48 protein-coding genes (2 of these 48 cut by a window edge) are annotated in these 57,671 nt (G+C 50.7%); 38 read left to right on the top strand and 10 right to left on the bottom strand.

What is annotated here, in order from left to right:
• The 11 genes from MKY82_RS06610 to MKY82_RS06660 form a co-directional block, all read left to right on the top strand.
• Window positions 1–1,437, top strand: the 3' end of a protein-coding gene (locus tag MKY82_RS06610) for an extracellular solute-binding protein (RefSeq protein ID WP_339295778.1). Its footprint begins 1,521 nt before the window's first position; the window shows 1,437 of its 2,958 coding nt (coding positions 1,522–2,958); the start codon falls outside the window, past its left edge; its stop codon occupies window positions 1,435–1,437.
• A gap of 12 nt (window positions 1,438–1,449) precedes the next feature.
• Entirely contained in the window at window positions 1,450–2,418 is a 969-nt protein-coding gene (locus tag MKY82_RS06615; protein WP_216533217.1) for a sugar ABC transporter permease, read from the top strand.
• 4 nt (window positions 2,419–2,422) lie between these two features.
• Window positions 2,423–3,334 (top strand): carbohydrate ABC transporter permease, encoded by a 912-nt coding sequence (locus MKY82_RS06620; RefSeq protein WP_071221217.1) that lies wholly within the window; start codon window positions 2,423–2,425, stop codon window positions 3,332–3,334.
• A gap of 10 nt (window positions 3,335–3,344) precedes the next feature.
• Window positions 3,345–4,808, top strand: a complete 1,464-nt coding sequence (locus tag MKY82_RS06625; protein WP_339295779.1) for a gluconolactonase — start codon at window positions 3,345–3,347, stop codon at window positions 4,806–4,808.
• A complete protein-coding gene (locus MKY82_RS06630; protein ID WP_194541273.1) occupies window positions 4,789–5,409 on the top strand; it encodes a Yip1 family protein in 621 nt (206 codons plus the stop codon). Before MKY82_RS06625 ends, MKY82_RS06630 begins: the two co-directional genes overlap by 20 nt.
• Window positions 5,410–5,424: 15 nt before the next feature.
• Window positions 5,425–8,001 (top strand): DUF5696 domain-containing protein, encoded by a 2,577-nt coding sequence (locus MKY82_RS06635; RefSeq protein ID WP_339295780.1) that lies wholly within the window; start codon window positions 5,425–5,427, stop codon window positions 7,999–8,001.
• Window positions 7,998–8,897: a sugar ABC transporter permease gene (locus tag MKY82_RS06640; RefSeq protein WP_119849684.1), complete on the top strand. Its 900-nt coding sequence runs from the start codon at window positions 7,998–8,000 to the stop codon at window positions 8,895–8,897. The genes MKY82_RS06635 and MKY82_RS06640 overlap by 4 nt, the downstream gene beginning before the upstream one ends.
• A 44-nt stretch (window positions 8,898–8,941) precedes the next feature.
• Window positions 8,942–9,937 carry a carbohydrate ABC transporter permease gene (locus tag MKY82_RS06645; RefSeq protein ID WP_220686308.1) on the top strand — a complete coding sequence of 332 codons (996 nt, stop codon included), beginning with the start codon at window positions 8,942–8,944 and terminating at the stop codon, window positions 9,935–9,937.
• Window positions 9,938–10,171: 234 nt separating this feature from the next.
• Entirely contained in the window at window positions 10,172–11,188 is a 1,017-nt protein-coding gene (locus tag MKY82_RS06650; protein WP_220686307.1) for a glycosyl hydrolase, read from the top strand.
• Between the two features lie 154 nt (window positions 11,189–11,342).
• Window positions 11,343–13,901 carry a glycoside hydrolase family 2 protein gene (locus tag MKY82_RS06655; RefSeq protein ID WP_339295781.1) on the top strand — a complete coding sequence of 853 codons (2,559 nt, stop codon included), beginning with the start codon at window positions 11,343–11,345 and terminating at the stop codon, window positions 13,899–13,901.
• 324 nt (window positions 13,902–14,225) lie between these two features.
• On the top strand, window positions 14,226–14,771 hold the full coding sequence (locus MKY82_RS06660; protein WP_339295782.1) for an alpha/beta hydrolase: 546 nt from the start codon (window positions 14,226–14,228) through the stop codon (window positions 14,769–14,771).
• A gap of 415 nt (window positions 14,772–15,186) precedes the next feature.
• On the opposite strand, the gene MKY82_RS06665 is transcribed toward MKY82_RS06660, so the two are convergent.
• From MKY82_RS06665 to MKY82_RS06675, 3 genes are all read right to left on the bottom strand, one after another.
• Window positions 15,187–17,007: an ABC transporter substrate-binding protein gene (locus MKY82_RS06665; protein WP_194541280.1), complete on the bottom strand. Its 1,821-nt coding sequence runs from the start codon at window positions 17,005–17,007 to the stop codon at window positions 15,187–15,189.
• Window positions 17,008–17,086: 79 nt separating this feature from the next.
• Complete coding sequence (locus tag MKY82_RS06670) at window positions 17,087–18,595, bottom strand: ABC transporter permease (protein WP_194541281.1); 1,509 nt, start codon at window positions 18,593–18,595, stop codon at window positions 17,087–17,089.
• A 13-nt stretch (window positions 18,596–18,608) separates the two neighbouring features.
• On the bottom strand, window positions 18,609–20,051 hold the full coding sequence (locus MKY82_RS06675) for an ABC transporter permease (protein WP_220686304.1): 1,443 nt from the start codon (window positions 20,049–20,051) through the stop codon (window positions 18,609–18,611).
• 147 nt (window positions 20,052–20,198) lie between these two features.
• Between MKY82_RS06675 and MKY82_RS06680 the strand changes: the two genes are divergently transcribed.
• From MKY82_RS06680 to MKY82_RS06735, 12 genes are all read left to right on the top strand, one after another.
• Window positions 20,199–21,941 carry an ABC transporter ATP-binding protein gene (locus MKY82_RS06680; protein ID WP_220686303.1) on the top strand — a complete coding sequence of 581 codons (1,743 nt, stop codon included), beginning with the start codon at window positions 20,199–20,201 and terminating at the stop codon, window positions 21,939–21,941.
• A gap of 334 nt (window positions 21,942–22,275) precedes the next feature.
• Window positions 22,276–22,911 carry an SGNH/GDSL hydrolase family protein gene (locus MKY82_RS06685; protein WP_194541284.1) on the top strand — a complete coding sequence of 212 codons (636 nt, stop codon included), beginning with the start codon at window positions 22,276–22,278 and terminating at the stop codon, window positions 22,909–22,911.
• 367 nt (window positions 22,912–23,278) lie between these two features.
• Window positions 23,279–24,400, top strand: a complete 1,122-nt coding sequence (locus tag MKY82_RS06690; RefSeq protein ID WP_071221205.1) for a sugar ABC transporter substrate-binding protein — start codon at window positions 23,279–23,281, stop codon at window positions 24,398–24,400.
• 144 nt (window positions 24,401–24,544) lie between these two features.
• A complete protein-coding gene (locus MKY82_RS06695; RefSeq protein ID WP_339296644.1) occupies window positions 24,545–26,035 on the top strand; it encodes a sugar ABC transporter ATP-binding protein in 1,491 nt (496 codons plus the stop codon).
• Window positions 26,032–27,027, top strand: a complete 996-nt coding sequence (locus tag MKY82_RS06700) for an ABC transporter permease (RefSeq protein WP_071221204.1) — start codon at window positions 26,032–26,034, stop codon at window positions 27,025–27,027. The genes MKY82_RS06695 and MKY82_RS06700 overlap by 4 nt, the downstream gene beginning before the upstream one ends.
• A gap of 232 nt (window positions 27,028–27,259) precedes the next feature.
• On the top strand, window positions 27,260–27,715 hold the full coding sequence (locus MKY82_RS06705; protein WP_194541285.1) for a thioesterase family protein: 456 nt from the start codon (window positions 27,260–27,262) through the stop codon (window positions 27,713–27,715).
• A 50-nt stretch (window positions 27,716–27,765) separates the two neighbouring features.
• Window positions 27,766–28,764: a Gfo/Idh/MocA family oxidoreductase gene (locus tag MKY82_RS06710; protein ID WP_194541286.1), complete on the top strand. Its 999-nt coding sequence runs from the start codon at window positions 27,766–27,768 to the stop codon at window positions 28,762–28,764.
• Between the two features lie 126 nt (window positions 28,765–28,890).
• Window positions 28,891–29,967, top strand: a complete 1,077-nt coding sequence (locus tag MKY82_RS06715; RefSeq protein ID WP_220686299.1) for a fatty acid desaturase — start codon at window positions 28,891–28,893, stop codon at window positions 29,965–29,967.
• A gap of 99 nt (window positions 29,968–30,066) precedes the next feature.
• A complete protein-coding gene (locus tag MKY82_RS06720; protein WP_194541288.1) occupies window positions 30,067–31,200 on the top strand; it encodes a sensor histidine kinase in 1,134 nt (377 codons plus the stop codon).
• Window positions 31,197–31,799: a response regulator transcription factor gene (locus tag MKY82_RS06725; RefSeq protein ID WP_071221199.1), complete on the top strand. Its 603-nt coding sequence runs from the start codon at window positions 31,197–31,199 to the stop codon at window positions 31,797–31,799. The genes MKY82_RS06720 and MKY82_RS06725 overlap by 4 nt, the downstream gene beginning before the upstream one ends.
• A 367-nt stretch (window positions 31,800–32,166) precedes the next feature.
• On the top strand, window positions 32,167–33,387 hold the full coding sequence (locus tag MKY82_RS06730) for a cation:proton antiporter (protein WP_194541289.1): 1,221 nt from the start codon (window positions 32,167–32,169) through the stop codon (window positions 33,385–33,387).
• Window positions 33,388–33,468: 81 nt separating this feature from the next.
• The gene (locus tag MKY82_RS06735) at window positions 33,469–33,957 is read left to right on the top strand and encodes a cation:proton antiporter regulatory subunit (protein WP_194541290.1); all 489 of its coding nucleotides are present in this window, start codon (window positions 33,469–33,471) and stop codon (window positions 33,955–33,957) included.
• A gap of 214 nt (window positions 33,958–34,171) precedes the next feature.
• On the opposite strand, the gene MKY82_RS06740 is transcribed toward MKY82_RS06735, so the two are convergent.
• Window positions 34,172–34,918, bottom strand: a complete 747-nt coding sequence (locus MKY82_RS06740; RefSeq protein ID WP_194541291.1) for a class I SAM-dependent methyltransferase — start codon at window positions 34,916–34,918, stop codon at window positions 34,172–34,174.
• Between the two features lie 473 nt (window positions 34,919–35,391).
• On the opposite strand from MKY82_RS06740, the gene MKY82_RS06745 reads away from it, so the two are divergent.
• The 3 genes from MKY82_RS06745 (at window position 35,392) to MKY82_RS06755 (ending at window position 38,660) form a co-directional block, all read left to right on the top strand.
• Window positions 35,392–36,576, top strand: coding sequence for an acyltransferase (locus tag MKY82_RS06745; RefSeq protein WP_339295783.1), 1,185 nt, complete (start codon window positions 35,392–35,394; stop codon window positions 36,574–36,576).
• Window positions 36,577–36,728: 152 nt separating this feature from the next.
• Window positions 36,729–37,421, top strand: a complete 693-nt coding sequence (locus MKY82_RS06750; protein ID WP_339295784.1) for a response regulator transcription factor — start codon at window positions 36,729–36,731, stop codon at window positions 37,419–37,421.
• Window positions 37,422–37,442: 21 nt separating this feature from the next.
• On the top strand, window positions 37,443–38,660 hold the full coding sequence (locus MKY82_RS06755; RefSeq protein ID WP_339222256.1) for an ATP-binding protein: 1,218 nt from the start codon (window positions 37,443–37,445) through the stop codon (window positions 38,658–38,660).
• 248 nt (window positions 38,661–38,908) lie between these two features.
• On the opposite strand, the gene MKY82_RS06760 is transcribed toward MKY82_RS06755, so the two are convergent.
• The 3 genes from MKY82_RS06760 to MKY82_RS06770 form a co-directional block, all read right to left on the bottom strand.
• Window positions 38,909–39,142 carry a hypothetical protein gene (locus MKY82_RS06760; RefSeq protein WP_253300846.1) on the bottom strand — a complete coding sequence of 78 codons (234 nt, stop codon included), beginning with the start codon at window positions 39,140–39,142 and terminating at the stop codon, window positions 38,909–38,911.
• Window positions 39,094–39,435 (bottom strand): sigma-70 family RNA polymerase sigma factor, encoded by a 342-nt coding sequence (locus MKY82_RS06765; RefSeq protein ID WP_194541295.1) that lies wholly within the window; start codon window positions 39,433–39,435, stop codon window positions 39,094–39,096. Before MKY82_RS06765 ends, MKY82_RS06760 begins: the two co-directional genes overlap by 49 nt.
• A gap of 245 nt (window positions 39,436–39,680) precedes the next feature.
• Window positions 39,681–41,393 carry a DUF4127 family protein gene (locus MKY82_RS06770; RefSeq protein ID WP_194541296.1) on the bottom strand — a complete coding sequence of 571 codons (1,713 nt, stop codon included), beginning with the start codon at window positions 41,391–41,393 and terminating at the stop codon, window positions 39,681–39,683.
• Window positions 41,394–41,664: 271 nt separating this feature from the next.
• Between MKY82_RS06770 and MKY82_RS06775 the strand changes: the two genes are divergently transcribed.
• From MKY82_RS06775 to MKY82_RS06825, 11 genes are all read left to right on the top strand, one after another.
• Window positions 41,665–41,988 (top strand): hypothetical protein, encoded by a 324-nt coding sequence (locus MKY82_RS06775; RefSeq protein ID WP_339295785.1) that lies wholly within the window; start codon window positions 41,665–41,667, stop codon window positions 41,986–41,988.
• Window positions 41,989–42,172: 184 nt separating this feature from the next.
• Window positions 42,173–44,440 (top strand): PQQ-binding-like beta-propeller repeat protein, encoded by a 2,268-nt coding sequence (locus MKY82_RS06780; protein ID WP_339295786.1) that lies wholly within the window; start codon window positions 42,173–42,175, stop codon window positions 44,438–44,440.
• Window positions 44,441–44,496: 56 nt separating this feature from the next.
• Complete coding sequence (locus MKY82_RS06785) at window positions 44,497–44,838, top strand: hypothetical protein (protein ID WP_220686289.1); 342 nt, start codon at window positions 44,497–44,499, stop codon at window positions 44,836–44,838.
• Between the two features lie 189 nt (window positions 44,839–45,027).
• Window positions 45,028–45,579, top strand: a complete 552-nt coding sequence (locus MKY82_RS06790) for a PadR family transcriptional regulator (RefSeq protein WP_220686288.1) — start codon at window positions 45,028–45,030, stop codon at window positions 45,577–45,579.
• Window positions 45,560–46,321, top strand: a complete 762-nt coding sequence (locus MKY82_RS06795; RefSeq protein WP_339222262.1) for a type II CAAX endopeptidase family protein — start codon at window positions 45,560–45,562, stop codon at window positions 46,319–46,321. The genes MKY82_RS06790 and MKY82_RS06795 overlap by 20 nt, the downstream gene beginning before the upstream one ends.
• Before the next feature lie 242 nt (window positions 46,322–46,563).
• The gene (locus MKY82_RS06800; RefSeq protein ID WP_339222264.1) at window positions 46,564–48,879 is read left to right on the top strand and encodes a helix-turn-helix domain-containing protein; all 2,316 of its coding nucleotides are present in this window, start codon (window positions 46,564–46,566) and stop codon (window positions 48,877–48,879) included.
• Between the two features lie 191 nt (window positions 48,880–49,070).
• A complete protein-coding gene (locus MKY82_RS06805; protein WP_339222266.1) occupies window positions 49,071–49,991 on the top strand; it encodes an ABC transporter permease subunit in 921 nt (306 codons plus the stop codon).
• A 12-nt stretch (window positions 49,992–50,003) separates the two neighbouring features.
• The gene (locus tag MKY82_RS06810) at window positions 50,004–50,864 is read left to right on the top strand and encodes a carbohydrate ABC transporter permease (RefSeq protein ID WP_339222268.1); all 861 of its coding nucleotides are present in this window, start codon (window positions 50,004–50,006) and stop codon (window positions 50,862–50,864) included.
• Window positions 50,865–50,924: 60 nt separating this feature from the next.
• Window positions 50,925–52,475 (top strand): extracellular solute-binding protein, encoded by a 1,551-nt coding sequence (locus tag MKY82_RS06815; protein WP_220686285.1) that lies wholly within the window; start codon window positions 50,925–50,927, stop codon window positions 52,473–52,475.
• Window positions 52,476–52,503: 28 nt separating this feature from the next.
• On the top strand, window positions 52,504–53,559 hold the full coding sequence (locus MKY82_RS06820; RefSeq protein ID WP_220686284.1) for an amidohydrolase family protein: 1,056 nt from the start codon (window positions 52,504–52,506) through the stop codon (window positions 53,557–53,559).
• Window positions 53,560–54,225: 666 nt separating this feature from the next.
• The gene (locus MKY82_RS06825) at window positions 54,226–54,597 is read left to right on the top strand and encodes a Rieske (2Fe-2S) protein (RefSeq protein WP_220687502.1); all 372 of its coding nucleotides are present in this window, start codon (window positions 54,226–54,228) and stop codon (window positions 54,595–54,597) included.
• 611 nt (window positions 54,598–55,208) lie between these two features.
• Here MKY82_RS06825 and MKY82_RS06830 read toward each other — a convergent pair.
• The 3 genes from MKY82_RS06830 to MKY82_RS06840 are packed head-to-tail and all read right to left on the bottom strand — an operon-like array spanning window position 55,209 to window position 56,856.
• Window positions 55,209–55,751: a chromate transporter gene (locus MKY82_RS06830; RefSeq protein ID WP_339295787.1), complete on the bottom strand. Its 543-nt coding sequence runs from the start codon at window positions 55,749–55,751 to the stop codon at window positions 55,209–55,211.
• Window positions 55,751–56,320, bottom strand: coding sequence for a chromate transporter (locus MKY82_RS06835; protein ID WP_339296645.1), 570 nt, complete (start codon window positions 56,318–56,320; stop codon window positions 55,751–55,753). The genes MKY82_RS06830 and MKY82_RS06835 overlap by 1 nt, the downstream gene beginning before the upstream one ends.
• Before the next feature lie 53 nt (window positions 56,321–56,373).
• Window positions 56,374–56,856, bottom strand: a complete 483-nt coding sequence (locus MKY82_RS06840; protein ID WP_194541309.1) for an Lrp/AsnC family transcriptional regulator — start codon at window positions 56,854–56,856, stop codon at window positions 56,374–56,376.
• A 332-nt stretch (window positions 56,857–57,188) separates the two neighbouring features.
• Here MKY82_RS06840 and MKY82_RS06845 point away from each other — a divergent pair, with 332 nt between their 5' ends.
• Window positions 57,189–57,671, top strand: the start of a protein-coding gene (locus MKY82_RS06845) for a CapA family protein (protein WP_339295788.1). 612 nt of this gene lie beyond the right edge of the window; only the first 483 of its 1,095 coding nucleotides appear in the window; it begins with the start codon at window positions 57,189–57,191; its stop codon lies beyond the right edge, outside the window.

Consider the following 57,671-nt stretch of genomic DNA (forward strand, 5'->3'; position numbering starts at 1 on the left):
GCTTACAAGACGAATACCGGCGGACTTGGAACATGGCTGCAGCAGGCTAGGGAGCAGCCGCTCGAGATCGATGCCCTCTATGTTGCCTCGGCCGATGTCAAGCTGCCCAAGAGCGGGATGGGTGCCGGTGATAAGGTGAAGCATGAGGTGTCGACGTTCTTCAGCTCCTTCTTCATCGATTACAACAATATCGGTAATGTCGCGGATGCGAAGAATCAACGTTCGATCACGGTATGGATCGGCAGCGGTCGCGATCAGGCCAATACCATCAAGGCGATGATTGACGAGACCTTTACGCCGGAGACCGGCATTAACGTCAATCTGAAGCTGGTCAACATGGGGACGCTGCTCCCCGCAACTTTGTCGGGACAGGGACCTGAGGTCGCGATGCAGATCGGTAATGATCTGCCGGTGAACTTTGCCATGCGGAACGCGGCAGCAGACCTGACGCATTTCCATGATTTCGATTCGGTAGCGGACCGATTCAGGGACAGCGCCTTGGTGCCTTACCGATACCTGGACGGCGTGTATGCGCTGCCCGAGACGCAAACCTTCAATATGATGTTCTACCGGAAGGATGTGCTGGAGGAGCTTGGACTTGAAGTTCCGAAGACCTGGGACGATGTAGCCAGCCTGCTTGCCGTATTGAACAAAAATCATATGCAATTCGGTCTTCCCGTTGTGGCGCAGGCACCGGATCAGTGGACTACACTGCCGCCGAATTCCTTGTATGCGGCGCTCCTGATGCAATCCGGCGGGCAATTCTACCGCAACAACAATCAGGAATCGGATCTGGATTCCAAGATAGGGCTGGAAGCCTTTAAACAATGGACGGAATACTACACGGATTACAAGCTGGAGCGGGAGTATGATTTTGCGAACCGGTTCCGTACAGGACAAATGCCGATCGGCATTTCCGACTACACCACCTATAACCAGCTGTCGGTGTTCGCGCCGGAAATTCGTGGCGTATGGGGCTTTGCGCCCGTTCCGGGAACCGTTCAGGCGGACGGCACGATTGATCGCACCGTTCCAAGCGGTGGCAGTGCCGTGCTGATGCTGGATGATGCCAAGGATAAGGACGCGGCCTGGGAGTTCCTGAAATGGTGGACCAGCGATGCAACGCAGACCAACTTCGGCCGCGAGATGGAAGGCCTGATGGGCGCAGCGGCACGCTATCCGACCGCGAATATTAAGGCGCTTGACAGTCTGCCGTGGCCCGTTGCCGATTATGAGAATTTGAAATCGCAATTTGAATGGGTGCAGGGAATTCCGGAGGTGCCAGGCGGCTATTCGACGGGCAGGCATCTGTTTAATGCCTTCTACCGAGCGGTGATCAGCGGCATCGAGCCGCGGGAGGCCTTGATGGATTCCGTGCAGTATATTCACGACGAAATCCGGACCAAGCAAGAAGAATTCGGCGAGCCGCAGGGATAGGGGGAATCCAAATTGCATAATGTCAGCCTTCAGGATCCTGAGGTTACGATCTCTGCCGCTGTTCACCCGGTGAAGCCGCAATCATGGTGGAAGCGGAAGCTGGCGGAGATCAAGGCCAGCAAGCATTCCTATATATTGCTTGCGCCTTATATGATCCTGTTCACGCTGTTTACCGTTTTTCCGGTCGTTATTTCCATGATTCTCAGCTTTACGTACTTCAACATGCTGGAATTTCCGCGGTTTGTCGGTTGGGATAATTACACGCGTTTGTTCCTGGAAGACGATATCTTTCTGGTTGCGCTGAAGAATACTCTTCTCTTCGCCGCCATCACAGGACCCATCAGCTATTTGGCCTGTTTCCTGTTTGCGTGGGTCATCAATGAGCTGGGTCCGCGGCTGCGGGCGTTCATGACTCTGATCTTCTATGCGCCTTCGATCTCCGGGAACATTTACTTCATCTGGCTGATGATCTTTTCGGGCGACCGATACGGCATAGCGAACGGCATGCTGATTAAGCTAGGCATCATCCTGGAGCCAATCCAATGGCTGAAGACCGAAGCGTTGATTATGCCGATCATCATTTTGGTCCAGCTGTGGCTCAGCCTCGGAACCGGCTTCCTGGCTTTCATCGCCGGACTTCAAACCGTTGATAAAACGCTCTACGAAGCCGGTGCCGTGGACGGGGTCCGCAACCGTTGGCAGGAGCTGTGGTACATTACGCTGCCTTCGATGCGGCCGCAGCTCATGTTCGGCGCGGTCATTCAGCTTACGACATCGTTTGCCGTGGCCGACGTATCAATTGCGCTTGCCGGTTTCCCGAGTGTGAATTATGCGGCGGAAACGATCGTAACGCATCTCATCGATTTTGGCACGACTCGTTTCGAGATGGGTTTTGCTTCGGCGATTGCGACCGTGCTGTTCATTCTGATGGTGGGAACCAACCTGATCGTCCAAAAATTGCTGCGCAAGGTAGGTGAGTAGACGCATGAGGGTTACATACGAACTTCCAAAAAAACGGGGCAGCCGCCTGCTGAACGTAAGTCTTAAAGGGCGCAGCAAACGGGTAAACCGCTCCTTCATGGGCACCTTCTCCCTGTTTGCGCTGCTGGCGGTGTTCGGCGCTTTCATGGCGCTGCCCTTGGTGTATGCCATCAACAATGCCTTCAAGCCGCTGGACGAGATTTTCTTGTTCCCGCCCACGTTGTTTGTCCGCAATCCCACGTGGAATAATTTTTCCGATTTGATCAACCTGCTCGGTCAGTCCTGGGTGCCGTTCTCGCGGTATATCTTCAATACGGTATTCATTACCGGCGTTGGCATTGTCGGGCACGTAATCTTTGCCTCCGCTGCGGCATATCCGCTGGCCAAGCACAAGTTTCCGGGCAAGGTTTTTCTGTTCCAAATCGTGGTGTTGTCTCTGATGTTCACGCCGGTCGTGACGGCGACGCCGAACTATATGATCCTGTCGTGGCTGGGACTGATCGACACCTACTGGGCGGTAATTATACCGGCATTCGGTTATTCGCTCGGCCTATACCTGATGAAGCAGTTCATGGAGCAGATACCGGATGCCCTGCTTGAAGCGGCCAAGATCGACGGAGCCAGCGAATACCGGATCTTCTGGTCCATCGTGATGCCTAACGTGAAGCCGGCGTGGCTTACCTTGATTATTTTGCTGTTCCAGATCCTATGGGGGACCGATGGCAACGGCTTTATTTACAGCGAGCAGCTCAAGACCCTGCACTATGCGTCCAATCAGATCATTCTGGGCGGTATATCCCGGGCCGGCGCAGGCGCGGCCGTGGCAGTCATCCTGATGAGTGTGCCGATTGTGCTCTTTCTGTTCTCGCAGAGCCGGATTATCGAGACGATGGCCACATCCGGGATGAAGGATTAGGGGGGATCACATGTCAGCGAAAAAATGGTTGCTATCGCTCGCGGCGGCCTCCCTGCTGCTAACCGGCTTGATGCCGGGGAGTGCATCCGCCAGTGCTCCGTATGAGAGCTATATCTACAATTATTGGGAGGAAACGGTTGCCGTGCCTGCAGCCTATCTGCCGGTACGCTCCGTGACGGGGAAAGATCTGGGTATCGGGGAGTTTTTGGAGCCCAGCGATATGCATGTGTCAGAGGCGGGGAACATCTACGTGCTGGACAGCGGCAATAAACGGATTGTATGCCTCGATGAAGCGTGGAATGTCGTTCGCGTCATTGATGCCTTTATGAATGAAGGGAAAGAGGACGGCTTTGCCAATCCTTCCGGCATCTTCATTGACGGGGACGAGAACATCTATGTTGCTGATACCGACCATCAGCGGGTTGTCATATTAACGGCGGAAGGCGCGCTTGTCCGGATCATTGAGCAGCCGGAATCGGATGTGCTGCCTCAAGGCTTTCAATTCATCCCGCTGAAAGTAACGGTGGATGAAGCCAAGCGGGTATTCGTTGTCGCCCGGGGTATTTATGAAGGCATTATGCAGTTTGAGGAGAACGGTACCTTTCTCGGTTACGTCGGAACGATTAAGGTAAAACGCGATTATGGCGATTATTTCTGGCGACTGGTATCAACGAGTGCCCAAAAAGCCCAGATGAGACTGTTCATCCCGACCGAATTCTCCAATCTGGATATCGACGCCAAAGGATTCGTTTACGCCACGAATATTGATGTCGGGTCCAAGGAGCCGATTAAACGCCTTAATCCGTCAGGTGAGGATGTGCTGAAACGCTTTGGCTACTTTCCGGTTGCCGGGGATATTTATTATCGGAGAACGGTAGGTCCCTCCAAGTTCGTTGATATTAAAGTGCTTGGCGACGGGATTTACAGCGCGCTCGACTCTACTCAGGGACGCGTATTCACCTATGATGAGTCCGGAAACCTGCTGTATGTCTACGGCGGCATCGGGAATCAGCTGGGCGTGTTTAAGACGCCGGCGGCGATTGAACAGCTTGGAGACCGTCAGCTTGTGCTGGACCGGGGAAAGGCAAGCATTGTCGTGTTCGAGCCAACCGAGTTCGGGAAACAGGTTAACCTTGCCGTGCGCCACCATTATCGCGGGGAAGACGCGGAGGCGGAAAGGTACTGGGAACGCGTGCTTCAGCTCAATGCCAACTATGACATCGCTTATATCGGTATAGGGAAAGCGAAGCTCATGAAGGGGGAGAACAAGGAAGCCCTTCGATATTTTGAGTTAGGCATGGACCGCAAAAATTATTCCGTTGCTTATAAACGCTACCGCAGAGAGGTCATGAAGGAGCATTTCGGCACCATTTTATCGGTTGGGACCAGCGTTGTGCTGCTCTATGCGGTCTATAGAACGGTGAGATACCGAAAGCAGAGGAGGGAAGGGAAGCATGAAACAGGATTATCTTAAATTCCCCCTTCATTTGATTGTTCACCCCTTCGACGGATATTGGGATCTAAAGTACGAGAATAGAGGTCGTCTCGGGGTTGCTTATGTCGTATTGGTGCTTGTGGTCATGGCCATGATTTTGCAGCGGCAATATGCGGGATTTCTGGTCAATTACAATGATCCGCGGACGCTGAGCAGCATCGACGAACTGATCTTTATCGTGCTCCCGTTCTTTCTGTGGTGCGTCTCCAACTGGTCGGTCACCACGCTCATGGGCGGGGAAGGGAAGTTTAAAGAAATCGTGATGGCCAGTGCGTATGCCCTGATTCCGATGGTGCTGATTTATCCGCCCTTGACGCTGGCGAGCAGGTTTATGGTGCAGGAAGAGACCGTGTTCTACTATCTGTTTACGACGGTTGCGGCGATTTGGTTTATCGGGCTGCTCTTTGTCGGCACGATGACGGTTCATCAGTACTCGGCCGGCAAAACGGTCGTCACGATGTTTCTGACCCTGATCGTAATGGGCATCATCGTATTTCTGGGCACGCTCGTGCTGAGCATGATGCAGCAGATTTACACGTTCGTTGTCAACGTTTACCGAGAGATCCTATTCAGGCAATAGAGGAGGCCGTGGGCCGTGAAAAAAAGAAAATGGCTGTACACGGTGCTTGCATGTACCGTTATAACGTGCATGGCTGCGGGCTTTCTGATCTACGTGAATCGGGGAGCACCGGCAGTTGACGTGGCGGCTTACCGAATCGCGGCAGCCGAGTCGACGCCGGGCGGTGAGCTGACCCTTCTGAACGACTCGACAGACGGCGTAGCCGGTATGGATCTGGTAGCGGAGACGGCGGCGCTTGCTCTGTATTATCATCCGGAAACGACCGAGGTGGCGGTACGGGATAAACGGAGCGATACGATATGGTACAGCAATCCGTCAGACCGCATGGAGGATGGAATTGCCTCGCCGTTTGAGAAGGAAGTGCTGTCTTCGCAATTGACGCTGACGTTCCGGGATGCGATCGGCACGCTTGAGACCTATCCGAACTATACGTGGAGTGTGATGAACGGGAACTACACGGTGGAAAGCTTGGACAACGGAATTCGCGTCACGTATACGCTTGGTGATGTGTCGCTCGGAATCGACGCCTTGCCGAAATACATCTCACAGGACCGATTGCAGGAGAAGGTGATCAGCAAGCTGGATGAGTCGCTGGCGAGATATGTGCAGGCCCGGTATTACCCCATGAAGGATAATCCGGCGATGCTGGAGCGATTGGATGACCAGATCAAGAAAGAGCTGGTGCTGAAAAAAATGCTGGGGGCGTTCGAGCAGGCCGGCTACACCGCGGAGGATCTTGCCTTTGATAACGAAGCGGGCGGAGGAGCCGCCGCAAGTGCCTCTTCGAAACCGCAGTTCAAGATTCCGCTCGAATACCGGCTGGAGGAGGATTCGCTGGTCGTTTCAATTCCGCTTGACCAGGTAACGGAAAGCGAGAGCCACCGTCTGCGCAGCGTGGAGCTGCTTCGTTATTTCGGCGCGGCCGGCTCGCAGGAACAGGGATATATGCTGGTCCCGGACGGCAGCGGCAGTCTCATTAAGCTGAATAACGGCAAAGTGAAGGAAGAGCAGTACGTGCAGCGGATATACGGCACCGATCCGAATAATAACAGCGGCAGCCGCGGGCAGGTGGCGGAGCAGGCGCGGATGCCCGTGTTCGGTATGAAGAGCGGTGATCGCGGCTGGTTTGCCGTGATTGAAGAAGGCGACGCCATCGCGAGCGTGTCCGCTGACATCGCAGGGAAGCAGAACTCGTACAATCATGCATTCAGCAGCTTTGCCGTGCGCGGCGAGGATATGCTGGAGCTTTACACCGGCAGTACGGTGCAGGAGATTCAGCTGCTGAATGACAAGCTCTACAGCGGCAATCTGGCGGTTAGATACAGCTTCCTGTCGGGTGATGAGGCCAGCTACTCGGGCATGGCGCGCTTGTATCAGCAAACGCTCGTGGAGGATAACCAGCTGACTCCACTGGAAGAAGACGAGGGGATCCCGTTCTATCTGGATATGCTGGGCAGCGTGGATAAACGGAGATCTTTTCTGGGCGTACCTTATGATGCCGTCGTCTCGATGACCACCTTCGAGCAGGCAGGGGAGATCGCCGCTCTTCTGAATGGCGAGGGCATCGCCAATCTCCGAATGCGTTACCTCGGCTGGTTCGGCAAAGGCGTCCATCACAAAACCCCGGTGAAGGTAAAGGCCGATCGCGTGGTTGGAAGCACAGCGGAGCTGAAGGCCCTATCCCAGCAATTGAAGGATTCCGGCGGCGGACTGTATCCGGATGTTGCCTTTCAGCACGTCTACCATGACGATGGGGCGTTCACTCCGTCATCCGATGCATCCCGTTTCGTGACCAGGGAAACGGCAGCGCTGCATCCGTATGACCGGAACATGAACCGGATGGATTCTTATTACGGTACGTACAATCTCATGTCGCCGGCGAAGCTTCCCTATTACGTGGACCGATTCGCGGGGCAATATGAACGTTTTGGCATCGGGGCTGTGTCATTGCGGGACCTGGGCGATGTTCTGAGCTCGGATTACCGGGTGCAGCGGGTGGTGTTCCGTGAAACCGCGAAGCTTATCGTGACCGATCAGCTGCAGAAGCTGCATGAGGTCTATCCGGATACGATGATTTCCGGCGCTAATGCATACAGCTGGGCTTATGCCAGCCACGTGATCGATGCACCGACGTCGAGCAGCGGATTCGGGCTGACGGATGAGGAAGTCCCCTTTTATCAAATGGTCATTCACGGATACCTGGATTATGCGGGGGCAGCAGTCAATAACCTGAATGAGCAAAATTTACGCAAGCAGCTTCTGCAGTCACTGGAATTCGGATCAGCTCCGCACTTCCTGTGGTCATATGAACAAAGCTCGAAGCTGAAGTACACGCGTTTTGATGACATGTACTCCACCCATTACAAGGATTGGTTCGAAGAAGCGGTTTCCTTGTACAAGGAGCTGAATGAGGTGCTGGCGCCGCTCCGGACGCAGCGGATGGTGGAGCATAAGCGGCATGAAAGCGGCGTGGTCGAAGTGAGGTACGAGAACGGCACGTCGATTCTGATCAATTATACCGATCAAGCCGTCGATGTTAACGGGGTCCTTGTGGAGCCGCAAAATTATGCTGTAGGGGGTGGCCGGGCATGAAAATGAGATTGTCCCTGACTCAGAAAAGATCCATGCTCGGTCTCCTTTTCATCGCACCATGGCTGATCGGTTTCATCTTTTTGTTTGCCGGACCTTTGCTCCAGTCCATCCTGTTCAGCTTCAGTAAATTGAACATTTCCCCCACAGGCTATGAACTGGAGTCGGTTGGATGGAGCAATTTCAACACGGCGCTGTTCGTGGACGCGAATTTCAACCGGATCTTGACGGAATCGATACTGGGCATGGTGGTGGACGTTCCGCTGATCTTGTTCTTCAGTTTGTTCTCCGCCATTCTGCTGAATCAGAAGTTCAGGGGGAGAGCCCTAGCAAGGGCGATATTCTTCCTGCCGGTCATCCTGGCGTCAGGCGCAATTTCCGCAGCGGAAACTTCCGGTCTGATTAATCTGGTCGGAAATGCTACGGTGGCCGAGGAGCTCGGGCAAGCTTCGGGGCAATTCAATGTGCTGTCGATGGTGCGCATTTTATCCGAGGCCGGATTTCCCCTTACCGTAACCGAGTATATTATCGGGGCGGTCATGAGGATCTACGATATTATCAGCAGCTCGGGTGTTCAGATTCTGATCTTTCTTGCCGCTTTGCAGGCCGTCCCGGGTTCAATGTACGAGGTCGCGAAGATCGAAGGGGCTACCGCTTATGAATCGTTCTGGAAAATCACCTTTCCGATGGTCAGTCCGCTCATCCTGACAAACATGATTTATACCATCATCGATTCGTTCGCGGACAGCACCGTGACCCGAACGATATACGAGACGGCTTTCAAAACGCAGAATTTCGGGCTCAGTGCCGCGATGGCTTGGCTGTATACCATCGTTATCAGCTTGCTGCTGATTATTATGGGGATCATCGTTTCAAGGAAAACCTTTTATCAAAACTAATGGCTAAGAGATTCCTGACGGGTACAGGAAAAAAGGAGGTCCGTATGGCATCGATTCGGGATCGCTCGGACGAAACGGCTCAGGAACGAATGAACCGGTTCAAGAACAAGGCGCTGCCTATTCTGTGGGCGGTGTTCCGCTACCTGCTGATCATCGGCATTACATTCATCATCATCTATCCGATCATCTCCAAGTTCTCTGTGGCGTTTAAAGACAAACAGGATATTTATAATCCAACGATTTATATGATTCCGGTGCATTTCACATTGGATAACTTCAAGCTCGTGCTCGACCTGCTGGATTATTGGCCGCTGCTGCTGAACACGATGATTTACGTATTCATCACGATGCTGCTGACCACGATGTCGACCGCGCTTGCCGGATATGGCTTTGCCCGGTTCACCTTTCCAGGAAGCAACCTGCTGTTCGGCCTAGTCGTGCTGACGATCTTGATTCCGATGAGCACGCTGATGGTACCGATGTATTTGCATTTTCGCAGCTTTGATATTCTGGGGCTGGTTCATTTGTTTACCGGAAAAGAAGGTGTTAACCTGCTGAACAGCTACTGGCCCTCGATTATTACTTCGGCTACGGCCACCGGGCTTAAAGCCGGACTGTTCATTTATATCTTCCGTCAATTTTTCCGGGGGCTCCCGAAGGAGATTGAGGAAGCCGCGCTGATTGACGGTGCAGGCGGGATTAAGACGTTTTTTGCGATCATGCTTCCCAATGCGATTCCGCCGCTTATTACGGTGACCCTGTTCTCGTTCGTCTGGCAGTATAATGACACCTTCTATACTTCGCTCTTTATGAGTGAGCAGTCGCTGATGCCGCTGAAGATCGCTTCCCTGCCCGCGGACGCGAACCAGTTTCTCCCGGCGCTGATGGGACTCGGTTCATCGGCCAAAGCCGATCCGAACTACGTGGCACTCGTGGTAGATACGGGGATATTGCTGGCCATTCTACCTCTTATTGGACTGTATTTGTTCGTGCAGCGCCACTTTGTGGAGAGCGTGGAGCGTACCGGGGTTGTCGGGTAAAGGCTGCTGCAGGACAGGTGCATCGCCGAAGGATCGATATCATCTCGCAGGATAGATGCCGTATTGGAGGAAGGGTCATGTCACAGGATGAATGTCGTGTTGCGGGATAGTTGCCGTGTTTTCAGGATGGATGTCGGGTTACTGGATAGGTGCCGTGTCGAGGGATAAGTCTTGTGCTTTGTTGCGGGCGGCAACCTTCACCTAATAAGAACTTACAGGACAGGAGTGAATCGCATGACAAAAGCAAGCAGCACCCGCTTTGAGGTCCAGCCGGACCTGATCAACCCGGCCGCTTCCGATCAAGCCAAACGGCTAATGGAGTATTTGTGCAGCATCTATGGCAAACGGATGCTGACAGGGCAGCAGATTGGCGTTGTATCCACGCCGGAGTTCGACATGATCCACGAGGTCACGGGGAAATACCCTGCCGTCGGCGGATTCGATTTCATGAATTACTCGCCTTCACGGGTGGAGCGCGGAGCCGAGTGTCAGGACACGGATCTGGCGATGAAGTGGTGGAATCGCGGCGGGATCGTGACCTTCTGCTGGCACTGGAACGCCCCGAAGGATTTGGTGGATTTGCCGCCGGATCGGACCTGGGGCAGAGGCTTTTACACCAATGCGACAACCTTTGATATCGCACAGGCGATGGCGGAGCCTTCATCGGAAGAGTACGGCCTTATCATCCGGGATATCGATGCTATTGCAATCGAACTTAAGCGTCTGCAGGATGCCGGCATCCCGGTGCTGTGGAGACCACTGCACGAGGCTTCGGGAGGCTGGTTCTGGTGGGGGGCCAAAGGCCCCGAGCCTTGCATCGCGCTCTGGAAGCTGATGTACGAACGCATGACGCATCACCACGAATTGAACAACCTCATCTGGGTATGGAACGGGCAGCACAGGGATTGGTATCCGGGCGATTCCTACGTCGATATCCTCGGAGAGGACATTTACCCGCCTGCCCGGGATTACGGTTCGCAATCTGAGCGGTTCCGCACGGCTTTATCGTATACGGATACGGCAAAAATCATTGCGCTGACCGAGAACGGCGTCATTCCCGACCCCGATCTCATGCTGGAGGACGGATGCCCGTGGGCATGGAATTGCACGTGGTATGGAAACTTCGTGTTCACAGAAGAAGGAAATGAACGGAGGTATTCAGAAGAGTATACGGACGAGCAGCAGCTGATCCGAACCTATCATCATCCGTTTACGGTCACGCTGGATGAGCTTCCGGATCTGAAAGGCTGAGCGGCCTTGTATCTGACAGGGATGCAGGCATAAGACGCAAGTAACGACTGTAGAGCTAGAGTGGAGAACAAGCTGATGCGCGGAGAAGCCATATCTGTATGGAATATGACCCGATCCGCATCAAATAAATATATAGAGATGGAGAGACTACATCATGAATCATAACGTTATGACCTTAAACCAATGGAAATTCAAAGCGTGCGACGAATCCGAGTGGCTTCCGGCACAGGTGCCGGGCTGCGTACACACGGACCTGCTGAAAAATGGCAAAATCCCGGATCCCTTCTACGGAACGAATGAGCATGACCTACAGTGGATCGACAAGAAGGATTGGGAGTATGAGACGACATTTGACCTGGATCCGAAGTTGAGCGCCCAATCCCGCATTGAACTCGTATTTGACGGCCTGGATACCTACGCGGACGTATTCGTCAACGGGACGAAGGTGCTTTCCGCGGATAATATGTTCCGTTCATGGCGGATCGATGTGAAATCGCAGCTAAAGATTTCCGGCAACGTGATTAACATTCGCTTCCGTTCCCCTATCCAGGAGGATCTGCCGAAGCTTGCGAAGCTCGGATATCCGCTGCCGGCTACGAATGACCAGTCTGAGCTTGGAGGCCTGGGCGATCAGAAACTGAGCATATTTTCCCGTAAAGCGCCTTATCATTATGGCTGGGATTGGGGACCGCGGTTTGTGACCAGCGGAATCTGGCGGGAAGCCCGGATTGAGGCTTGGTCCGAGGTGCGAATCGATGACTTGTTCATCCGTCAGGATGAGGTTACGGCTGACATGGCTAGAGTTACCGCAGTAGCTGCAATCGAAGCGGGGCAACCTTGGCAAGGGGTGCTGCGCGTAACCGCAGGCAGTCAGGTATGGGAACAGCAGGTACAGCTTGAAGAAGGCCGTCACTCGGTTGAATTAAATCTTGCGATTGCGGAGCCGAAGCTGTGGTGGTGCCGCGGCCTGGGCGAGGCTCATCTGTATTCGTTCCATGCCGAGCTGGTGGAAGCGGAACGGATCGTTGCAGGGAAAGAGGTTAGAACCGGCCTGCGCACCGTCAAGCTGGTACGGGAACAGGATAGCCGCGGCACTTCTTTTTACATCGAGCTTAACGGCAAGCCTGTGTTTGCCAAGGGGGCAAACCATATCCCGAATGACAGCTTCATAACGGAAGTGACGGCAGACCGTTACCGTCATGAAATCGCGTCCGCAGCGGAGTCCAACATGAACATGCTGCGCGTATGGGGCGGCGGTATTTATGAAGAGGACGTATTCTACGATCTGTGTGATGAATATGGAATCATGGTATGGCAGGATTTCATGTTCGCTTGCAGCATGTATCCAGGCGACGAGCCGTTTCTGGAGAACGTACGGCTGGAAGCGGAGGAGAACCTGGTCCGTCTGCGGAATCATCCGAGCATCGTGCTCTGGTGCGGCAACAACGAGATTGATTCTGCATGGGCGCATTATGAAGAGAAGGGCGGCTGGGGCTGGAAGCAGGACTATACCGAGGAACTCCGCGAGAAGATCTGGAGCGACTACGAAAAGGTATTCCACGAAATTCTGCCTGAGGCAGTAACCGGTTATGCACCGGGCGCGGAGTATTGGCCTTCATCCCCGCTGGTATCGCTCAGCCATGACAAGGAGCAGCATGCCAATCCGTCCACAACGAGCGGAGATATTCATTACTGGGGCGTATGGCATAATACGGAGCCGTTTGATAACTACAATGTTTATGTCGGCCGGTTCATGAGTGAATACGGATTCCAGTCCTTCCCGGAACCGAAGACGGTCCGTACCTACGCCGAAGACGGCGATATGGAGCTGGAGTCAACGGTTATGCTGGCGCACCAGAAGAACGGTGCCGGCAATCGCTTGATCAAGACTTATATGGATCAATATTATAACGAGCCGAAGGATTTTGAAGCTTTCCTGCATATGAGCCAGATTCAGCAGGCCGAAGCAATGAAGATGGCGATTGAAGCCCATCGCCGCAACAAACCGTACTGCATGGGTACATTGTACTGGCAGATGAATGACTGCTGGCCAGTCGCTTCGTGGGCGGGCATGGATTATCTCGGCAGATGGAAGGCGCTGCAATATGTTGCCAAGCGCAGTTTCCGGGATGTGAGTCTGTCGATCGAGTCCAAGGACTCCGACATTCTGGTCCATCTTGTATCTGACATTTCAGAAGAGGTCCAAGGGACTCTTAAGGTTCAGTTATTCGATTTTAACGGCAAAGAGCTCTATGTATCGGAGCAATCGATCCGTGCGGAAGAGCAAGCGTCGCTCGTTGTGTTCCGAGCTGTGAACGAGGAACTGCTTCGTGGACATGATCCAGCCGAGGTCGTGCTGTTGGCGCAATTGCTTAAGGACGGAGACGAGGTGGACAGCAAAACATTCTATTTCGTGAATGACAAACAACTTCGTCTGCATAGCCCGACCATCCAAGTGAAAGAGGTCGAGGGAAGCAACGGCACCACGTTTGTGCTGGAGAGCAACGTGCTTGCCCGCCACGTATGGCTGTCATCGGAAGCGGAAGGCTTCTACAGCGATAACTTCTTCGACTTGATACCGGGCATTCCGATGGCGGTTTCCTTCAGCTGCCGAAATAACGGAGAGCAGGCATTCGTACCGGGCAAGCCAGGTCAGGTCGAGGTTCGGTCCATGGCTGATTGCATTGACCCGGGGATGGTGCTGGCGATATAAAAAAGAGACCATAATAGATCCGCTAAAAAGAGCCGCCCCTTCAACCGATTCTGGTGAAGGGGCGGCTTGTTTGTCTTTAGTGGACCCATGAATTTGATGCTAACCATTTCTTTGTTGGCTTAATCATAAGCGGGTGATCACGGGGGTCGACACCTCGATCTGGATACCGTTATGTGATAAAGGGTATGCCATGGGTTGTGATACAGGTCGGATGTCAGCAAACGAAAAGAAGTCCGGCACGCTGCTATCAGTTATTTTAGGTTGGAACACATCCTGTTGGACATGCTCATACCCCATAAGCAAAGATCGGGAAGGAGGCTGAACATGAAAAAACAAGTTTTGTTCATCCATAGTGCAGGCCCGCAAGGTAATCACCAAGGCAGCAGCGGCTTGATCGCCCATCTACAAGAACAGCTCGGTGAAGCTTATCATGTTATATTCCCAGGCATGCCCGAGAATCTGGATTGTGCTCTGTGGAAAGCGCAGATAGCTAGTGAAATCGAGGAACTGGATGAGGAGCTTTTCCTCATAGGCCATTCCCTAGGCGGCTCGGTGCTACTGAAATATCTCTCGGAAGAAGGCTGCAAGCGAACCATCTCTGGACTGTTCTTGGTCGCAGCCCCCTATTGGGGCAAGGACGAGAATTGGCAGCATGAAGAGTATACGTTATCCAAGTCATTTGCAGCCAAGCTACCGCACATATCAAAGTTAATTCTATACCACAGCCGTCACGATCCAGTAGTACCTTTCGCGCATGCCCAGCACTACGCGAAGCAGCTGCCCCAAGCCGTCACCCGAACATACGAGGGTGACGATCACTACTTCGGCAAGGGCTTGCCCGAGCTTGTGGACGATATCAAGCGTAGATAAAAAAGGGACGAGATTAGCTGCCGCGTGGCGAATCATTCGTCCATGGTTTATGTGAAGCGCATCGAAGCAAAGGCCTACAACGTAATGTCCTACTTAAAGGTACTGCTCCAGCGGAGAAGGCGGAATGATTCTGGAGAAGCGATAGCGGTCTCCCGAAAGCTTTCTGAAAGAAAGCTGCATCGTAAGCGTAAACCGCACCCGGATTTCTACACTGGCCCATTCATTCATGAAATCTGGGGGCAACAGAGATCGGAAGAATCATCGCATGCGGAGCGATGCAAGAAACAGCCGGAGCGATGCAAAAGAATTCCTTACTCCCATTGCGATGCTATATGGGAGCCAGAGGTTAAGTGGCGCATATAAACCTCGCATCAAAAAAGACGACATCAGCTTTTCGCTAATGTCGTCCTCTTTTTTACTTGCTCGCTTTATATGCGCTCAAGAATTCCTTCACCTTCGCCGGATCGGCCACCAGCTCGTTGCCGGTTTTTACGATTGGGCTGACGGTGGAGTAGGCTTTGATTTTGTTATTGTTGTAGTAAGTCAAAATTTCATCCTGGTTGATGGAGTAGAGCACGGCTCTTCTCAGATCATCGCTTGTTGCCACATCACGGTTCTTCGTGTTGAACAGCAAGTAGGATACGGCGTTGCTTTCGATCGTTTGCAGCTTCAGCTTGCTGTCGCCTTTAACCACATCGTATTTCGTTTCAGGCACGCCGTAGTACAAGTGAATCTCGCCGCTGCGCAGTGCGGAAAGCGTGCTGTCTGCATCCTTGATAAAGCGCACCTTCACTTGCTCGATTTTCGGTTCGTGCTCGGTGCCCTTCATGTAGCCAGGGTTTTTGAAGAAGGTCGCTTCATAGTCATTTTTGGAAGACAGAATATAAGGACCGCTGGCATACAGCGTGTTGTTATATTTGTCGCCTTCGGTTACCGTGTTTTGGTCGCCGTAAGGGATGTCTTTGTTCACATCGAATTTCTCAACGTCATACGTGTTGATGGATTCCACTTGTTTCTTCGATACGATACCGGCCGATTGGTGAGCCAGGTAGTTCAACACTTGCGGGAACGGCTCAGTGGTCGTCAATTTAATGACTTGGTATTTACCGTCTTTCGTGCTTGCTTGATTCTTGTCGTCAACGAGGGAAGTGATCTTGGTATCCAAGCCAGCTTCCAGCGCATCCTTAATGCTTTCGCTGCCACCGGATACTTTGGTGTTCTCCAGTGCGCTCAGATCGGTTACAGCTTCAACCGTGTTGATATGCTCGTGAAGCGTGTAGGTGCGGTGATCCGGTACCGAATTTTTGTCTTTGGCTCTGTTCATGGAGAAGATGACATCGTTAGCGCCTACGCGCTCGCCGGAATCTTCAGCCTTTTTGTTTGTGATTTTAGCAAAGTTAATGTCGTCTCTAAGAATGAAGTAATACTCCGAGTTGCCTTCGCCAATGGCATGGTTATAAGACAGCGAGCCTTCGGATGTGATCTTGTCATCATCGGTCAGGTTGATCAGACGTACGTTCATGTTGGTGTTGATGATGTTGATGGAACCGTCATTACCCTTGATTGGATCAAGAGAAGTCAGTTCGGAGATCGATTGGGACAGAATTAGCGGCTGCGAAGCACGCTTGGATTGGTCTTTGAAATCAACGGCTTCCCAAGGAAGGGAACGGGATTTCGAGAGACGGACGGAATTTTCGTCCAGGACGTCCTTGTTGAACGCTTGGCTCTTCAAGGAGATGTACAATGGTGCGATATAAGCTTTGTCTGTTACAAGACGTTGTTCCAGCTGTTTGTAAGTCTCAACAGCGTCTTCAGGCGTTTGCGTTGCTGCTTGGTCGATCAGCTTGTCCACTTCTTCGTCGGACAGGATGCTGTAGTCGCCGCCGGTTTTGAACAGGGAACGAACGGCATAGTCAGGGTTACCCGTGACGGTAGTCCAGCTGGACAGCGCGATGTCGTAGTTGCCGGCATCCTGCTGTGCCTTGAAGCTGCCGTAGTCCGCCTGCAGATTCAGCTTCACGTTGAAGCCGTTCTTCGTGAGCTGGTCGCGAATGATGTTGACATCGGATTCGTTCGAGCTCATGCCAAGCAGTTCAATATTAACAGCGGATGTGTCTGTAGCTGTATCCGATGGTTCTTGCTGATTTTGCTGTGCATCATCTTTGGTTGTTACGTTGCATCCGGCCAGTACAATAACTAGCGAGAGAAACAGTAACAGCAAGGAACTCTTTTTCATTGGTGATACCCTCCTGAGTTGTATATATATAAAATATTTTTTGAAACCGATAGTTAGTGTGCCGAGGGCACGAAAAGTTTTAATCCAGTTTAGGATCCAGGGCATCCCGCAGTCCGTCGCCAAGGAAGTTGAAGGACAGGACAAGCCCAATGATGGCTAGACCCGGATAAATGGCCAAGTAGGAATGCGTCTCAAGATACGTGCTTCCGATCTTCAGGATATTCCCCCATTCCGGGATGTGCGGCTCAACGCCGAGACCCAGATAACTCAAGCTGCTCGTCGAGATGACGGCTGCACCAATGGTTAGCGTAGATTTGACAATCATGGGTGCAAGCGAGTTAGGAACGATATGCTTGAATATAATCGAGAAATTGCTGGAGCCGAAAGCTCTGGCCGCATCGACATATTCAAAGGTGGAGACCAGGAGCACGTTCGCCCTCATGGTTCTCGCATAAGTCGGAATTGCGCCTACGCTGAGCGCCAGGATGAGGTTGACGGTGTTGGCTCCGAATGCAGCAATGATCGCAATGGCGAGCAGGATGCCCGGAATGGCGTACAGCACGTCCAGCAAACGCATGATGATGTTGTCGGTATGGCGGCCATAGTAGCCGGAGATGGCACCGAGAACACCGCCGATGACAACCGGGATCGCTGTAGAGGCAAATCCGACGATCAGCGAGATTCGGGCACCGAATACGATTCGGGAGAACAAATCCCGGCCGAAGTTGTCCGTACCGAATGGGTACACAAGGCTTGGCGGCTGCAGGATGGCACTGTAATTGTTATCGATCGCGATGCTGTAATCAAAGGTAAACAGACTGCTTACCGACAGACAGAATAGGAAGATCACAAAGAACAGTCCGGACATGGCCGCCTGGTTGGCAGTAAGCTTCACCCACACGTCGCCCCAGCGGGTCATCGCCGGATTGCCGTTCTTGCGTATTTTCGCAAGCAGGTTGATGCCGAGCACCAAGGCAAAAATATTACCCGTCACCGCAGTCAGAATGAGCGGAAAGGCAAGCCAGGCCATCCGGGGAGGTGCAGAATTCGTTGTAACATATCGGGCAACGAGTATGAGCGCGATCAGCTGAATGACTGCAATAATCAGAAGCAAGGCCATCGCTGGCAGGAATGTATTCGAGACGTAAGGCTTAAACAGATTCAGTGCCGAGACCGCAATGACAAACAGCTGGGTTAACAGCATGTAGACGGCAATTGTATATTCAGGAGGCTTCTGTTTTTTTATCAGATTGAAACCGAACGTGACGGTAAACAGATTTCCTGTGACAATGCTCAGCAGCTGAATGTATCCCAGGATCCTTGTCGAGCGCCGGATTTCTCCCTGGCTATGAAGATCTCTGCGGATCAACAGCGTAATGATGATCTGAATGATGGTGAACAATGCATATGCCGCAAAGGCGGCGAACACCCACGGTTTGATGGTTCCCCCAGTGAAATCAAAGCTGTTCAGAAGCAGGATCACCGTTAAGGTCAAAGAAATAACCCATGTGAAGCTGGCTTGACTGTACTCGTGTGAGGATTTCAGCTGGTGTTTGGTTTCTTGTTTAGAAAGAAGCTTCTTGATCATGAGTACACCTGCTTTAGTATTGTTTCATCTTGGACCTGATCCGTGGATCGAAGAACGCGTACAAGATATCAATGATGACGTTCACCAGCGATATGGTAATGGCGGTGTAAACGACGCCGCCCATAATGGCCGGGATGTCAGGGATGAATTGTTTATCGACGATGTAGCTGCCGATTCCGCTGATGTTGAATACCTTCTCCGTAACGGCAGAGCCGCCGAGCATTCCGCCGAACTGAAGTCCGATGACCGTAATGATCGGAATGATGGCGTTGCGGACAGCATGCTTCATCAGAATGGTGCCCTTGCTGAGCCCCTTCGCTCTGGCCGTGATCATGTAATCTTCATTTATAACCTCCAGCGTAGAGGAGCGCGTCATTCTCGCTACCGAAGCGGTAAGTCCGGTACCGAGCACGATCACCGGCATGATCATGGACAACCAGTTCTCAGGGTTAAAGGTGGCGGGGAGCCACTGCAGCTTGATCGAGAAATTCAGGATGAAGATCAGTCCCTGCCAGAAGTTTGGAATGGACAGCCCGATCAGCGCGATAAACATAAACGTATAATCAAAAAACGAATTCGGTCTCGTAGCCGAGATAATCCCGATCGGCAATGCGATCACAATCGCGATAATCAGGGAAATGACCGTAAGCGTCAGCGTAATCGGGAACTTTCTGGCGATGCTTGAAGTAATCTCTTCATTGCCCGAGAAGGATTTGCCGAGATCGAAGTAGGCGATGCCTTTAATGTTGTTCCACAGCTGGGTGAGATAGCCCTGATCCAGTCCGTGCATTTTGTTAAAAGCCGCGATCTGTTCCGGCGTTGCCGTCTCGCCCAGAATGTTGGCCGCCGGGTTGAACGGCGACAAGTGGAGAATCGTAAAGACGAGCACCGCTACCCCGAAGATAACGAAGATCGTCATCACGAGTCTCTCCAGAATATATTTCAGGTAAGGATTGCTGTACAAAAAAATAAGGATGTACATCAGCAAGCCCGGAATAAGTGATATAATGAAGAACAACGGATTCTCGATGAGAGAACCAAACGTATCGGCCATGGTCAACCGTTTCCGGTTGCTCAGTTTCAGTTCCTTGACAGTCCGTTCCTTAAGGACTTCCCGGAATCTTGCTTCTACGATTTTGTCGACTTCCTGCCGAAGCTGCCCCTCATTGACTTTTTGCTTGAAGAAGTCGTGCTTGCGCTTCTGCTGCTCCATAATCTCGGAGCGAAGGGCCTCCAGATCTCCGGCAGCCAGCATCTCGCTGCGTATGCGGTTCTCAGCCGCCGCGTAGTCGTCCTTCTTTCTCTGAACCAAATAAAATAGGAAGACCACGAGATTCACGGGCGCTCCCAATAATAATAGTAAGTATCTATAAGAAGGATTCAGAAGGATCTTACTGTATGTGCTGCTTATCGAACCTATGAGTCTGTTTGGTCTTGCTGCTTCTGTCCCCCCCATAAGCTGCCTTTCCTCCTTGTTTCAAATTGCATTATTCCGAGTGATATAGTATATTTTATTTTAGCCTATTTTAAAAGTCAATAGATTATAAGAGTTGTAGATGATATTACTTTAATGACATAAACGCATAATGGCAGGTGAGCAGAGTTGGAACCGATATTGCAGGTTAGAAATTTGAGTGTAGCCTTTCAATCCCGTGATTCAGAATTTCACGCGGTGCGTGGGGTCAGCTTTGAAGTGAAGAAAGGGGAAACGCTCGGAATCGTTGGGGAATCGGGAAGCGGCAAAAGCGTCACCGCACGCTCGATCATGCGGCTGCTGCCTTCCCCGCCTTCTTATATGAAGGATGGGGAGATTCTGTTCCTTGGCCAGAACCTGGCGGAGAAAACCGAGAAAGAGATGGAGAGCATCCGCGGTCGCGATATCGGGATGATTTTTCAGGATCCGATGACCTCGCTTAATCCGACGATCCGAATCGGGGAACAAATATCAGAGAGCCTGGTCAAACACCAGAAGCTGTCCAAGCAGGAAGCGAAGCAGCAGGCGCTTGAGATGCTGAAGCTGGTCGGCATCCCGAACAGCGAAGCGCGTTATAATCAATATCCGCACGAGTTCTCGGGCGGCATGCGGCAGCGGGTGATGATCGCCATCGCCCTGGCGTGCAGACCTGCGCTGCTGATCGCGGACGAGCCGACGACGGCGCTTGACGTAACCATTCAGGCCCAGATCCTCAATCTGATGAAAAATATGCAGGAGCGCTTCGGTTCTTCCATTATATTGATCACGCATGACCTCGGCGTTGTTGCGGGCATGTGCGACCGTGTGGCGGTAATGAAGGACGGCGTGATTGTCGAGACGGGAACGACGGAGGAAATTTTCGAGAACCCTCAGCATCCCTACACCTTGAAGTTGTTAAACGCGCTTCCGCGCCTGGACGAGAAGAAGAAAGCGAAGCCCGCGCCGATCATTGTGCCAAGCACCGATTACAAGGGACCTCTGTTAGAGGTTAAATCCTTGAAGCAGTATTTTGATATGGGCAAAGGTAATGTGCTTAAAGCGGTGAATGATATCAGCTTTCACATTCAGGCTGGGGAAACGCTCGGGGTTGTCGGGGAATCCGGCAGCGGAAAATCGACGACGGGACGAGCCATCCTTCGCCTTCACCAGCCAACAGGCGGAGAAGTGCTGTATCAAGGAATGTCCGTAAATCGACTTTCTCCTTCGGAAATGAAGGCCATGCGGCGCCATATGCAGATGATTTTCCAGGATCCGTATGCCTCGCTCAACCCGAGATTGAAGGTGGTGGACATTATCGGCGAAGCGCTGGATGTCCACAAATTGACCAGCAGTAAGCAGGAGCGGAAGAAACGGGTCGAGGAGCTGCTGGATATGGTCGGATTGGATCCGGCCTATGCCACGCGCTACCCGCATGAATTCTCCGGAGGCCAGCGCCAGCGAATCGGGATTGCCCGGGCGCTTGCGGTGGAGCCGAAATTCATCGTGTGCGATGAGCCGCTCTCCGCGCTCGACGTGTCGATCCAATCGCAGATCGTGAAGCTGCTGGAGGAACTGCAGCATCGTCTAGGCTTGACCTATCTGTTTATTGCGCACGACCTGTCGATGGTGAAGCATATCAGTGACCGCGTTGCCGTTATGTATATGGGCAAAATCGTGGAGCTGGCTGAAAGCGAAGAGCTGTACTCCAATCCGCAGCATGATTATACGAAGTCCTTGCTCGCGGCGATTCCGGTACCCGATCCGAAGATCGAATCCAAGAAGAAACGGGTACTGCTGGAAGAGCGCACCGGTGAGGACAAATATAACCTCGAGCATTCGGAGCTTGTGGAAGTATCGGAAGGCCATTGGGTGGCCATGCCAACCGGAGCTTAATCGAACTATAACAGAACCTGTCCCGATTTTGGGGCAGGTTTTTATATGAGTTAATAAGAATAAACTTCAGATGCTTATTAGCATCCTGATCTCACAAAAAAAGCTTCCGCTTAAAGCGGACTGTCTCCTGAGAAGATGCGTAGATACACGTTGTTCTCTTCCAATGAGTCATGCCAAAAAATTCGCTCATAAATCGACGATTTGCATGGTACATAAAAAGGAATTGAGCCCTGCATGGCAAATATTTAATGCTAGGAAGCGTTCTCACGAGAAATGAGCCTACGGATTTCCAATTGTACGTACATTAGCAACATACCGATGAGGAGGAAGTGGAATGAATCGTTTGCAGCAAGGGGATGTCGTATTATTTCAAGGAGACAGCATTACGGATTGCGGCCGCGACCGGAACTTTTCCGGCAGCTTGGGGAACGGATACCCGCTATTGATCGACTCGTTGTTCGGCATGAAATTTCCTGAGTTAAACGTAACCTTTTTGAATAGAGGGATCAGCGGAAACCGGGTCGTCGACTTGAATGCTAGATGGCAGGAGGATTGCCTGGACTTGAAACCGGACTGGGTATCCATCTATATCGGAATCAATGACACTTGGCGCCGGTATGATAGCGGGGACCCGACAAGCACCGAGGATTACAAAGCCGGCTACCGTAAATTGATCGAACGCACCAAAGGGGCGCTTGACGCCAAGCTGATTCTGGTTGAGCCGTTCGTGCTGCCGCATCCGGAGGATCGCAGAGTTTGGCGCGAGGATCTGGATCCGAAAATCACGGCCGTTCGCGAATTAGCAGTGGAATACGGGGCGCTGCTGGTGCCGCTGGACGGATTGTTTGCTGCGGCGTCGGCGCGCCGCGAAGCTGCCTACTGGGCGCCGGACGGCGTGCATCCGTCACCGGCCGGACACGGGCTGATCGCGAAGGCTTGGCTTGAAACGATGGGCGTTCGTTTGGATTAATTCATTTGTCAGCGAAAAGCGGAATGCAAATGCTGCAGGATCAGCTTGGGTGAGCTGATCGATTAGGATGGGTAAAGAGCTCGGGGGGTGAATCACTGCCTTCCCGAGCTCTTTTTTTCTGATAGGATTTGCACGGGATATGAAATATGAGCGAGCCGCTACCGATACATATCAAATGGGGCTGGCGTTTGGAATGAAAGCGTCCCGAAGGCAGAACGAGAGTTAGAAATAACTTTCATTTTTTTTGCCATTGTGGTGTAATGCATTAAAGCGAGAAAATAAGGGTTGACGCCTCTAATTAAATCCTATAGGATTACTTGTATTAATTAGTATAGTCCTTTTAACGGAAAACAGGGGGAGAGAGAACATGAAAGGCAGTAAACACGTAAGGAAATTAACCGCGCTGGTGCTAGCGTTTATGATTGTCTTAACCGGCTGTGCTGAATCGGGCAGCGGCGGCGGTAGTGGAGCAGGCAATCTGGCGGACAAGGTCGAGAACCTGCCGGCAGGCATTGCCGAGAAGGATCCGGTGAAATTGATGGTCGTCCGGAAAATCGGGGGCGATGATCATACGGCGCAATTTTTGGCAGGCGCGAAGCAGGAAGGCGAGGCTCTCGGGTTTAAGGTAGATACCTTCTCGGCGAACGGGGATTCTGCTAAATTCCACGATGCGATCGCCCAAGCCATTGACAGCGATTACGATGGATTTATCATTTCGCATGGAGATGATCCCGCATCCGTTCAAGACGTGAAGAAGATTACGGATAAAGGAATTCCTGTCGTTACCTTTGACTCCTTGCCGGAGATCGGCGACATTGCAGGGGTAACCCAGACGTCGCAGGATGATGAGCAGCTGGCGAAGCTGGCACTGGACAAGCTGGTCGAGGAGCAAGGGCCGGAAGCCAACATCGTCTACCTCTGGGTGGACGGATTCCCGCCGATGGTACGACGTAATGCCGTATACCAGGAAACGCTGAAGAACAATCCGGGCATCAAGGAAGTGGAGCGTTTCGGCGTTGCGAGCGACCAGACTTCGCTGGAAACGCAAAATGCGGTATCCGCCATCCTGACGAAGTATCCGAAGGGCGAAATCGATGCGATCTTCGCAACCTGGGATGCGTTCGCCATCGGCGCAGCCAGAGCGCTGGAGGAAGCGGGACGCACCGAGGTCAAGATTTACGGCATCGACGTATCCAACGCGGACCTGGAGCTGATCCAGAAGCCGGACAGCCCTTGGGTGGCCACCGCAGCCGTAGATCCGAAAACGATCGGCGCGATCAACGTCCGTTTGCTTGCTAAAAAGATTGCCGGCGAGGAAACGCCTGCCACGGTCAATCTGGAGCCTGTATTGATCGAACGCTCCAGCCTTGAGGGTGCAGCCGAAGCAGTCAACATGGTCAACCTGGCGGATATTATCCCTAGCTGGGGGACGAGCACCGAATTCGAAGAGGACTGGATGAAGGCGTTGAAAGAAGCAAGCGGCAAATAAACAGCATTATTCATACAGGCGCTCTTGTCGGTCATCGATAAGGGCGCCCTATCCTATTTGAAGGGAAGAATACACTTGCGAAGCGTTATGGAGCCAACAACTGCCACATCGACCGACGTGTCGGATGCGGCACCCTTACTTCAAATGAAGCATATCTCAATCTCTTTTCCAGGCGTTAAGGCGTTAATCGATGTTGACTTTCAGGCGGTCGCAGGAACAGCACATGCATTAATTGGCGCGAATGGAGCAGGGAAATCTACATTAATGAAGATTCTATCGGGTGCTTACAACCATTATGAGGGCGAGATCTGGATCGATGGGAGCAAGGCAGACATTCGTTCCCCGAAGGAAGCGAAGGATCTGGGCATTCAGATCGTCTATCAAGAGGTGGATACGGCGCTCATTCCGAACCTGACGGTCGGAGAGAACATTATGCTCGACCGGACGGTTCACGATATGGGCAAGCGGCACCTGATCCGCTGGAAGGAGCTCCATCAGGAAGCTGAGTCGATTCTTGCACGGATGAACATCCGGGTTCCCGGCAAGAAGCTGATCTCGGAGCTGACGCTGGCGGAGAAGCAGATGGTGCTGATCGCAAGAGCCGTCTCCAAGCAGTGCCGGATTCTGGTTCTGGACGAGCCGACCGCGCCGCTCAGCCACAGCGAGACAGATCAGCTGTTCAAGCTGGTGCGCAAGCTGAAGCAGGATGGGGTTGGCATTATTTTCATCTCGCACCGCCTGCCGGAGCTGTATGAAATCTGCGATGATATTACGATCATGCGGGATGGTCAGCTGGTGAAGAGTGACCGCATTGCGAATATCGACCAGCCCAAAGTGGTGGAGTACATGCTGGGCTCCAGGATGGAGCAGCAGTTTCCCCATAGCCAGCGAGAGATCGGCTCCGTCTGCTTCGAGGTGAAGAACATGTTCGACCCAGGCAAAATCAACAGTGTTGACCTGCACATACGCAAGGGAGAAATCGTCGGCTTGGCCGGGCTGGTCGGGGCAGGGAAAACGGAGCTGTGCCGGGCGATATTCGGAGCATCCGACACATCAACCGGCGAGATCACGCTGAACGGGAATAAGCTCCGCATCCGCTCGCCGCACGATGCCGTCTCGCATGGCATCGCGCTGGTCCCCGAGGAACGCCGACGCGAAGGCGTCTTCGTGGAAGAGCCGGTGTCCGTCAATTTAACGGCTGCGGTGCTGTCCCGTTTTTCCAGATGGGGATCCTGGCTTAGCTTCAGCAAGGAAAAGCGGGCGGCGAAGGAGATTATCGAGTCGCTCGGAATTAAGACCCCGAACGAGCGGGCCCGAGTGAGAAACCTGTCCGGGGGCAACCAGCAGAAGGTGGCAATCGGCAAATGGCTGCTGGTCGACGCCGATGTGTATATTTTTGATGAGCCGACCAAAGGGGTTGACGTTGGCGCGAAGCGGGACATTTTTCATCTGGTGGCCGAGCTGGCCAAGCGGGGGAAGTGCGTGCTGTACGCCTCCAGCGAGCTGTCCGAAATCGTTGGCATCACGGATCGGGTGTATGTGATGTATGACGGCGGCATCACGAAGGAGCTGACGACGCAGTCATCCAACGAAGAGGAACTATTGCTTTACTGCACAGGAGGCGGATTAACATGAATACAGCAAGACCAATTAAGGAGAAGCCGGCGGCTAGTTTCGCTTTTGATTTTCTATATAAATACGGTACGTTGATCACGGTATTTGCACTTATTCTCGTATTCGGGACCGTCGCCGACAACTTTTTGAATACAAGCAACATTATTAACATACTCCGTTCGATCTCGATCGTGACGATTATTGCCGTGGGACTGACCGTATCGCTGGCCGTGGGCGGCTTTGACCTGTCCGTCGGCTCAACGGCGTCACTGGCGAACGCGCTCGTTATTTCCATGTTCGTCTGGCACGGGCAAAATATCGGCATCGGCATCGGCCTCACGCTGCTGTTCTGTCTAGCCGTCGGGCTGATCAACGCGTTTCTGGTCATCAATTTCAAGATCGACGACATGCTGATGACCCTGGCGACGATGTTTATCTTCCAGGGCATTGCCTTGACATATACCCGGGGCGCTACCATTTCCCAGAATATGATCCTGCCGAGCGGAGATTTTGCCACGGGTAAAATTCCGGCGGTGTTTGAGAAGATCGGGCAGGTGCCATGGATCATTATCATCATGGTGCTCGTGGTCCTCGTGGTCCATCTGTTCCTGACCTATACCAAACACGGACGGTATATGTACATGATCGGAGGCAACCGAGAAGCGGCAGCTTTATCCGGGATTCCGGTGAGCAAATACCGTTTGATTGCATACCTGGTCTCCGCATTGTTTGCCGCCATCGGCGGGATTATCCTTGGGGCTCGCGTCATGACGGCCGAGGTGGGCTCCGGCGGACCTTATCTGATGGATGCCGTCGCTGCGACCTTCATCGGATATTCCGTATTCGGAGCCGGCAAGCCGAACGCGCTCGGGACCTTTGTCGGCGCCGTTTTGATCGGCATATTGCAAAACGGTCTGATCATGCTGTCCGTGCCGTACTATGCAATGGATATCGTGAAGGGCTCGGTGCTGGCGTTGGCGCTTGCCTTAACTTACTATAAGAAGAGACATTGATGGCTAAGCGGCACGTATTTTGACCAACTTGTTCCATTCATCCTTATCAAGACCATCCCTCCGGTTATTCGCTCTGGAGTGGGTGGTCTTTTTTCATAGCCGGCTGCATTCTGGCAGGTTATCCATGATTTGGTTAGGTAGTTGACGGACTGAACTTGTATTGACTATCCTTGTAGAAGACTGATTTAATTGTACATACATTTGTCTCTTACAGAGAGAAAGGGGACTCATCATGAAAAAAACAACCTTCATACAACCGGATCCCAAGGCTTGGCTGGACACGTTTCACTTTGAAATTCCGATAAAGATAAGGTACTGCGAAACGGATATGCTGGGTCATGTCAATAACGTCAGTTATTTCATGTATTTTGAGCAGGGACGCATTGAGTATTTCGAGAACCTGGGATTGACCGAGGATCTGTTCAGCAAACAAAAGGTGTCGGTGGTTGCGGATCTGGAATGCCAGTATCTTGCTCAATTGTATCTGAAGGACCCGCTTAAGCTTCATGTCCGGGTGGCTGAGATCGGGCGCTCCTCCATGGACGTCCAGTATGCGATCGTGGTGGACGGCACCTTAAAAGCAGCCGGTCGCGGAACCATTGTGCTCATCGACACCGCGACAGGTAAGAGTACGCCGATTCCGGATTCGGCACGCGAGCGGATTTCGACTTTTGAAGGATGGATGTAACGTAATGTGAAAGATCACTTATTATCAGATGAGAAGGGAAGGGATTAGGGATGAACATCCGTTTTGCCGTTATCGGCACAAACTGGATTACCGAGCGGTTTCTCCAAGCTGCTCTGGAGACGGAAGAATTTATACTTGCTGCCGTATACTCCCGTACGGAAGAGAAGGGCAGGGCTTTCGCGGCGAAGTACGCGGATCCCAAAGTGTATACGGATCTTGTGACGATGCTGCAGGATGACGAGATTGACGCAGTGTACATTGCGAGTCCGAATTCCTATCACGTAGATCAGGCGATATTATGCATGAACTACGGGAAGCATGTTCTGTGCGAGAAGCCGATGGCTTCTAACGCAGCCGAAGTGTCCGCCATGATAGAAGCAGCGAAGAATAACAACGTTCTGCTCATGGAAGCCCTGAAGTCGACGTTGATGCCGAATTTCAAGACCGTTAGGGACAACCTGTACAAGCTGGGTCCGATTCGGCGTTATTTTGCAAGCTATTGCCAATATTCTTCCCGTTACGATGCTTTCAAGCAGGGGACGGTGCTCAATGCGTTTAACCCCGAATATTCCAACGGCTCTCTTATGGATCTGGGGATTTATTGCCTGTATCCGATGGTCACCCTGTTCGGCAAACCGGACTCCGTCAAAGCTTCCGGTTATATGCTATCCTCCGGGGTTGATGGCGAGGGCAGCCTGCTGTTGTCCTATCCCGAGATGGATGCCGTGATCATGCACTCCAAGATCAGCGATTCCTATGCCCCTGCCGAAATCCAGGGCGAGAACGGCACGATGATTATCGACAAGATCAATCAGCCTTATGATGTGAAGATTCATTACAGAGACGGCACCATTGAGAACGTGACCCAGCTGCAGACCCATGAATCGATGTATTATGAAGCCCGGGAATTTATCGATTTAATCCAATGCGGCGAACGGGAAAGTGCAATCAATACCCATGCCAACTCCCTCATTACGGCCGAAATCATGCAGGAGGCCAGACGCCAGGTAGGACTGCGGTTTCCGGCCGATTCCCGGACCGATATATGATATTTGTCATACTCCCGAAATGACGTTTATGACTACGACGTGCGTGACATTCTATCTATAATTAGATTAGACAAGTGCGTGATGCATGTATAACGTCCTTGCGCCATTTCGAGGAGGAAGACAACTATGGCTAAACCCGATAACAAACTATCCAGCTTGAAAAAGAACGTTGCCCCTTATGAAGAAATTGACACAAAGGCGAGTATAGGTCAGCTTTTCAATACACTGGTTCCCTTGATATTGCTATGGTATGCAGCCTATTTAAGTTTATCCGTATCATACTGGCTGACCATGCCCATAGCGATTATTGCATCGGGATTTGTTGTTCGGACGTTTATCATATTCCATGACTGTTGTCACGGATCTTTCTTTAAAAGCCGCCGGGCGAACAAAATTCTCGGTACGATTACAGGCGTTATTACATTGTGCCCTTACGAGCAATGGAAGAACACGCACGCGATTCATCACGCGACGAGCAGCAATCTCGATAAGCGGGGAATCGGCGATATGTGGGTATTGACCGTTGAAGAGTATGGAGCGGCTTCTTTTTGGCAGCGTTTATACTACCGGGTATACCGTAATCCGATCGTGATGTTCGGACTGGGTCCCATCGCCATATTTCTGGTATCCTACCGTTTTAACCGTAAAGGTGCGAGACGCAAGGAGAAAATCAGTAACTATATAACGAATATTTCGATTGTTGCACTGTATGCACTGCTGTGCTGGGCGATCGGATGGCAGGCCTTCCTGCTCGTTCAAGCTCCTATCTTCATGGTGTCGGGAATGCTTGGCATTTGGCTGTTCTATGTACAGCATCAATTCGAAGAAACGTACTACGAGCATGATGAAGAGTGGAGTTATATCAATGCAGCCGTAGAAGGCAGCTCTTATTACAAACTTCCGAAGGTTCTGCAATGGATCACGGGTAACATCGGCTTCCATCACGTTCACCATCTGAGCCCGAAGGTTCCTAATTACAACCTGGAGAAGGCGCATGAAGCTGCTCCTCCGCTGCAAAAGGCAACAACGATTACACTCAAAACCAGTTTGAAATCTATTCGTTTCCGTCTGTGGGATGAAGAGAAAAAGGTGTTTGTCACGTTTAAGGAAGCAAAGAAGTCGCTTCGAAAACCGAAGGAATCGGTATTGGCAAAAGCCGAGAAGAGCTTGGCGAGCAGCAGACCCAGAGTTCAGGGCGAGTAATTCCTTGCGGTTAAGAGGTTATAATAGGAATAAATAAGAATAACGGGTGCGTTATACAGAAATGAGGACAAAGCTAGAACCGACAGAAGGTGGGACTCCATGCAGAAATGGTATCAGATATTTCATAAAAGTACGGGGCTGAGCCCTTATGTATGGGTCGTCTTCTATATCCTTCCGTTCTATTTCATCTTCCGGTCGACTTCTACCTATCAGGTCGTATTCGGTACGCTGATGATCCTGATGTTCTTTGCTTTCTACGTGCTTTCATTTCTGGCCAAAGGCTGGCTCGTCTACTTCTGGACGAGTCTGCAAATTCTGATATCGATTACGATGTCATTGGTATTCGGGTATATCTATTTCTCGTTGTTCCTCGCATTTTTTATCGGGAACATCAAGAATAAGGCCGGGTTTATCACGCTGTATTCGATCCATCTGGTCACGACCATCATTACGGTCAATTATGGATTGTTAACGCGGAATCCGTTCTTTATCACACAGCTGCCATTTGTGCTTGTCAGCGTAGTCGGGGTGATTCTGCTGCCCGTGACGAACTATAACCGGAATAAGAATGATCAGCTGCAGGGTCAGCTGGAGGATGCCAACAAACGGATTTCGGAACTGGTGAAGCTGGAGGAGCGTCAGCGGATTGCCCGCGATTTGCATGATACGCTCGGACAGAAGCTGTCTCTCATTGGCCTCAAAAGTGATTTGGCCGGTAAATTGATGACGCAGGATACGGAGAGAGCCCAGGCCGAGATCAACGATGTACGCCAGACGGCCAGAACGGCACTCAAGGAAGTGCGCGAGATGGTGACACGGATGCGGGGGACCCGGCTTACGGATGAAATTTTCCGCATTCAGCAAATTCTAAAGGCTGCCCAGATTGAATTAACCTTTGAGGGAACGCTGGAGCCGGAAAATCTGTCGTTAATGAATGAAAATGTGATCAGCATGTGCCTGAAAGAGGCCGTGAATAACATAGTGAAACATAGCAATGCCACGGCTTGCTCCATTGTGATCGAATCCACGGAAACGGATCTGATTGCGAGGGTGAAGGACAATGGAACAGGGTTCGTGACCGATGCGAGAAACCGCGGCAATGGACTGCGGGGAATGAGAGAACGGCTTGAATTCGTAAACGGAAGCATGGAGTTCACTTCCGGCGAGGGGACTACGCTGGTCCTACGTGTACCTAATGTGCTCAGAATGCCGGATAAGGAGGCGGGAATATGATCCGAATTGTCATAGCCGAAGATCAGCGATTGCTGCTTGGAGCCCTGGCCTCACTGCTTGATCTGGAAGAAGATATGCAGGTGGTCGGGACGGCAGGTAATGGGAAGGATGCCGTACAGCTTGTCAAACTTCATAAACCGGATATCTGCATCATGGATATTGAGATGCCGATGATGAACGGACTTGAAGCGGCTGAAGAACTAAAGGGCTCTGGCTGCAAGGTGATGATCTTGACAACCTTCGCCCGGCCGGGGTATTTTGAGCGTGCCGTGAAGGCCGGCGCCAACGCCTACCTCCTGAAGGACAGCCCGAGTGAGGAACTGGCGGCATCCATTCGGAGCATTATGGCCGGCAGACGAATATACGCCTCCGAGCTGGTGGATGAAGCGTATTCCGGCGAAGAGAATCCGCTGACGGAGCGGGAAAAGGAAGTGCTGGGCCTGATTGCGGACGGCAAGAACACGAAGGAAATTGCCAATCAGCTGTTTATTACAACGGGCACCGTCCGGAATTATATTTCCGTTATTCTTGATAAGCTTGGTGTCAGTAACCGGATCGAAGCGATTACGCGTTTTAAAGAAAAAGGTTGGTTTAAATAATCATCCGAAAATAGCCGGAAGCCCCGTGGTTGCAGCCACCGGGCTTCTTTTTTGTGTGGGTAAAGAGAAAGGGGATCGGCCACAAGGTCGTTTTTTTTCGCGATATATGTATTTTTTTACCTGGTATAGTATTCATTATTATGCATAAATATTCATTCCCATTCGTGAGGTAGAGTATTTGGATATAATTTATATTTTTTGGAAAGCATAAAATCACTAATAAAATTAAGTCTGTCCATTATGGAATGAATATAGCATTTATTGGGTTATCAAGCAAGAATACTGCTGTTACTTTGTAAATGTATGCATTTTTATGTATAATAGAAATGATTGCCAGAAGTCAAATTTGAGGAGGAGGAGGTCTTCTATGGACCATATGATGTTTGAGGTTGGAACTGCTCTGATGCTGGTTGCTATAGCCTCCGTAATTGCTGGAAAGCTCAAGTTCTCGATCATACCGTTCTTGATTGTGCTCGGGATGCTTGTCGGTCCGCATGCACCAACGATAGGGATTCTTGACTTTAAGTTCATCGAGAGCCAGGGGATCATCGATTTTCTGGGACAGATCGGTATTCTATTTCTGCTCTTTTACCTTGGTCTTGAATTTTCCGTTCAAAAATTGATCAAATCCGGAAAAAACATTGTGGTAGGCGGAACCGTATATGTAGTATTGAACTTCGTACTGGGTGTGGCTTACGGTTTCGTGATCAATATGCCTCTGTACGAGACGCTGATCATTGCAGGGATGCTGTCGGTTTCCTCCAGCGCCATTGTCGCTAAGGTTCTTGTGGATCTGCGGCGCACAGGGAATGCGGAGACGGAACTCATTCTCGGCATGATTTTGTTCGATGATATTTTTCTTGCCGTGTTCTTATCGATTATGTCGGGACTATTATTAGGCGGGGCTACATCGATAGGGGCAACCATCATCTCGGTTTGCATTTCCATAGGTTACATGCTGTTGTTCTTTGTTATTGCGAGAAAAGGCCCGCCTATACTTAACAAATTGCTGAATATTACGTCCAGCGAGATTTTCATTATCGTAGTATTCTCGTCGATGTTCTTTATTGCCGGGTTTTCGGAGACACTGCACGTAGCCGAAGCGATCGGCGCGCTGTTGTTCGGACTGGCTTTATCGGAGACGGATCATAGCGAACGGATCGAGCAGCTGGTCATTCCATTCCGTGATTTTTTTGGAGCCATCTTCTTCTTCAGCTTCGGTCTCGGCATCGACCCGACCACGCTTGGGAATGCGCTATGGCTTGCTCTTGGCGCCGTGGTATTGACCATTATCGGCAACCTGGTCGCAGGCATGATAGCGGGCCGGAAGGCCGGATTATCGCATAAATCGTCGCTTAACATCGGATTGACCATTATGGCTCGCGGGGAATTCACGATCATCGTTGCGAATCTGGGACTAGCCGGCGGACTGTCGGCTATGCTGAAACCATTCTCGGCCCTCTATGTTCTGATTCTTGCGATTCTTGGTCCTCTTCTAGCCAAGGAGTCAAAACGTATCTACCGCGGAGCGAATAAAATATTCAAATGGAGCGAGCCTGTGGAGAAAGTAAAAAAAAGGAAGGCGTAAGGCTGCTGGGCTGATTTACTTTCTTCCAACTAATCTATATAATCTAGAGATTGAATTAACCCCAGAACGGAGGATTTTCACATGAGTATTATTCGCGAATCTGACCTGCCGGGTATCGGTAAGAAATTCCTTATTCAGGCGAGATCAGGGGATAAGCTGGTTATTGTTATTCATGACGATGGCCGAAGAGAGCTGTACCATTTTGAAGATGACGATCCTGAGGAGACCATCTCCCAGATTACATTAGAGGATGATGAGGCTAGACAAATCGCCGGCATCATCGGCGGCATGACGTATAAACCGAAAGCGCTCGAGACCATCGAGGTGACACTCGAGGATCTGATCATCGAATGGGCACGCATCGAGCCGCATTACAAAAGCGTCGGACAATCCATTGCGGGGCTTCAGGTTCGTCAACGTACAGGTGCTAATGTATTAGCGATTGTGAACAAGAAAGAGCAGAAAATCAATCCGGGTCCGGATGACATCCTGACAGCGGGATCGACGCTGGTGCTTGCGGGCGAGCGTAAGCAGATCAAGCAGCTGAAAGAACTGCTGGTTAACGGCTAATATTGCTCCTTCGTGGATGCGAAGATAACCATACCGAAAGCAAGCTCCTCCTTTTGCGGGGGGGCTTGCTTTTTTATGTGGAGGGGAACCTATTCATCAAAGGGATGATATCCGAAGCTGTTGTGCATAAGAAAAAGCGCCAAGGTCTCGTCCCTTTGCGCTTTTTCTGTTTAACAGCGGGATGCTGCGGATTATGGATTGCCAGAGGGGCCGGTTATTTCCGGGCAACGATCATGAACCGGGCGGAATTCGTCCGGATTCCCCGATCTGTGCGATGGTCTCTGATAAACTGCTGCAGGATGCGAAAATCCGATTCCTCCTGTCCAAATCCGGGGATAATGGGCGTGTGCTTCAGCAAAAAGATAAGATCCTCTTCACGTTCATAGTATTCATCCGCATCGTATTCGGCATATTGGATATTGCGGAACCCGGCAAGCCGAAGTTCCTCCATATATTGATCCTTTAAGGCACCGTCTTCACGGGAGGATTGCCCTCTGCCAAAGGCTTGAGCCAGATTGGCTTTATCAGATTCGCGAACCTGCTGCGTCAAAAACACGCCATCCTCTTCCAGTACTCTCCCCACCTCTGATGCACGAAAAGGGGAGTGTCTGCAGGAGATCAGATTGAAAAACGCCTCCGGAAATTGAAGCGACTCTGCATCCATCTGCATAAAGCGTACATTGGAAGCTGCAGCCTTCCGTTTATTACTCTGGGCAGTTTCTATCATCGAATGGGAAAGATCGATTCCAACTAGCAATGCCGGCTTTGAGGCGATGGACAACAAGCTCTCTCCTCCACCAGTGCCGATATCAAGCACAACATCGGATGATGTGCACCGCTTGCTTACCTCATCGTAAAAATTCCACTCCACGCCCTCCGAGATACATCTGAGCTGGCTGAAGTCCCAGCCGTTTAAGGCCCCTACGATATCATAAAACTGCTTGTATTCCTGTGAATTCATTTATATTGTTCACCTTCCATTTGAGATAAAATGGGATGCTGAAAACAGATCGTCTCTTATTCGTTCGCAGCCTGCTACTGTGATTCTGGCTAGGCCCGGTCCAGTATGATAGACCGGGCCTAGCTACTTCGAACGGCAAGGATCCTAATCAGCATCCAATTCACCCCAATTCTGAAAGATTATTTTTAAGAGTTAAGAAAGTATAAGCTTCAGAGGCTTACCATCCTTATCTCGCAAGAAAAACTTCCGCTATACGCGGTCTCTCCTCTGAGAAAGTACGTCGATAGATGTTTTTCTTATTGTAAGTCCAAGGATTCTTCATGATCAAGGAGAATTTTATTAGGAGGAAGGACCGTAATCTTAAGCAAATGATAAGAATTTGGAAGTATGGCGTTAAGAACTGTCTACTATACTTGATGAATCTGATCGCAAGAACGAGAATAATCGGATTTTAAGGATGAGAGGGTACTGTCATGAACAAATTAAAATCTTTGTCAAGGGAACGTCTTCCCGAGCTGCAATTGGTACGCGCATTCGCCATCCTCGGCGTGCTGTCCGTTCACTCCACATCGTATGCCGTATCTGCGATGACGGATTCCAACTACTTTTTTATGTACAACTTCATGAACATCTTCATGAAATTCGGAACGCCGACATTTATATTTTTGAGCAGTCTGGTACTCTTCTATAATTACTATGACCGTCCCATAACGAAGAAGCTGATCGGCGGATTTTACAAGAAAAGACTGCTGTATATTATCATTCCGTATACGCTGTTCTCCGTGTTCTACTTCGCGCTGCTGCACTATTTGTATTATCAGGGCAGGCCGTTCGGTGAGACGATGGAGAGCTTTGTACAAAAGCTGTTGACGGGCAAAGCGTATACGCATCTCTATTTCGTATTTATCAGCATTCAGTTTTATGTGCTGTTTCCGCTCGTATTGTGGCTGTTCAAGAAGGTGCCCCAGCTTGCAAAATGGGCGATACCGATTGGACTGGTGATCCAGTGGACGTTTATACTAATGAATAAGTATTATTGGCAGGTACCGAATAAAGGAAGCTGGGCATTGTCCTATATTGCCTATTTCATGCTGGGTGCTTTTATCGGCATCTATTACCCGAAACTGAAAGCCTGGCTTGTTATTAGCCGTTTGAACGCACGGCCTCATCGCATTACCGCCTGGGTGGTGCTGTGGATCGCATGGGCGGCGGCCGGTCTCGGGCATGTGTACATTTATTACAACAACCGGCTGCATGGAACCGGGTATAATTCAACGCTGTATGAGCTAATGTGGAATATGCATACGTACCTGGGGGCGCTCGTTCTGCTCCAGCTTGCGATTCTTTTTTATCGGGCAGGGGTGCGGGGATGGACGCCGGCGCTGGAAAGACTGGGTGCCGTATCCTTCGGTATGTATCTCATTCATCCGTTCTTTCTGCTCGTCTACCGGGAGTTTCCGTTAACTACGGGAAATTCAATGCTAACCCACCTGTGGTATGCAGGCGGTTTTGCGGCAGCATTAGGCTGTTCATGGATCGTTGTGGAATTGACGGTTCGATTTATACCAGGCTCCTGGGTGATATTCGGTAATATTCCGAAGGCGAAGAAATCGGTTAAGCCAGTCGATTCGCCATCTGTGCCGCTTTCCGGTTCGTAGTCTGCTTCATGGCAAACCAGGACGTATCCGAAGACGAGGGCATGGCTCTGGCGAAGCGAAGAGACAACCATCTACCGCACCACGCAGTCTGACATCCGTGAAGAATGACGTCGTACGGCGTTGTTCTGACAGCCGTTGATCAAGGAGGAGCCATGTCTGGAGTTACGATATTAATGGTTGATGATGAAACCGAAATTTTGAAATTGATGGAGATTTACGTCAGAAATGAGGGCTACACGCTGCTCACCGCATCTCAGGGCCAGGAAGCGCTGGAGATTCTAAGAACCCATAAAGTGGATTTGATCATACTTGATGTCATGATGCCGCAGATGGATGGCATTGAGGCATGCATGAGAATTCGGGAGGAGAACAACACGCCGATCATCATGCTGTCGGCCAAGAGTCAGGAGATTGACAAGATCGCCGGACTCAGCATCGGCGCGGATGATTACGTGACCAAGCCGTTCAGCCCGCTGGAATTGGTTGCAAGAATCAAATCGCAGCTCCGCCGATACAAACAGCTGAACAGTAACTCGGTGAGGGATGAGAACGAAATCCAGATCGATGAGCTGGTTATTAATGTCGCTTCCCACCGGGTGGCGGTGGCAGGCGTTGAGATTAAGCTGACGCCCCGCGAATTTGCTCTGCTGCATATGCTGGCCATCAATCGCGGACTCGTCCTTAGCATGGACAAGATTTATACCGAGGTGTGGAACGAACCGTTCATGGAATCGAAAAATACAGTCATGGTACATATACGCAAGCTGCGCGAGAAGATCGAGAAGGATCCGCAGCAGCCGGTATATATTAAGACGGTGTGGGGGATTGGCTATAAAATAGAGTAAACTTAAGCAGAGGTGACGAACTTGAAAATAATGAAGCTTCACAGCATCCGCCTGAAGATGCTGCTTATGCTGCTTGCCAGCATCGGCATCACGGCCGCCCTGCTTATCATACTCTACGCATTAAGCACGCTGATACTCTCTATTCCGGCCATCAAGCCGCCGCTCGTCTGGATCATTAACAACATTGGCTCGGATCCGGTTATGCTGGTTGCGGGCATTATTCTTTTTTTGGTCAGCTATTATGTGAGCACAAAGTGGTTTGTCCTTGATCTGCAGAAAATTCAGACTGGCCTTCAGGACATTACGGCGGGGCGATTCGATTCCAGAATCGAGCTCAAATCCCTAGACGAATTAGGTGTCGTCGCTTCCAGCATAAACCGTATGACCGATCAGCTGAACGTTTATCTGGAAGAAATCAGGAATGGGCTTCGCGAGATTGCCAAGGGGAATTTCGACACCGACATTCCGGTTCAGTCAGGCAGCCAGCTGGGTGAGGTGGCCGAGAGCATCAACCAGATGAGCAGGCAGCTTCACCAATCCATTCTGGAGGAGCGTAACGCGGAAAAAACAAAGAATGATCTGATTACGGGAGTCTCCCATGACTTGCGGACGCCGCTTACATCGATACTGGGATTTCTGGAGGTTATCGAGGAAGACCGGTACCAGGATGAAGTGGAGCTGCGTTATTACGTGAACATCGCATATGAGAAAGCGCAAAGTCTGAAGAAGCTGATTGATGATTTATTCGAATACACCCGGATTAATAACGGGCTTCCGCTGGATATCCGGGAGATCGATATGGCTCAGTTCATGAGACAGCTAATCGAGGAATTCGTTCCTGCCCTGGAGAAAGCCGGGCTGGAATGTAAGCTTGCTGCAGAGGAAGGGCTCGTAGTTCTTGCAGACGGCGCCCAACTCGTCCGGGCTTATGAGAATTTGATCTCCAATGCGATCCGTTACGGGGAGTCGGGCAAAAGGATCGACATTGCCGTCCGCAGCGATGGCAATCGGGTGAGCATCAGCTTCACCAACTATGGCGATCCGATTCCCGAGCGGGATTTGCCGTTCATTTTTGACCGCTTCTACCGTGTAGAAGCATCTCGTTCGAAGCAGACCGGTGGCACCGGCTTGGGATTGGCCATTACGAAGAGCATAGTGGAAGTTCAGGGCGGCGAAATCCGGGTACGGAGCGATCGGCAGCGAACGACCTTTGAAACGAGGTTTCCTACAGTCGTATAGTGTTATCTTGAATGAGCGAGCCTTGACAGAGGGCCTGCAAAACGAATGCAATTTCTGTAAAACAGAACCCAGTACCTCGGGCGGTACTGGGTTTGTTCTATACTGGAAAAAGGAAAAAGGAAGAGAAGTCGTTTGATTCACAGGCAGACAATTAACCGTGTTCGTCGTAAACCTGAAATGGATGGTCGATAGAATAAAGCGTCCCATCCTTATATTCGCTCTGAACCGGGAAAGGGTTCAAAAGAAATTCAGTCTGTCTCATACGTATCATTGTTCTCTCGAATCACTTCCATAAACTCCAGGACAATTGTTGATATGGCATCCTCTTGAGGCATATAGATATATTGACTGATTCTCATAATATCGTCTTTGTATAAATCAATGAGTTGCAGAATGGCTTGATCTTCATTCTGCTTTGCAGCTTGCAGCAAAATCATGAATTCGCGATCTGAGATAACTTTTGGATCATTTTTCTTTTCCATCGGTTCACCGCCTGTTGAGAGATATGGAGCTGCTTGGCTACTTCCGCTTCAGTGAGGTCTTCTAAGAAGAGTTTATATATAATGGTTCTTCCTTGAGGGGGTAATGAATCCAGTAATTGACCAATCCAAATGCGGTCATCGGATCTAGCATGAAATGACCCCGTCTGCACGGTACTAAAATCAGGGTATAGCGTTTCTCGTTTTCTAAGTTTTTTAGCCTGATATTGTATTCTCCAACCAATTCGATAAATTTCAGTTTTATAGCGCTCGTATGCTGTTATATGCTTTTTCATAAAGCATCCCTCCTATGCCTGTCTATCATCGTATTCATTATTTAGGGGAGAAAGAGAAAGTTAACGAACTACAAAACAGGAACATTTGTTCTCATTTCATTGTACCATTTTTTACATCCATTGTGAAATGGTAATCTACTCTATAAGTTGAATTATTGAATTCACTGTAGAAATCCACTCACAAAAAGGACAATAGAAAAAGGACAGCTCCGATAAAGACCGAGCTGTCCTTTTTCATTCTCATATTATTGGAGTGTGACCTTAGGATTGAGCGTGATCTCAAAGGCGCGCCACCAGATGAAATCAGGATTGTCATAAACCAGCGAAGCACTGTCGTATTCTGACAATGTCCACGAAGACCCCTTTATTTGTTTGACATTGCATGTCGGAGTGGGGGCACCGATCAGGAAAGCGTTCCTTCCGGCCAGCGTTGTTTTGTGGATCTGCATTTGATCTCGAAGAATCGTGAACACTTGCTGGTAAGCTGATTCTGTGTTAAAGAGACGCATGTTTTGATCAGCGAACGAGGCTTGAAGATTATCGTAACGAATATTGCTTGGAGTTCTGGAATAGCTTCGGACATCGACTACAGCAAGCCTCTTATAATAATAATCCTTCAAAAATCGTTTGAAGAGTAACGACCCATGAGCGTTCACGGCCATGTTCAATTCGGAGGCAGAGGACTCTGATACCAAAAAAGCGTAGCGCGCTTGCCCCATGCCAAGCGAGATGCCCATAAGGTTCCCGGCAGTGTTCCATGCACTATAACCCAATAGGCGTCCCGTGTACTGGCTGTCTAGCAGCGCTTCCGTTACCGTTGGATTGGCAGAGCCTTTTCCCGTGAAATCCATGACCACAGTTGCTACAAAGTTTGTTCCATTGGCATGGATACGGCTTACGGCACTGGACACCTGTGTTTCGTCTGTGATTGCCAGGATTTCAATGTTTGGCGTGCTAGTGACACATTGGCCACCAACAACATCAATATGACGAAGAATATTCTGATGAACAGTCATGTATTCATAGTTGTTGATGATTGTGGATCCATGAGGACCGAAATATTGCACCGAAATTTGCGTTTTTCTTCCTTCCCGATGCAATTGATTAGCCATCCGTGCTACCAGAGAATGACCCAAGCCATCTGCATCAGGCAATATAATGGCCCGATTCGGATTTTGCCCCTCACAACCGCCTAGATAACGATCGATGTAGTTCTCCACAAATCGAATTTCATTCATTTGCACGCCTTCTTTATTCGCATCGTCCACCCCAACGGCCAGGAAATCAATATAACCATGACGTACAAGTCTGTCCAAGACATAATGATTGGTTTTAAACTTATGCTGCCTTGTATTGTAGTAATGGGTTTTATTGAAGTGGACGGTATCGCCCAACTCGGTGCCATCACTGGATATATTATAGCCGTTCAAAATATCGTTGAAGTCTGTATATTTTTTGCGAGCTATCCCCATGAGACTGCGAGACTCTGTGTACGCGTTGTAAGAGAGTCCTTCCACATATGTGGTCGTAGCGAGTCGCATAATGGTATCCAACACATAGATTGGCTTGTTGGGATAAAGCTGTTTAATCTCGCGGATTACGTCAAGCAAGTCTGCTGTCCCTGAATCATAATGGGGATACGTTCCTCCTCCGCTTGTTCGTAAACGTCTGCTACCGATTAAGCCTCCATAAACGAGCATATCGATCGAAATAATAAAACCCTGGACGGAAGAGGCGTGACCCAATATGAACTGACGAATATCTTCCGGTTTACCAAAGGTAGGTGCCGAGGTGCCTATAAGTTGGCTGCCTGAAGCTTCTGCGACCGAATCGAGCCGGTTACGAATATCTGCAGCAAGAGGAGTTATCAGGTTCAAGCCTGAGGCTTGTCCTAGTTTGATTACATCATCAAGGTTTACCGGGCGGTCATCCAAGGGTACATACAATACATTTCTCATTGGTCAACTCTCCTTATATATGGTTTAATTGGCCTTCATATATATAGGTGAATTTCCCATTCCTTTTACAACCACAAATCAGTTTTTTTCATTAAGCAGTCCAAAAAAAGGGGTAGAAAAAGAAGTCGAAGAAGCTTGCTAAGATCTGTTATAACGTGGCGAAGGTAATTGTTCAGCTTTATTTAAGTATTCGTTAAGATTTTGGACCATGGAATGGTAAGATGTGTTCCTTATACTTTCCTTCAGGAACGTACATAAGGAGGCAGTCGGGATGGGATCCATACATCATGCGAAACGGAACATCAGGCTTACGATGGCATGGCCGGCAATCATTGTGATGGTTGTTGGTGTCATGTTGCTATCGGGATGCGCAGAGTTCAAGATGTCTAGCGAAGATACACGGATTGAGAATCGATCCGCTCAGGGGATGGCCACAGCAAGCAATAGAAGCACGTCAATGGCTCCAGCATCCTTTCTCGGGCAGTTATGGGAGGACATATCGTACGGGGTGACGAACCGCACCAGAAAAATGACAGGCAGGCCAACGCCGAGCCGTACTCTATCCGAAGCGAGTTGGCGTATGGAGGTGCGATAATGTGGAGAAGACGGCTAATTGTGAATTTGCAGCAGAAATCATTTTAACGAGAATCTTTTTGTGAATGTACATTAGCAGTAAGAGATGGATAGACTCCTTTCCTGGAAGGGAGTTTTTTTGTTTTGATTTTGGAACCGTTTGCCTTATAATAGCGTTTACATTATATAGGCTTGTATGGGAGAGGATGGTTTCTGTGAGTTTACGCGTATCGATCCGAAAGCGGCTATTCATCGGAATAACGGCAGCCGTCTGTATTTTACTTGTTGGGCACCCAACTCAGCGGACAGAGGAAAGCGCACATGTCGTATTCGCTGATGCTGCAGAAGCTGAGGGCTTTACATCCGGCCAACGTGTTACGATTCAGCAGAAGGCTGCATTGTTTCCTAATGCGCTTAGTAAGAATAGCCATCTGACAAATCTCAAGGTGAGCTATTACGGTGCCAAGGGAGAAAGGCTCCGGCTTACCTCCGTGAAGGGGGAATTAGCCTTTATCCAATCCGATTCCCGGGGAGACTTGTGGCTCCCGACATGGTATGTTTCCAAGGAAGCTGCCCAAGTGAAAGAAACGTTCCCGCTCTCGCTTCAACTGCGCAGCAGCGGCAGTATATATCTTGCTCCCGGAAGCGCAATGAAATGGCCGGTATCCCAAACCGGAACGTCGCTCATCGCCGTAGCCCAGTGGAAGGACTGGTACGGCGTCATGGTCGCACCTTCCAAGTGGAAGGAAGATTACCGGATCTACCGCCCGGCAATGATGTGGGTACAGGGTAAGGATACGACGGCCAAGAAGGCGATGCCTGATGGTCTGCTCGATGGAAATTCGGAAGTAACGACGGATATGGTACGCAACTTGACGGAGCTTCTTTTTAAGAAAGGGACTCCTTCTTCATATGTGAAAAAGCTGCTCGGCGAACCGCAGGTGAAGGAGACATCGCGGAATCAGGAGGAGTCCTCCAATAAACCGATGATACTCGGCGAGACCTGGAGATATGAACAGCGGGATGCCCATTATACCGTGACGTTCTCTCCATCCGGAAAGCTGACATCCAGCGAGTGGGTAATTCCTGGGACCGGATCTTTTGAGCGGAGTTACAGTCCTGGCGATGATTACGAGTTTACCTATCGTTTTGCCGCCGTGCCGCCTCAAAAGACGATTGAAGCCGAACCCGACTGGCGAAATCAGGGCAATCTGAATTTCACCTTCCTGCTTGAGGCAAACGAGGATGTCCTGCTCCTCAAGGGAGATGATGGCGGATACAGCGGGATGCACGATAATTCTTCCCTGTATGCGATTGACCGCAGCACCGGCAAGAAGCTGTGGCAGGAGGATGCGGGATTTGGCTGGTATACGGCTTTCACGGATAAGGAGCGGAAGCATGTTACGATGTACTCGGCTTATAACCCGGAGGTTCAGGATTATGTGGCCAGAGTGAGGCATATTCGAATGTCGGATGGACGAGTGTTGTGGGAGGTTAAGCCGAAGAATGAATTTGGCCTGACCATGATGGCCGCGGCCAATACGATTATTCTGGATGAGGCTTTGAATCTGAACGAAACCAAAAGCGTGCTGAGCGTGCTGGATCAGGAAACCGGAAAGCTGCGTTGGAAAAAGACGTTGCCCAGCGAACACCGCTTGCTGAATGCAGGTTCGGGTGATCCGTATGTGCTCGTCGAGCAGAACGGACAGCTTACCGCTTACGATCCGGTCACCGGCAAAGCGGCATGGAATGTAAAGGTTGGTAAGAGGGTTATGGACGATCCGACCCAAGATCCGTATTTTATCGGAGGGTATCGCTACAATCCGGTATCTCCTGCGGATATGACAACAAGATGGATGCTGCTTGGCAAGGAATGGGTTCTGCTCAATACGGAAACCGGGGTGCTCGAAGCCGTGTATCCAGCACGCGAGATGGAAAGGTTCGAGGTGCTGAATGAGCGGTATCTATTGGTGCAGCGTGCGCTGAACGGGGAGTATTTCAGCGGGGCTACCGCTTACGAAAGCGTATTGTATGACAGCCTGGAAGATAAGGAAATGTGGACCGTGAGAGGCAAAGCCGCACGCGGTGCCATCGAGGGAGAACGAATTTATCTTACACTGAACGGCATTCCAACTGCGGTAGATATAGAGAGCGGCAGCATCCTATGGAAAATGGGGACCTCTTCCAAAGCGGGTGACGATCTCTCCCATCTGGTTGGCAGCAGCTACGGAATTCTGGATTCGTACCTGCTGGTAAGTTTGGGAAGCGATCTCGTGGTGTTGAACAAGGAAGACGGCAGAAGCTTGGGCAGATTGCATAACGTAATCACCGGCAGCGTCGATTTGCGAGAGATGTATGCCAAGAACGGCGCGCTGAACGTAACGGAACGGGAAGTGCTCGTCGGTACGGTCAACGGAGCTTTTATTCGTTATGATGCCCGAGCGTTAAAGGAACGCTTGGATGAGCTGTTATAGCTTTTATCGATAGATGACACACACCGTAGGGAGACGTCCGCAAAGGAGGAAGACTTATGGGCAAGAGGCTTAAGATAACAGGGATTCCGATCATCAGCCTATTGTTGATCCTATGTTTGGGCTGCGGCAGCAAGCAGTCGGCCAGTTATGCGTCTCTGTTAAAGTACGATGACCAAGAGTATATTGGAAAAGACATTGAGGGTGCCGAGGCTTTTGCGGAGACAGATTTGACCTTGGCGGGCACGATTCAGAAGCGGCTCGAACCGGATCAATATCCGGATACGCATTTATCGTCGAACGAGCTGCCGGAAGGCACGGAAATTTACGTAGTCGATGAACATACGTTGGTGGCATTGCAGGAAGATCGAAGGTTTAAGGTGTTTGAGCGCATGGAATAAAACGAACGAATGGATGGATAAGCGTCCCTGGTGTCTGGCGACAGATGCGGGGGCGTTTTTGGTTTGTGTTTGATAAACGCAAGAACAAGAATTATTTGTTGAAAATTATATTGACTCCTTTTGGAAAAAATGCGATGATCAATATATCAAACAGATATATCGAATAGATATATTATATGAAATGTGGTGATGACATTGCTGGAGTACATTCTCCTCGGCATGCTAATGGAAGGAACAATGAGCGGCTATGATCTTAAGAAAACAATCGACAGCACTGTAGGCACTTTCTACAAAGCGAGTTACGGAAGTCTTTATCCTGCGCTCAAGAGACTCGCAGAGAAGGACATGGTTATGCTGACCGAGACGGATAACAGTAAGAACAAGAAGCTATATTCTCTGCGGCCCAGTGGTGAAAAGGCTTTTCTCGACTGGTTGTCTGGACCGATGCAGACAGGACGCAATGAGCAGCTGATCCGTATTTTCTTTTTTGATTATTTGGATGAAGAACTTCGTCAAAAACGATTGGCCGAGTACATATTTAAGCTGGATCAGGAAATTCACATGCTTGAAGCGGTGAAGAACGTCGTGGCTGGAGAATTGGCTGAGATCGAACATCCGGAGAATTATTACTATCGGGTATCGGTTCTGGCGTATGGACTGAACCATTTTCAGATGGAACGGCAATGGTTGAAGGATATTATGGAGAGGAAGGATCTGAACCATGTTAAACCGGAAAACTAAGGATTCTTTTTCGCATAAACACCCGATTTTCACCGTTGTCATTATCGAGGTTCTGCTGTTATTAGCCGTATTTGCTGCTGGGGCTTACTCTACGATTAAAGAGTTAAGTTACACTTCGCCTGTGCTGATCTCATTTATCCCAATCGCTCTTGTGTTGATAGCGTACTTTACATGGAAAAAGAAGTGGAACCCGCTCGGTTTCCTTAAGCTGAACAGTATACCGGCCGCCGGATGGCTCTATTATTCCCCCTTGCTTCTTATTCTAATTACAATCTCGCTTAAGGGGATGCGTGAAATCAGCGCATCGGAGATCCTGTTCTTTATCTTCTTCACACTGCTCGTTGGATTTGTGGAGGAGAGCATCTATCGGGGATTGATTTTGAAAACACTGCTGCCCAAAGGCATTCCAACCGCGGTCATCACCTCCAGCACTCTGTTTGCGGTCACGCATGTACTGAACGTCTTATCAGGGCAGGACATATTCCAAACGGTTTTACAGATTGTATATGCTCTGCTTATAGGCGCTGTATTGGCTCTGCTGATGGTGAAAAACCAAAATATCATCCCTCTGATTCTATTCCACTTCCTTCATAACTTTATCCAGTTTGTCGGTAATGACAATAGTGATGTATTTATCGGATACGATCTGTTCATTTTGCTGGTGCTGGCCGTCCACTGTGTCTGGTTGTCTCTCTCTTTAAGAAAACCTCCGGTGTCCACAAGAATAGATCAAGCGGGTTAATGGAGTGCTACTGGAGTGTCGCAACGATTTACTGTAAAATAGGTTGACTTTGAATGGATGCGTAAGGGCCAGGAGATTCCTGGCTCTTTTTGCTATGGATGCAAACATGTCCGGTAACGTCATTTCTGTGCAAACTCCATGCATGGAAGTTGCGGCGAATATTATAACTGACATCTAAATATAGTAGACGTAAATGCAAGCCTTGTTTACTTGCAATTTTAAATAACAAGGGGGGGACACTCATGAATCGCAGGACAACGCCTAACCGATCTCCTGAGCCGGGGGAGCTTGATTCTCCACCTCCCAGAAGGCACACCTTGTTTTGGAGACTATTCGCCAACTATTTTCTCCTCATTCTCATTCCCGTGATTGTTGCGTCGGTTCTCGCTCAGGTGCTGGTCGTTCGCATCATTGAAAAGGATGCCGAGCGTTTCAATCAAGTGATGATGAACCGCTTCTCCGAGCAGACGGACACCGAGCTGCAATCCTTGAAGACCAGCATGATTAATATCCTCAGCACCTCCAGATTACGGAGCGTGCTGCTCGCTCCCATGGCCTCTTCGCCGGATAGCCTGCTGCTTCCGGAATTGCTTCATTCCCTGCGGGAGCAGCTGCAGCAGCTGGAATCCGATGACTTGGTCGAGAAGGCCTATTATTATTTCGTGCACCAGGATTTGATGATCGATGCCGAAACCTACACGAATAAAGCGTATTATTTTCGTTCCCGCTATCCCCTGGATTTGAACCGACGCCATCAGCTGGAAGCCGAATTATCCGGCAAAAAAATGATGGATTTCATGGATTCCCCCGCCTCTTTGACAGCTGCCATGAGCTACCCGTTTAATACGACCGCCCCTGAAGTCTATCTCCTGGTCGAAGTGAAACGAGACAAGCTTGAGGAGCAGATTCACATTCCGGAGAGCTGGGTTACGGGCACGGCGATTGTAGATCATGGGGCCAAAGTGATCGCCCAGAACGGACTGACTGAGCAGGAACAGCTTGCTCTGCAGCAGCGAATACGTACGGACGGCACTGCTTCGCAATTCACGATATCGGACAAGAGGGGGCTGTCCTTCATGGCCTCCGGCTTCGATCCGTCCTGGCATTATATCAGCATGATCGACTTAGGCACATTGATGAAGCCGGTTTATATTACCCGATGGATCTGTTGGTTGTTCCTCGTATTCTTCCTTCTAGTCGGCGCACTCGCCTCGTATTATTTAAGCCGGCGATTATACCGGCCGATCCGGGAGATTAAGGATGGGCTGAAGCTGCATCACGCTCCGAATGGGGAAGTCGGCCATGAAGGAAACGAGTTTGATGCCATCAAACGTTATTCCCAATTCATCATGACGGAGAATAAAGAGCTGTACCAGATGGTGAACGGGATGCTGCCGATCGTGCAGGAGCAGTTTTTCACGAAAATCCTGCTGGGGCAATACCGCGATGCCTTATCGATTGAGTACTACGCCAAGGAGATTGAGTTTGCTTACAGCCACAAGGCGGCAAGAACCGTCCTGTGCATCTCTTTCCATTATGACCGGTCGGTTTACGACTCGACATCGGAATCCGCCAAGATCTTTATGCTGACCGAGCTGAAGGACAAGATTCTTCGGCTGGCACCCGGCATGGTCTGGATCTGCCAGACAAGGCCGGATTTGATGGCATGCATCGTTGAGCATGGCCACATCACGGAGGGCCAGGGTCATCCTGAAAAAGTAGCGGAGCAAATCCGGCACATTTTCCTGGAATACGGGACCTATTATAAAGCGACCATCGGTATCGGAAAGACCGTTCGTGCCATGGAAGAGCTGCACCAGTCTTATGAGCATGCCCTGATCATGCTGAAGTACCGGGGGCTGCATTCCACCGTAGAGATTTGCGGCAGACAGCCTTCCCGGGAGCTGCAGCAGTGGGATCCTTTCTTATCCGTGCAAGAGGTCCAGCGGATCCTAAATCAGTACAAAACCCGTGAGTATGACAAGCTGCTTCATTCTGTGCTTGCTCTGCTGGAGGAGGGAAAGGGCAAGGATGCAACAGCCGTGCAGATGAAATATCTGCTTGCCGATGTGCTCAACACCTGGATTCGGGCGGTGGAATCGGAGCGCAATGAACTCAACGTTCCGTATTACTCGGGGCTGTTCGAACGGATGAATCGCTGCATGACATGGGACGAGCTTACGTGCTGCTTTACGGAGATTCATGGTTTTCTGTTTCGGAAGCCGGCTTCCAGCAGCCGGAGTCAACAGTTTATGGAGATTCTGGAGTACATTCATAAGCATTACGATCAAGAGCTGTCGATTGAGCATTTTGCCGGGATGATGAATATGTCCATAGGGCATTTCAGCCGGACCTTCAAGGAGGAGATTGGCGAGAAGTACGTGGAATATATCGCGAAATACCGGCTGATGAAGGCGAAGCAATTGTTGCTTGAAACCGATTTGAAAATTGACGAAATTGCTGAGAAGGTCGGGTATTGGGGGCGAAATTCTCTGATTCGGGCTTTCCGCAGATACGAGGGCATTACACCTGCTAAATACAGGAGCTCCCACCAATAGGAAAGAAGAGACTGCATTATTTTCTGAAGTCTCTTTTTTTGCATGGACCCAAGCGGAAAGCCTTGTGCCACGGGGGTCGCAAAAGGAGTGTCTCCAGGAAAAGATGCACGCTTTACGCGAAAGAAGGACGGCTCGTATAGTGGGGACAACAACAAACGAATGTAAATGCTTTCAATCGGAGGTGAGGATTATTGGCGCAGCTATCACGGATCGGCTATGTTCTGAGAAAGCATAAAGCGTTGTACTTGCTGATGCTGCCTGGCATTTTGTATTACTTAATATTCAAGTACGCGCCGATGTACGGCATCATCATCGCCTTCCAGGATTATTCGATCGGCCGGGGCATTTTGGGAAGTGAATTTGTGGGACTCAAGCATTTGATTGAATTTTTCTATGTCACCCCCGATGCATGGAAGCTGATTCGCAACACAATCATGCTGAATGTGTACGATCTCCTGTTTCATTTTCCGGCACCGATCATTCTGGCGATCCTGTTCCATGAGCTGAAGAGCAAATGGTTCAAAAGGTTCGTGCAAAATATCAGCTACATGCCGCATTTCCTGTCCACCGTCGTAATCGCGGGCATTCTCGTGACCTTCCTGTCTCCGACCACGGGCGTCGTGAACCATCTGCTGGTTAAGCTGTTCGGTATGGAGCCGATCATGTTTCTGGGCATGCCGGAATGGTTCCGGACGGTGTATGTAGGCTCCGAAATATGGCAGAAGGTGGGATGGGGCACCATCCTCTATCTGGCTGCGATTGCCGGCATCGATCCGACGCTGTATGAAGCGGCCAAGATGGATGGGGCAAACCGGTGGCAGCAGGTCCGGCATATTACGTTCATCGGCATGGTGCCGGTCATGATTATTCTGTTCGTGCTGTCGCTCGGCAATTTCATGGAGGCCAGCTTCGAGAAAATCCTCTTGATCTACAACACGATGAATTACGAAACCTCGGATGTCATTAACACCTTTGTGTACCGGCGGGGCATCCTCGATGCCGATTTCAGCTTCGCGACCGCGGTCGGCCTGTTCCAGTCGGCGATTGGATTCATTCTGGTCGTTATGGCCAACCGGATCGTACGTAAATATTCGGAGACCAGCCTGTGGTAAGGGAGGTGCGTGATGAAAAAACAGGAAAGCTTCGCCTCGAAGCTGTTTGACGTATTCAATGTCTTGTTCATGATTGTGCTGATCATGGCGATGGCCTACCCGATGGTGTACGTCTTCTCGGCTTCCATCAGCAACAATGCCATGGTTGCGAGCGGCGCGGTGCTGCTGTGGCCGAAAAAGATTACGCTCATTGCCTACGAGCAGCTCATCTATAACCCCGATCTCTGGGTGAGTTACTGGAACACGATCCGGTATACGTTCCTCCATACGGTGCTGACGCTGATTGCGACCTCCGCGATGGCCTACCCGCTTGCGAAGCGATGGCTGCCGGGTCGGAGGGTGATTCTGCTGATGGCGGCGTTCACGCTTCTCTTCAGCGGCGGCATGATTCCAACCTTCCTGATCGTTCAGAAGCTGGGGATGCTCGACACGATCTGGGCGATCGTCCTCCCTTCCCTGATCAGCACATGGTATCTGTTCATTATGCGGACATTCTTCGAGGCGCTGCCGGAGGAGCTCGAGGACGCGGCTGCCATCGACGGGTGCGGATCCCTGCAGATTCTGGTACGGATCGTGCTGCCGTTATCCGTGCCCGTGATGGTCACGATCGGCCTGTTCACGGCCGTGAATCAATGGAACTCCTTCTTCAGCGCTTTGATCTATCTGAATGACCGGGAGATGTACCCGCTGCAAATCATGATGCGCAACATCCTGATCGCCGGCACGAATGTTCAGGGCGAAGGGGACCTGACGCATCTGGAGACGTTGAAATACGCCATGATCATGATCGGGACGCTGCCGATTCTGTGCGTTTATCCGTTTATCCAGAAATATTTTGTACAGGGCACGATGATTGGCGGCATTAAGGGGTAGTTATGGATTCCACGCTAATCCATTTCTATACGTTGTGATGATAAAAAAGGAGGTTAGGAAATGAGGCGAAAGGGGTTCAGAACAGCGCTTGCCATGATCCTGCTCTGCGCGATGCTGGTTACGGGATGCACCGGCGGGGGCAAGGATGATTCAGGGACATTAAGCCCTGACAAACCGGTTACTTTTTCATGGCTGGTATACGACCGGGTGGAGGGCAAGGTTCGGGATGACTGGGAGATTTTCAAAGAGATTGAGGCCAAGACGGGCGTCAGTGTGAAGTTCCAAATCGTAAGCCAGGAAGGACTTGAGGAGAAAAGGCAGATCATGATTGCCACGAACACGGCCACGGATTTTATCCAGGTGCCGACGCAGGACGGCCGGGAGCACGGGCCGGAGAAGGTGTTCCTGAACCTTAATGATTACTTGGACCGGGCACCGAACCTGAAAGCCTTTTACGAAAAATATCCTGAGGCCAAGGCGCTGGCAACGGGCACGGACGGGGGCCTGTACACCGTACCTGTCCTGGAAGGGGATGCGGAAGGCAAGGGCTTCAACTTTATCTGGTATGCCCGCAAGGACATCATGGATCAGCATGGGATACAGGCACCGACCACGGTGGATGAATTTTATCAGTATCTGAAAACATTGAAGGAGAAGGTTCCGGATTCCTATCCGCTCATCTCGAACGCCATCGTTGGTGATACGGGGCTGTATACGACCTTCGGACGTATCTTCACCGGCATCAGCGGGTTCTACAACCTGGATCCGACCACGGATCAATACGCATTCGCGCCGTACCATGAGAATTATCAGGATATGCTGGTGTATCTGAATAAGCTGTATGCGGAAAAATTGCTGGATCCGGAATTCTCGCTGCTGACGCAAGCACAGTGGGAGGAGCGCATACTGACGGGCAAATCCTTGGTGACCTTTTTCTGGAAGGCTGATCTCGAGTCGCTTGTAGCGAAGGCGCGTGGGGCCGGTACGGCGGAGTATGAGCTGGACGCGATTCCTTCCTTTGCCGCCGAAGGGATCAAGAACTATCAGTTCTCCCGTCCGGTCGTTGGCACCGTCGGCCGAGCGATATCGGCCAAAGTGAAGGATAAGGAGCGCGCCGTCCAATTCCTCGATTATTTGGTGAGCGAAGAGGGAACGAATTATTTGTCCTTAGGCATTGAAGGCAAAACGTATACGATGGAGGACGGCAAAGCGGTATATAACAAGGAGTTCGGCGAATCTCCGTTTAATGCGCTGCGCAAGGACTGGGGCGTATGGTATGACCTGATCACGTTGAATAACGCCAAGTCGCGAGAAGTCTGGGAGCGTGGCTTAAGCGAGAAGAGCAAGGATATCAATGCAAGGTATGAGCAGTATATTGTCCCGGCACCAAAACAGATCGTCAAGACGGAAGAGGAGCTGGAGCTCGAGAAATCGAAGCTGAACAATCTGAACAAATTCCTTGAACAGAAGGTGACGGAATTTGTGACCGGTAAAACCCCGATTAACGACACCACCTATCAGCAGTTTATTGACCAGGCCAAGAAACTCGGCTCCGATGAACTCCTTACCATGTACAACACCGCCTATACTCGCACATACGGCGGCAAGTAATCCGCAAGTGGAATGGAGGAATCAGGCAATGGACGATAAGAAAATCATCGATGTCGACGTTCATAACGAACAGGACGACAGGGCGCTTCTGCCATATCTGCAGGAGCCCTGGCGCTCCCGGGTAGCGACATCCGGCATCGGTTATGCAGGCTCAGGGTACTACTCGCCGATCGGCGTGATGAAAAAAGACTCGATCCCTCCGGGTGGAGGCAAAGCCGGCTCCGATCCCGATTATATGATCAAGCAGCTGATCGAAGGCTACAATCTGGATTATGCCGTGCTGACGGGTGTCGTCTACAATATCTCTTCCACGCATGATCCGGATTACGCGGCCGCGATATGCTCGGCATATAACGATTATCTGATCGCCGAGTGGCTCGGCAAACATAAAGCATTCAAAGGCGCAATGGCGGTAGCCACCCAGGATCCGCTGCTGGCGGCACGCGAGATCGACCGGATCGGCGGTCATCCGGATATCGTGGAGGTGATGATCTCCAGCGCGGCGAGGTCGCCGCTGGGTCAGCGCCACTATCACCCGATCTACGAAGCGGCGGAGCGGAACGGCCTTCCGGTCGCGATCCACCCGGGAGCGGAAGGCGGCGGGAGCTCGACGGCTCCCACCGCTGCCGGCTACCCGACCCGCTACATTGAGTGGCATACCTGCCTCTCCCAGATGTTCATGGCACATCTGGTGAGCATGGTATGCGAGGGCGTGTTCGTAAAGTATCCGAACCTCAAGGTCGTTCTGGTTGAAGGCGGAGTGGCCTGGCTGCCGGGCCTGATGTGGCGGCTGGACAAAAACTACAAGGCGCTGCGCGCAACCGTGCCCTGGCTGACGAGAATGCCGAGCGAGTACATCCGGGATCACTGCTACTTATCGACGCAGCCGATTGAGGAGCCGGACAATCCGCAGCACCTCATCGATCTCTTCAACATGATTGATGCCGAGAACATGCTGCTCTATTCCAGCGACTACCCGCACTGGGACTTCGACTCGCCGAGCCACATTTTACGGGGGCTGAAGCCGGAGGCAAGGCGGAAGATTTTTTACGAGAATGCGAAGCAGCTGTACAGGTTGGATTGAGGGAATGAGTGAATGGATTAATGGATGAATGGATAAATGGATAAATGGATGAACGGATGAACGGTCCGTATGAAAGCTTGCTTGAACAATTGAAGCTGGGGTATGGGTAAAGCAAAGTCAGACCACAGACGGGTCAAAGACCAACGAAAGACGAGCCAAAGATGAGCCAAAGACCAACGAAAGGCAAACGAAAGATGAGCCAGAGAAAAACGAAAGATGAACCAAAGGCGAGAGAAAGTCGAAAACAAGGGCAAAACAAAGGCGAAAAGAAAAAGGCAAAAACAAAGTTGAACTAAATTCAAAGCAAAGTTGAACCAGAGGCGAAAGAAGAAGGTCGAAAACACAAAAACAAAGTTGAACCAAAGGCGAAAGAAGAAGGTCGAAAACACAAAAACAAAGTTGAACCAATGGCGAAAGAACAAGGTCGAAAACACTAAAACAAAGTTGAACCAAAGGCGAAAGAAGAAGGTCGAAAACACAAAAACAAAGTTGAACCAGAGGCGAAAGAAGAAGGTCGAAAACACAAAACAAAGTTGAACCAAAGGCGAAAGAAGAAGGTCGAAAACAAAGGCAAAAAAATAGTTGAACTAAAGTCAAAGCCAAACTCAAAGCAAACTCAAAGCCAAACCCTACAAAGCTGGGCTCATAGGCAAGGAGGTGGCATGTATGGCGGTACATTACGTGCTGGCGGAGGAGGACGTTCCGGAGGGCTGGCACGCGGTCGTGAACATAGAGGGACGCGAAATCGGCATCTATCGGGTCAACGGCGAGTACCATGCGATTCTGAACTACTGCCCGCATCAGGGGGCGCCAATCTGCGCAGGACTGGTCTCCGGTACGACGCTTCCTTCGGAAGTATACGACTACGAATACGGCCGGGCAGGCGAAATTGTCCGCTGTCCCTGGCATGGGTGGGAGTTCGACCTGCAGACCGGCAAGTCGCTGTTTAGCGACCGCATCCGGGTGAAGAAGTATAAGGTGGAGGTCCATGAGGGCAAGATCGGGGTGGTGATGGGGAGGAAGCAGGCGGGGAGTTGAAGAGGTGTAATTAATGGGATGTAATTAATGGGGCTGAAGGTACCAGTACTACCCATGGGGACTCAAGTTTCTTGTGTCAGCTTTTAACGGACCCTAGATCCGTTATTTAAGATCAAAACTCGATTATTTACAATGTACCGGACTCCAGATCCGTTATTGTGCGAATTATGGGTGCCAATATCAATAAAAACAGCAAATAAGATCCTCTGTGTCCGCTAAAGCTACCCAAAGGGCTATTTTGTACAAAATAAGGTATTCTGAGTCCGTTAGAAAGTCCTCACGACCATAGAGCAAGAGGACTTAGGGACATATTGAATGATATTTGTACATCGTGCGCACTGCTCCCTGTGCGCACGATGCGTGGTTCGGGGCATGCTTGGATGGCTGTCGACCATATGGCGATCATATTTTTTGGACGTCCGGTTCACAGTGAACTGCTGCTCATTGCACTGTTCGTCTAAGCGGGGTCATAGGCACGGTGCGTAGTCCGGTATCGGCTTGGATGGCTCTCGATTGAAAAAAGAGCGAGTATGGTGGAGTGAGTCCCTCATACTCGCTCTTTTGGTCAGGGCGATTTTAGAGAACGGGTTACTGTTGTTACTCAATCCCCCTCACACCACCTGCGACAACACCAAGCCCCCGTAAGCAAACGCGGCCAGGATCACCAGCGCCGGGTGGATCTTGCGGATGTTCATGGCCCAGAAGGCGACGGCGGCGATGCCGAGGGATTGCAGGAGGCCGATGGAGATGACGGAGCTTTGGCCGATCTGCCACGTCAGGGTCAGCATCATGATGGCGATGACCGGCTGGACCAGCAGGGTCATGCCTTTGACCACGGGCGACGTGCGGTATTTCTGCAGCATATTCAGCAGCCAGATGAGCGCTACCGCGGAAGGGATGACCGTCGCCGCGAGGGCGAGAGTCATGCCCATCCAGCCGGATACGCCATACCCGACAAAAGCGGCAATTTTGGTGGCGATCGGTCCGGGAAGAGCGTTGCCAAGGGCAAGCATGTTGGAGAATTCCGGGTCGGTCAGCCAGCCGTGATTCGTGACAATTTCCTTATACATGAGGGGGATCGAAGCGGGGCCGCCGCCATACCCGAGAACGTTGGAGACAAAAAAGCTGACCAGCAGCTGCAGCCATTCTTCCATCAGGCGGACCCCTCCTTATCCCGTCTTTGTTTTTTGAGTTTGGCTACGGTTCTAAAATGCACGGTGCCATAAGCAAGGAACAGCATAATGACGAGGGCCGGATGGAGCTGGAAACGCTCCAGCAGGAGAAACGACACCACGAAAAATCCGATCCCGGCGTAAATGCCAAGTCCCTTTAGGGCCTTCTCGCCGAATTCGTAAGCCATCGTGCCCAGCATGACGGCAATGACCGGCGTAACGCCGGCAATCATGCCCGCCACCACTTTGGAGCTGCTGAGGAATGTCACGGCCGACAGCAGCGCGATCATCGCAATGCTGGTTGGCAGGATATGCGCGAGAACGGCAGCTATAGCACCAAGCACCCCTTTTTTCCGGTAACCGAGATAGGCGGCCATCTTCGTGGCAATCGGGCCCGGGAGCGCGTTGGCCAGCGCGAGCACCTCCCCGAATTCATCGTCGCTGAGCCAGTGGTAACGAACGACGGCCTCGTGACGGATCAACGGAATAACCGAAGGTCCGCCGCCGTAGCCGAGTATGCCGGTTCGGAACATGCCGAACATTAATTCCATGTATGGGTTGCTAGTTTTATCAGGCAAGGTATGAGTCCTTTCTGTCGAGAGAGTTAGAGTCGGATGCCCATTCGGCTTTTATAGCGCTTGATCAAGATCTGCGTGTCCACACTCGTAATGCCCGGGAGCGGGTAAAGCTTCTCATTTAAAAACATTTCCATTTCCTTATGATCGGTAAAAAGTCCGTGCATATGCAGTTTACTTGGACCGGTCATATGATACAGGCTTGTTACATACGGCTCGTTCTCCAAAGTATCCGCCACCTGCTGCAAATATTTGGGCTCCACCTCCACATTAAAAAAAGCGGACACCGAAATTCCCACTTTCTCCGGATTAATGACGGCCGCGAAGCGCTCAATGACGCCTTCATCGAGCAGCGCATTGACCCTGGCCTGTACGGCAACGCGGGACAATCCGATCTCCTTGGCCAAATCCGTGTACGAGATTCGCCCGTTCTTGCCGAGGATCGCAATGATTTTGCGGTCCGTATCATCAATCATGAGAGATGAGTTCTCGCCGGCAGCGTGAATATTCATGGGTTGCAGCTCCTTTTGTTTACTTATATGTAGAATTTCCTCATGTAATTATTACAAAACGTAATTAATATTCAATGTACACTTACGATACGTTTAAATATATAAGCAAATTACGATGTTTTCAATATAATTTGCGAATATTGAAACTTTTTCTCGGCATTTCAAGTCTAAGGCTATGGGTAGTGCTGAAAGAGCTGACTGGTTAGCATCCAGGCTGGATTCTATTAAATGGTTCGTTTGATATAAATACCCTTTTCTATCAAATTATGATAGGATAAACATGGTAAATGACTAGCTTCTTAGAAGTTCTTATTTGGAAAGGCGGCATGTATATGAAGAGATTATTTTACCTCATTCTGGTTATTGTTATGCTCATTCCGGCGAGTTTGGTCTCGGCGGCAGGCACGGATGGTAAAGAGACTCAGAGCAAGGTCCAGGAGACTAATGATAAAGCGGGTACAAGCACTCAAGCCAAGTCGAAGAGTAAACCGATAGATCTTGTTTTTGTAGGTGATATTCTGTTAGACGGATACGTGGGGAACCAGATTGATAGATTCGGGAACCTATACCCGTTTAAGAAGGTGGCCCCCATCTTGAAAGAGGCGGATATGGCATTTGCCAACCTGGAGACGCCGGTCTCCATTCGCGGCAAGGCTGCGGATAAAACCTTTGCCTTCCGTTCGAAGCCGGACACGCTTAAGGGCTTGGTATACGCGGGAATCGACGGCGTAACGCTGGCGAACAACCACATTCTGGACTATGGCCAGCAGGCCATGCTGGACACGATTACCCATCTGAAGCGCCAGAAGATCGGA

Origin of the sequence: Paenibacillus sp. FSL W7-1279 (assembly GCF_037969845.1) — a bacterium.
Lineage (GTDB): Bacteria > Bacillota > Bacilli > Paenibacillales > Paenibacillaceae > Paenibacillus_AQ.

Excerpts from the sequence above, each read along its gene's own strand:
- MKY82_RS06660 (WP_339295782.1), top strand. The coding sequence starts at position 14,226 with ATGAAAAAACAAGTTTTGTTCATCCATAGTGCAGGCCCGCAAGGTAAT.
- MKY82_RS06675 (WP_220686304.1), bottom strand. The coding sequence starts at position 20,051 with ATGGGGGGGACAGAAGCAGCAAGACCAAACAGACTCATAGGTTCGATA.
- MKY82_RS06640 (WP_119849684.1), top strand. The coding sequence starts at position 7,998 with ATGAAAATGAGATTGTCCCTGACTCAGAAAAGATCCATGCTCGGTCTC.
- MKY82_RS06695 (WP_339296644.1), top strand. The coding sequence starts at position 24,545 with ATGAAGCATATCTCAATCTCTTTTCCAGGCGTTAAGGCGTTAATCGAT.
- MKY82_RS06670 (WP_194541281.1), bottom strand. The coding sequence starts at position 18,595 with ATGATCAAGAAGCTTCTTTCTAAACAAGAAACCAAACACCAGCTGAAA.
- MKY82_RS06770 (WP_194541296.1), bottom strand. The coding sequence starts at position 41,393 with ATGAGAAATGTATTGTATGTACCCTTGGATGACCGCCCGGTAAACCTT.
- MKY82_RS06620 (WP_071221217.1), top strand. The coding sequence starts at position 2,423 with ATGAGGGTTACATACGAACTTCCAAAAAAACGGGGCAGCCGCCTGCTG.
- MKY82_RS06765 (WP_194541295.1), bottom strand. The coding sequence starts at position 39,435 with ATGAAAAAGCATATAACAGCATACGAGCGCTATAAAACTGAAATTTAT.
- MKY82_RS06840 (WP_194541309.1), bottom strand. The coding sequence starts at position 56,856 with ATGAATATTCACGCTGCCGGCGAGAACTCATCTCTCATGATTGATGAT.
- MKY82_RS06655 (WP_339295781.1), top strand. The coding sequence starts at position 11,343 with ATGAATCATAACGTTATGACCTTAAACCAATGGAAATTCAAAGCGTGC.
- MKY82_RS06785 (WP_220686289.1), top strand. The coding sequence starts at position 44,497 with ATGGGCAAGAGGCTTAAGATAACAGGGATTCCGATCATCAGCCTATTG.
- MKY82_RS06735 (WP_194541290.1), top strand. The coding sequence starts at position 33,469 with ATGAGTATTATTCGCGAATCTGACCTGCCGGGTATCGGTAAGAAATTC.
- MKY82_RS06700 (WP_071221204.1), top strand. The coding sequence starts at position 26,032 with ATGAATACAGCAAGACCAATTAAGGAGAAGCCGGCGGCTAGTTTCGCT.
- MKY82_RS06795 (WP_339222262.1), top strand. The coding sequence starts at position 45,560 with ATGTTAAACCGGAAAACTAAGGATTCTTTTTCGCATAAACACCCGATT.
- MKY82_RS06800 (WP_339222264.1), top strand. The coding sequence starts at position 46,564 with ATGAATCGCAGGACAACGCCTAACCGATCTCCTGAGCCGGGGGAGCTT.
- MKY82_RS06760 (WP_253300846.1), bottom strand. The coding sequence starts at position 39,142 with ATGGAAAAGAAAAATGATCCAAAAGTTATCTCAGATCGCGAATTCATG.
- MKY82_RS06825 (WP_220687502.1), top strand. The coding sequence starts at position 54,226 with ATGGCGGTACATTACGTGCTGGCGGAGGAGGACGTTCCGGAGGGCTGG.
- MKY82_RS06750 (WP_339295784.1), top strand. The coding sequence starts at position 36,729 with ATGTCTGGAGTTACGATATTAATGGTTGATGATGAAACCGAAATTTTG.
- MKY82_RS06625 (WP_339295779.1), top strand. The coding sequence starts at position 3,345 with ATGTCAGCGAAAAAATGGTTGCTATCGCTCGCGGCGGCCTCCCTGCTG.
- MKY82_RS06775 (WP_339295785.1), top strand. The coding sequence starts at position 41,665 with ATGGGATCCATACATCATGCGAAACGGAACATCAGGCTTACGATGGCA.
- MKY82_RS06645 (WP_220686308.1), top strand. The coding sequence starts at position 8,942 with ATGGCATCGATTCGGGATCGCTCGGACGAAACGGCTCAGGAACGAATG.
- MKY82_RS06730 (WP_194541289.1), top strand. The coding sequence starts at position 32,167 with ATGGACCATATGATGTTTGAGGTTGGAACTGCTCTGATGCTGGTTGCT.
- MKY82_RS06710 (WP_194541286.1), top strand. The coding sequence starts at position 27,766 with ATGAACATCCGTTTTGCCGTTATCGGCACAAACTGGATTACCGAGCGG.
- MKY82_RS06650 (WP_220686307.1), top strand. The coding sequence starts at position 10,172 with ATGACAAAAGCAAGCAGCACCCGCTTTGAGGTCCAGCCGGACCTGATC.
- MKY82_RS06690 (WP_071221205.1), top strand. The coding sequence starts at position 23,279 with ATGAAAGGCAGTAAACACGTAAGGAAATTAACCGCGCTGGTGCTAGCG.
- MKY82_RS06780 (WP_339295786.1), top strand. The coding sequence starts at position 42,173 with ATGGTTTCTGTGAGTTTACGCGTATCGATCCGAAAGCGGCTATTCATC.
- MKY82_RS06835 (WP_339296645.1), bottom strand. The coding sequence starts at position 56,320 with ATGGAATTAATGTTCGGCATGTTCCGAACCGGCATACTCGGCTACGGC.
- MKY82_RS06810 (WP_339222268.1), top strand. The coding sequence starts at position 50,004 with ATGAAAAAACAGGAAAGCTTCGCCTCGAAGCTGTTTGACGTATTCAAT.
- MKY82_RS06815 (WP_220686285.1), top strand. The coding sequence starts at position 50,925 with ATGAGGCGAAAGGGGTTCAGAACAGCGCTTGCCATGATCCTGCTCTGC.
- MKY82_RS06715 (WP_220686299.1), top strand. The coding sequence starts at position 28,891 with ATGGCTAAACCCGATAACAAACTATCCAGCTTGAAAAAGAACGTTGCC.
- MKY82_RS06820 (WP_220686284.1), top strand. The coding sequence starts at position 52,504 with ATGGACGATAAGAAAATCATCGATGTCGACGTTCATAACGAACAGGAC.
- MKY82_RS06725 (WP_071221199.1), top strand. The coding sequence starts at position 31,197 with ATGATCCGAATTGTCATAGCCGAAGATCAGCGATTGCTGCTTGGAGCC.
- MKY82_RS06685 (WP_194541284.1), top strand. The coding sequence starts at position 22,276 with ATGAATCGTTTGCAGCAAGGGGATGTCGTATTATTTCAAGGAGACAGC.
- MKY82_RS06720 (WP_194541288.1), top strand. The coding sequence starts at position 30,067 with ATGCAGAAATGGTATCAGATATTTCATAAAAGTACGGGGCTGAGCCCT.
- MKY82_RS06705 (WP_194541285.1), top strand. The coding sequence starts at position 27,260 with ATGAAAAAAACAACCTTCATACAACCGGATCCCAAGGCTTGGCTGGAC.
- MKY82_RS06790 (WP_220686288.1), top strand. The coding sequence starts at position 45,028 with ATGACATTGCTGGAGTACATTCTCCTCGGCATGCTAATGGAAGGAACA.
- MKY82_RS06630 (WP_194541273.1), top strand. The coding sequence starts at position 4,789 with ATGAAACAGGATTATCTTAAATTCCCCCTTCATTTGATTGTTCACCCC.
- MKY82_RS06830 (WP_339295787.1), bottom strand. The coding sequence starts at position 55,751 with ATGGAAGAATGGCTGCAGCTGCTGGTCAGCTTTTTTGTCTCCAACGTT.
- MKY82_RS06745 (WP_339295783.1), top strand. The coding sequence starts at position 35,392 with ATGAACAAATTAAAATCTTTGTCAAGGGAACGTCTTCCCGAGCTGCAA.
- MKY82_RS06740 (WP_194541291.1), bottom strand. The coding sequence starts at position 34,918 with ATGAATTCACAGGAATACAAGCAGTTTTATGATATCGTAGGGGCCTTA.
- MKY82_RS06665 (WP_194541280.1), bottom strand. The coding sequence starts at position 17,007 with ATGAAAAAGAGTTCCTTGCTGTTACTGTTTCTCTCGCTAGTTATTGTA.